This window comes from Methylobacterium sp. J-067 (genome assembly GCF_022829465.1).
GTDB classification, from domain to species: domain Bacteria; phylum Pseudomonadota; class Alphaproteobacteria; order Rhizobiales; family Beijerinckiaceae; genus Methylobacterium; species Methylobacterium litchii.
Window position 1 is genome coordinate 220,881 of sequence record NZ_JAKSXZ010000146.1, and the last position, 53,888, is coordinate 274,768.

Below are 53,888 nucleotides of genomic sequence, written 5' to 3' on the forward strand. Positions count from 1 at the left end.
GCCTGGATCAGACCCGCGAGCTTGCCCATGAAGGCGATGAGATCCTGAGGCTCGACAGAGCCCGGCAGGCCGCGCGCGGCCTGGAGCCTGTCCTCCACCGGCCCGCCCTCGGTCAGCGTGCGGGCCATGGCGAGGGCCATCTGGCGCGCGGCCTCGGAGGGGACGTAGCCGGTGAGCACCGCCCCCGTTCCGGTGCGGGCGAGGGCGAGGCGGTAATCGGTGATGCGCGGCGGCAGGATCTCGACCTTGCCGAGGCTGAACCCGTCCGGCGGGCGCGAGAGCGCGGTGCGCAGGGCATCGTAGGCGGCGAGGTCCACCGCCTCGCCGGAGAGGCTGAGCACCGTGTCGGTCAGCACCGCCTTGGCGCCGGGGGCAAGGCTCGGCAGGCGCGCGGCGAGGAAGGTCGCGGCGGCGGAGAAGTCGGGGGGCGCGCCCCGCGCCGCGCGGGCGGCATCGCGCAGCGGCGTGCCCGCGCCGATGGCCCCCGTCACCTCCACTTCAAGGGCCTTGCGGCCGATCTCGACCGGACGGCTGCCTTCGAGGGTCACGCCCGTGCCGCCGGTCCAGGTCGCGGCCCATTGGAAGGGCGCGGCGGTTTCCACGAGGCCGATTTCCGACACGATCCGGCGGGGGCCGTCGAGGGCGGCGAGGCGGGCGAGGACGGTGGCCCGCCCGGCCTCGTCGGGCGCCTCGCCCTGCGCCACCAGATCCCGCCCGCGCGCAGCGATCCGCAGCCACGGCTCGCCGTTGGTGAAGGTGGTGGCCGCGATGCTCTCGCCCTCGGCGACGACCCGCGCGCCGATGCCCGGCGCCGCCCAGAGGGCGACACCGACCCAGAGCCCGGCCAGCGGCAGCAGGCCGGCGAGCCAGCCGGCGCGGCGCAGGGCTCGGGCGGACGTCTCGGTCTGCGGCACGGATTGGGTCCGACGGTTGGGAAGCCCCGCCATAGCACAAGGCCATTCCGGCAGTATGAAGGCGGCGCGACGGTCTCAGCCTTCGCGCAGCATTTCCAGTTCGAGCCAGCGGTCCTCGGCAGCGGCGAGGTCCGTCTCGGCCTGGGCGAGCATGGTGCTTGCCTTCTCGAACCGCGCGGGGTCGCGGGCATAGAGGCCCGCATCCGCGAGAATCGTCTTGAGCTGCACGATGCCCGCTTCGAGCTTGGCGATGCGCTCGGGCAGGGTCTTCAGCTCGTGCTGGTCCTTGAAGCCGAGCTTCGGCTTGCCGGGGGGCGGGGCGGCACGCTCGCGCGGCTCGGCCTTCTCCGCCTTGCCCTCGGACTTCTTGCCCGCCGCGGCCCGCGCCTCGACGCCCTTGCCGCGCTGGGTCAGCATGTCCGTATAGCCGCCGGCATATTCGACCCAGCGCCCCTCCCCCTCCGAGACGAGGACGCTGCCCCCCACCCGGTCGAGGAAGTCGCGGTCGTGGCTCACGAGGAGCAGGGTGCCCTCGTAATCGTCCAGCATCTCCTGCAGCAGGTCGAGGGTTTCGAGATCGAGGTCGTTGGTCGGCTCATCCAGCACGAGGAGGTTCGAGGGCTGCGCCAGGGCCTTGGCGATGAGCAGCCGGTTGCGCTCGCCGCCCGACAGCACCGAGACCGGCGTACGCGCCTGCTCCGGCGCGAACAGGAAGTCCTTCAGATAGCCGATGACGTGTCGGCTGCGGCCATTCACGACGACGCTGTCGCCGCGCCCGCCGGTCAGCACGTCGGTGACGGTCATGCCCGGTTCGAGGGCGGCGCGGCCCTGATCGAGGATCACCGGCTTGAGGTTCGTGCCGAGCACGATCTCCCCCGAATCGGGGGCGATCTCGCCGGTCAGCAGCTTGATGAGGGTCGATTTGCCCGCACCGTTGGCGCCGACGATGCCGAGGCGGTCGCCGCGCATCACCCGCAGGCTCAGGTTGTCGACGATCTTGCGCTCGCCGTAGGATTTCGAGACGCCGCGCGCCTCCATCACCAAAGCGCCGGAGGATTCCGCCTCTCCCGCCTGCATGCTCACCGAGCCGACCGGACGGCGATGCTCCCGCCGGTCCTTGCGCAGCGCATGGAGGTTGCCGAGCCGCCGCACGTTGCGCTTGCGCCGGGCGGTGACGCCGTAGCGCAGCCAATGCTCCTCGTCGGCGATCTTGCGGTCGAGCTTGTGCTGGTTGCGCTCCTCCTCTTCGAGGAAGGCGTCGCGCCACGCCTCGAAGCCGGAGAAGCCCTGTTCGATCCGGCGCGTCTCGCCCCGGTCGAGCCAGATCGTCGCCCGCGACAGGGAGGAGAGGAAGCGTCGGTCGTGGCTGATGAGGACGAGGGCGGCGCGGATGCCCTTCAACTCGGCTTCGAGCCATTCGATGGCCGGCAGGTCGAGATGGTTCGTCGGCTCATCGAGGAGCAGCACGTCGGGCTCGGGCGCGAGCGCGCGGGCCAGCGCCACGCGGCGGCCCTCGCCGCCGGAGAGCTTGGCCGGATCCTCCTCGCCGGTCATGCCGAGGCTTTCGAGGAGGTAGCGGGCGCGGTGGATGGGATCGCCCGGCGCGAGGCCGGCTTCCACGAAGTCGAGGGTGTTGGCGAAGCCCGAGAAATCCGGCTCCTGCGCGAGGTAGCGGATCGTGGTGCCGGGCTGGACGAAGAGGCGGCCCTTGTCCGGCTCCGCGAGCCCGGCGGCGATCTTCATCAGCGTCGACTTGCCGGAGCCGTTGCGGCCGACGATGCAGGTCCGGTCGCCCGGCGCGATGGTGAGGTCGGCGCGGCTGATCAGCGGCGTGCCGCCGAAGGTCAACGCGGCATCCTGGAGGGTGAGAAGCGGGGGGGCGGCCATGCGGCGCTTATGGCAGCGCCGCGCTGGCTCTTCAAACGCTCAGTCCCGCGTCACGCCGTCGGATTGGCGGGGCCGGTCGGGCTCATCGGCTGGCTGCCGGGGTCGTTCACCGGAATCTCCGGCGGCTGGATGCCCGGTGCCTCGGCCGGCGTGTTGCCGGGGATCTCCGGCGAGGGGCTAGGCGTCGGCACTTGCGGCGGATCGTAGGGGGTGTCGGGCGCGGGCGTCGGGGCGGGCTGGGGCACTTCCGGAACGGAGCCGGGATTCGCCATCGGGCATTCCTCCTCGCATTTTCGGCAATCGAACGGCCCGTGGGCGCGCGATGTTCCGCCTATTTCTTGGTGAGGAGGAGCGTGGCTTCCTTGCTGGCGACCTTCTGGATCTTCTCCGCGAACAGGGCCAGCAGGAACGGCAACTTCACTTCGAGGCGCACGCTCTCGGTCCCGACATCGATCGAGCCGGCGACCTTCTGGGCCACCGCCGAGACGCCGAAATCGAGCCGGTCGCCGGTCCAGCCGAGCTGGTCGATGGCGATGCCGCTCTTCTGGAGCAGGGCGCGAACCTGCTCGGTCCCCTCCATCAGGCGGCGCTTGGCCTCGGCCTGTCCGAGATCGTGCGGGATGTCGACGATGAGGGGCTTCGGCATCGGGGGGAACCGTGTTGGGCGCGGGGCTCGCGCGGTCAGGAGCCCCAGACATGGTGTCGCCCCCGGCGCCCGGCAACGAAGGGAGCGCACATGAAAAACGGGACGGCTCGCGCCGCCCCGTTGAGTCGTGTTCCGTCGGGGCCTTCGGCCCAACCCTGAAACGCCCCGGGCGGAGCACCGCCCGGACCGCACCGCCATCCCGGAGGATGACGGCGCGACCTTAGTGTTCCTCGAACCGTCGCTTGGCGAACAACCGGAGCCCGGTGTTCGGCGTCACGCCTTAGCGACCGAGGAAGATCGAAGCCAACCGCTGGAGCAGACCCCGCGGTGCGGGCGGAGGTGCGCTCTGCCCAGGGCCGTCCCCGATCTAAGCGTTGGCGGCGAAGGGGTGCTTGGCCGTGTTGCGCTGCTCGGTGACCACGGAGGCCTTCGGCTCACCGCTGACGGCGCGCTGGATCGAGAGCTTGGTGGCCTCGTAGTTGTACTGCTGGATCTTGGCGTCGTCGGCCGCTTCCCAGTGGATGAACACGCCGACCAGCACGTACAGGTCGTCGGCCTCGTCCGCCGGGATGATGCCTTCGGCGACGCAATCCTGCACCGCCTTCGCCACGCCGTGCTGGGCCGGTCCGAACATCTGCACCGCCTGGCGGGCGTCGTTGATCGTGACCTTGTTGAACATCAGCGTGTTCGGCTTGCACGGCAGGTTCGGCGCGATCACCGCGAGCAGGCTGGTGAAGCCGTGCTTGTTGTTGGTCAGGCCGTTGCAGAAAGCCGTCTCGGCCGGCGAGTTGCGCGGTCCGATGATCAGGTCGATGTGGGCGACCTCGTTGCCATCGCCGACGAGAGCCTCGCCAACCATGACCTTGTTGATCTTCGCCATTCGGTGTCTCTCCCTGAATCCGTAAGAGGCTGCGGCGCCGGGCGAAGCCGCTGCCGGGAAGCCATCCTTGTTATCGGCGCCCGGCACGCCCCTGATGGGGTCAGGCCGAGCCGGTTGGGCCGGATAGCGCGGCGGACCCTACAGCGACCCCCGAACTGTCACAAGGCGCGCAACGCCCTGATTTTGAGGAATATCTCTATGCCGGCGAAAGGATCGGCCGGACGGAGGCCCGTTCAGGCGAGCCCCGCCCCGGCCTCCGCAAGCGCCTGCCAGAACAGCGTCGCCACGGTGAAATCGGCGCTGGTGCCGGGGTTGATGCTCCGCTCCTTCAACGCGGCATCGAAGGCCAGGAGGTCGGCGACCGGCTTGCCGGCCATATCGACGCGCTCCCGGAGCGCGGCGGCCTGCGCGCGGATCTCCTCCGCCACCGCCGCCCCGTGCTTGCGCAGGATGTGGCTGTCCGGGACGGCGCTGAGATAGGCGAGATGCACCGCGCTCGCGCACCAGGGCGCATCGAGTCCGGCCGCCCGGGCAGCGTCGAGAGCCGGCAAACCGATGGTGCGGATATCCGCGAAGCCGGTGACGTAGGCGCGGGCGATACGGTCGCGCGGGGCGGCCTCGGCCATGGCGTCGGACAGCGGCGGCGGGGGGGCCGACTCATCGGTCACGTCGTGGCGGGCGGCCTGCCCCAGCCCGCCCGGCGAGGCGAGGCGAATCGCGGCGAAGACATCCCTGGCATCCTCCGGCCCGAGGGAATCGAGGGCCTGCGCGAGGGTGATGCCCCGCTCGGCCGCCGCCGCCAGGGGCGCGCAGAGGAGGAGGATGCCGAGATTGGTGTTCTGCCCCACCGCCGCACGGGTGGCGGCGACCCCTGCCAGCACCCGCGCGCCGATTCCGGCTCCCGCGCGGACAAGGCCCTCCGCCGAGACCTCGGCGCTGCGGGCGAAATCGGCCACCTCCATCCGGTGCCCCGCCGCGTAGGCGTGGACGTTACCGACCTTCAACGCATCGAGTTCGGCAAGGCAGGCAGCCCGGTAGAGAACGGCGACTCGGGCGGGCTGCATCTCACGCCACGACGAGGCGCGGGCGCACCTGCCCCCGCACCGCCGCCAAGAAGCCGCGCACCACGGTGGCCGCGATGTCGGTCTCGCAGACGGTCTGGAGCCCCGACCAGGCCGGCATGGAGTTCACTTCGAGCACGGCATAGCCGCCCTCCCCGTCCTCCACGAGGTCGACGCCGGAATAGGCGACGCCCACCGCCGCCGCCGCCGCCTCGGCCAATTCGGCCGCCGCCGGGGGCATGGCCCAGGGCAGCGGGCGGCCGCCCCGGTGGACGTTGGTGATCCAGCCGTCGCCTTCGCGGATCATGCCCGCGACGGCCCGCCCGTCGCAGACGAACACACGAAAGTCCCGCCACAGCCCGTCCCGCCGGGGGACGTAGCGCTGCAGGTAATAGACCCGCGAGACCGCCTCCTCCTCGGGAAGGTCCTCGGGTCGCTCGATGAGGGCCAGCCCCTCGCCCTGCGAGCCGAAGAGCGGCTTCAGCACCAGCGGGTTGCCGGGCCTCGCCTCCCGCGCGGCGAGAGCGCAGGCCGCCTCCCGGGTGGAGACCACCCAGGTCTGCGGCGTCGGCAGGCCGGCGCGGGCGATGAGCAGCGAGGTCGCCGCCTTGTCCACCGAGCGCTCGATGGCGGTCGGCGAGTTCCACACCACGCAGCCCGCCGCCACCAGGGCGTGGAGCACGCCGAGGCGCATCGTCGTCGCCTCGAAGGTGCCGCCCGCGATGGTCCGCAGCAGCACCCCGTCCGGCAGGGCGCCGTCGAAGCCCGGCACCCGCAGGGGCTCCCCGGCGCCGGTCTCGATGGTGACGTCGGCCAGCGAGAACAGCACCGGCTCGACGCCCTGCGCCCGCAGGGCCGCGAGCAGCCGCGCCTTGTGCCAGTTGCCGTTATCGGCCGCGAGGGCGATCCTCATCGCGGCTCAGGCGAAGGACGCTTCGACCAGCGACGGCTCCAGCCGGCCGCCGCGGAAGGTCGAGCCGGTGCGCACCGAGGTCACGATGGCCTCGGCCGGGGAAAACAGCGCGCCGTCGATCTTGTAGAAATCGCCGTTCACCCGCGAGAAGATGTCCGCGAAGGGCGATCCGTGGTCGGCCGAGCCCGTCGAGGGCAGCTGCTCGGCGAGTTGCTTGGCGTCGGCATCGTCGGCATCCACGAAGAGCTGCACCCGGCCGCCGTAGATGATGGCGTCGTTGGTGCGGCCCATGGCCTTGATGAAGTCCGGGTGCGGGGGCGACAGCGGCGCCGAGCCGATCCCGTCGAGGATGGCGTGCAGGTCGAAGCCGACTGTGTGCGCCTTGTGCAGGGCCACTTCCAGCACGCGGGCCACGACCTGGGTGGAGCCCGCGAGGCTCTGGGTCGGGGCGAAGATGAAGGTCAGGTCCTCGGGGCGGACATTGGCCGCCTCGGCCACCTTGGCGACCACGCTGTCGGGCGGGCCGCCGGCCGATTCGAGGACCAGGGCGGTCGTGGTGGCGGTGTCGCGATAGCCGAGTTCGCCATACAGCTCCTCGACGGCGGCGACGGCGCGGCCGGGGCCGGAGCCGAGGGCGAAGAAGCCCGTGCCGCCGGTCTCGTCCGCGAGGCTCCAGCCAGCATACTGGCTGCCGAGGCAGGCGAGCACCGGATCGGCCGAGTGGACGGTGAGCGTGTAGGGCCACGCGGCGACCGGCCCGGAGGGCACCACGGTCACGGTGCCGAGGCCGCCGAGGCAGATCTCGGCGATGCGCCGCCCGGCCTCGATGGAGCCCCGCGCGGTGGAGCCCGCATCCACCATCCGCGCGCCGCCCGGCGCCTGCGAGACGGCGAGCCGCAGGGCCTGGGCATCGGCGACGAAGCGCTCGACCAGGGGGGCGCTCAGCGCGTTGATGCTCGGGGGGCTCTGGCTGTCGCTCATACTCGGGCTTCCTCGTGTGTCGTGTTCTCGTTCAGAACCGTCCGCAGACGGTCCGTCCGTGCGTCGAGGGCGGCGCGGGCCGCCGCGCCATCCGCGCCCGTGGCGAAGACGGTGCAGAGCGGCGTATCCCGCCTCACGGTGCTGCCGGCGGCGGGCCGGTCGCGGATATGGGCGGGCCACGCGATGGCGGGAACCGGCGCATGGTCGGCCAGGGCGTAACAGATCGCCGAGGCCGCCGCATCCTCCGGCGGCACGCCGATCGACGGAGATCCGCGCTCCGCGAGGCACGCCTCGACATGGGCGGCGAGGAGCGGCGTCGCCCGCCGGTCGAGCACGTCGAGGGTCGCGCCGGGGCGCGGGTTGACCTCCATGAGCCACCAGCTTGCGCCGTCGCTCAGGAAATCTGCGCTGGCGAGGCCGACGAGGCCGGTGGCTGCCGCGATCCGCATCGCAGCCTCCTCAACCTCCGCAAGCATGGCGGCTGGCAGCGGATGCGCCTCCCCCGCCGCGAGGGCCAGCGCGCCGCCGTAGCGGAACGGACGCTCCAGGGACGGGGCGGACCATTGCGCCGTCACCGCCAGCACCTCCGCGCCGCCGGGGCCGGCGAGGATGTTCACCGCGTAAGCACGGCCGGGCACGCGGGCCTGATGGTAATGGCCCACCTCCGGCGCCGCCCCGGTCGCGGCGCGGACATGGCCGCCGCCCGAGCCGCCGACGGCCTTCACGAGCCAGCGGGCCGGATCGTCCACCGGCCCCGCCGTCACGGGGGGATGCGGCACGCCGAGACGAGCGCAGAGCGCCGCGAAGGCGAAGGGGTCCTTCAGGGATGCGACGGCCTCGGCCCCGGCGCCGATCAGCCGGTGACGCCGGGCGATTTGCGCGATCAGGGCGGGATCGTCCTCGAATCCGCTGCCAAGCACCACGCCGAGCGGCGTGCCCGCCTCCTCCGCGAGGGCGTCGATGGCACTGACGGCCGCCTCCGGCACCATGCCCCGCCCGAACCGGCCCGGCATGACCCGTGTCGATTCGGCGAGGGCGACCGTATCCGCGTCCCCGAACAGGTCGGCGACGTAGGGGCGCAGGCCCGCCCGCCGCGCCGCCTGCGCGAGGGCGCGGCCGGACTGGGCCGCGATCACGATGGCCTCGCCCACGGACGAGCGAATCAGCCGGCGATCTCCACCGCGAGGGGATAGGCGTCGCGGAAATCGAGGCAGAGGGGCGTGTTGGATTCGAGCATCCGCTGGAACAGGCGCTTCTGCGTCTGGTACTTAACGTTGCCGACCGCCAGGGCGCCGATGCCGAAGCCCCGGCCGCCGGGCAGTTCCACATCCACCGCGTTCACGTCGATCCCCGCGATGCCGGCCGGGGGCACGGCGTTCACGTCGGACGCGACGAGGAGCTTGCTTGCGCAGGACAGGTCGTCGGCGGTGAGGATCGGGATGCCGGCGGGGCCGGCGGAGAGGATCACGTCGGCGTCGCGGATCGCCTCGCGGCGGTCGGCGGGGGTGGTGCCGTCCACGGCGCCGACCTCGACCCCGAAGCGCCACTTCATGGTGAAGGCGATCTTGGAGACGCGCTCCTCGCCGTCATGGCCGACGAGGACGGTCTTGGCACCTTCCAGCGCGCCGATCACCGCCGCCACGTAGGCGACGACGCCCGCGCCGCCGAAGATCACGATGCGCTTGCCCTTGAGATCGGTGCCGAACTTCACCCGCAGGGCGCGGGAGACCTGCGCGACCATGGCCGCGCCCGTGGTGAACGAGCCCGCCGGATCGGCGAAGACATGGTTTACGAAGGGCGGCACGAAGGCCTTCTTCGCCCGGTCGACCATGTCGAGGGCGTCCTCGGCGTTCTTGCCGCCGATGAACAGGCCGGTGCGGGTCCCGTCCTGCGGCGAGCGGGAGAAGATCGAGTCCTGGGTGAGCGACACGACGTCGGAGAGGCTGACCTCCGTGTACGTCACCAGCGTCTCGAAGCCGGCATCGACGGCCATGTTCACGTCGAACGGGCTCATGTGCCGGAGCGGCGTGAGCATGTGCAGGATCGAGCGGGCCATTCCTTCGACCTCTCCCTTTGATCGACCCCTTCTGGAGCCGATTCCTTTAAACAAGTCTTCCGCAGGCCCCCCGGTCAAGCGGAAGCGACCCGCGTCAGGCGCGGATTCCCCCGGCGACCGTTGCACCGGTATTGCGTCCCCGCGCAATCAGGAAGCGCAAGCTGTCGCCGCCGTCGAGGCCGGAGACGAGGCTCTTCGCCTCTTCCTCGGATCGGGCCAGGATGAAGCCGGTCGGCCCCCAGGAGCTTTGCCCGTAGCCGGCGACGCCGCGTTGCGCCGCCTGTTCGAGCACGCGGGCGACGGACGCGCTGGCGTAGCGCCCGCCCTGGTGCGGGGCGAAATGGTCGCCCACCAGATCCTGCATCCGGGTGATGCCGGCACCGAAGGCGTCCGCGTCGCCGGTCACGCAGGCCGGCAGCACCTGCATCAGCACGATGCGGCAGATCTCGGCGGCCTGGGCCTCGGGGAAGCGCGGCAGGTCGCGGAACGCCTCCACCTCCCGCGTGCCGTGAACGCCGGCCATGCTGGTGTCGAGGATCAGGACGAGGCGCCAGGCCTCCGGGAAGGGCAGCCGGGCGATGACCGGCGGCGGCGCGGCATCGGCCCCGCGCCCGCCATCGACGATGAGCCCACCCTCGGTGAAGGCGCGCAGGCCCACACCCGAGCGGTTGCCGCGATCCAGTGCGTTCGAAAAGTCCTCCGGCGAGAACGGCCGCCCGGCGAGCCGCGCCAGGGCCGCCGCGACGGCGAGCGCGAGCTGCGTGCCGGAGCCGAACCCGGCATGGGCAGGAATCGCTTGCTCGACCCGGAAGGCGACCCGCGTGCCGACCCCGAGATGGGCGGCGGCGGCTTGCGCATAGCGCCGGACGCGCTCGGCCTCCGGCCCCTCGGCCTGGAGGCTGTCGGCGGGCCGCGCCGTGAGGATCAGGGAGGGGGAGTCGATGGCGAGCCCGACACTGCCGAACCGGCGGCCGAGGCCGCCATGCAGGTCGAGGAAGCCGAAATGCAGCCGGGCCGGCGCTTCGATGCGCACGCTCTCCGCTGCAGAATCGGGGACGTCGGACACGGCGATCCCCTTCCTCCGGGTCTGGCGTCGGAACTGGCGCGCTTCTCACACGGGAAACCCGGCGGGGCAACCGCCAAGGCCCTTGCCGGAAGCGCCCGATGAAGGCAAACCTAGGCCCGCGACGGCGTGCCGAGTTTGCCGTCCGTCCGGGTCAGGGCCCGGCGGGCAGGCCATTCCGAGCCGGCGGGACTTTGTGGATTGTCCCGCTCCTCCGGTCTTACGGCCGTCGCCCGCCCGACAGAGATTCACGATTCCCGGGGCCTCGACCCCGCGGGTCGAAAGAAAGATCGAGCGAGGGGAGCAATGCCAGCCTGGGTCAAAGGCGCGGCCACCGACATCGACGCCGCCATCGCAGCGGCCGCCGACCTGTTGGGCGCGGCACGGATGCCGGTCATCGCCGGCCTCAACGCCGAAGTCTCCGCCATTCGGGCGGCCTTCGATCTCGCCGGGCGCGTGGGCGCCTCCCTCGACACGGACGGCGCGGCCGGCACCTATGCCGAACTCGGCGCCCTCGCCCGCGTCGGCGCGATGACCTCGACGCCGGCCGAAGCGGTCGGCCGGGCCGACGCCGTGCTCGTGCTCGGGTCGGCGCCCGCGAAAAGCGAGCTTCTCGGCCGCATCGAGGCCGGCGCCCCCACGCGGGGCCGGGCGGCGGGTGCCACGCGGGCCATCCTGGCGCTGGACGGTGCCAACGAGGGCGGCGTGCTGCCGGCCCTGGCGCGGCTGCGTGCCCATTTCCGGGGGCACCTCGCCGACGAGTCGCCCACCGCCGTGCTGGCCTCCAAGCTCGCCGCCGCGCAGTACGTGGTGGTGCTCTACGATCCCGCCGAGATCGGTGAGATGGGCGTCGAGACTGTTCAGGGGCTCGTCATCGACCTCAACGACAGGACGCGCGCCTTCTCACTCGCGGTCTCCGGCGGCCACCGGAACCAGGACAGGGCCGTGGTGCCCGTCTCGGCCTGGACGACGGGTCAGGCTCCGCGCGTCGGCCTCGGCCGCAAGGTGCCCGAGCACGATCCCTGGCGCTTCGATGCCGCCCGGCAGGTCGCGGCGGGCGAGGCCGATGCAGCCCTGTGGCTGTCCTCGCTGCCCGCCCCCCGGCCCGACTGGCTCGGGCAGGTACCCTCCGTGGCGCTGGTCGGCGAGGCGAGCCCCGACGCCGCCGAGGTGGTGATCGCCGTGGGCGTGCCCGGCCGCGACGTCGGCGGGGTGCTGTGGAACGAGACGCGGGGCGCCCTCACCTACTGGCCGGCCCAGACGGGAGGATCCGCCCCGGCGGACCTTCCCTCGGCCGCCTCCGTGCTGGGACGTCTGACAAACCGACTCGCTGCGAGGAGTGGCACCGCATGCTGAGTGTGATCCGGGGCGGGCGCGTCGTCGATCCGACCGCGTCCCGCGACGCCGTCGGCGACGTCTGGATCGAGGACGGCCGGGTGATCGAGGCACCGGGGCGCGAGCCCGACAGGGTGATCGACGCGGCGGGCTGCGTCGTGATGGCGGGCGGCGTCGAGGTGCACTCGCACATCGCGGGCGGCAACGTCATCACCTCGCGGCTGCTGCTGCCCGAGCTCTACGTGAGCGAGGCGGCGCCGGAGGGGCACCCCTTTGCCCATGCCGGCGGGGCCGCCGCCTGGATCGGCTCGACCTATGCGCGGATGGGCTACACCACCGCCGTCGAGCCGGCGATGCCGCCGACCCATGCGCTCGGCACGCAACTCGAACTCGCCGACATCCCGCTCCTCGACCGGGGCGCCCTGACGGTGATGGGCAACGACGACCAGCTGCTGCAACTGCTCCGCGACGGCGAGGGCAAGGCGGCGGTGCGGGACCTCGTGGCCCTCAACGTGGCGACCTCGCGCGGGCTCGGTGTGAAGTGCATCAACGCGGGCGGCGCCTCGGCCTTCAAGGACGGCGCCCTGAAGCTCTCCCTCGATGACGAGATCCCCTGCTACGGGCTCTCGACGCGCACGATCATGGGCTCGCTCCTCGACGCGGTGGAGGAGATCGGCGTGCCGCACCCGCTGCACGTCCACTGCAACAACCTCGGCCTGCCGGGCGCCGACGATTCGTTCATGGCGACCCTCGACGCGGCGGAGGGGCGGCGCATCCACTTCGCCCACGCGCAGTTCTACGCCTATGGCGAGACCGACGACGGCAAGGGCTTCCGCTCGGCCGCCGAGCGCATCGCCCGCGCCATCGGCGACAACCCGCAGGCCACGCTCGATATCGGGCAGGTGGTGTTCGGCCAGACGGTGACGGTCTCCCTCGACATCCTGCGCCAGTTCGCCGGCCGCAAGGGCGCTAACCCGAAGAAGTGGGTGCTGAACGCGGGCGACGCGGAGGGCGGCGGCGTGGTGCCGTTCCTCTACCGGCCGAAGGGGCCGACGTCTTCGCTGCAATGGGCCATCGGCCTGGAGATCATGCTCCTGTCGCCCGATCCGGAGCGGACGATCCTCACCACGGACCACCCGAACGGCGGCCCGTTCACGCAGTACCCGCGCATCATCCACCTGCTGATGGACAGGTCGGAGCGCGAGCGCGAGATCGCGACGCTGCCGGGTATCGTCGGCGAGCGCAGCGGCCTGCCGGGGATCGAGCGGGAATACACCCTCTCCGAGATCGCGCAGCTCACCCGCTCCGGCCCGGCGAAGCTGCTGGGCCTTGACGACCGGGGGCACCTGCGCGCCGGGGCGCGGGCGGACGTGGCGGTCTACCGCGACGACCCGAACCGCACGGCGATGTTCACCGCCGCCAAGCTCGTGCTCAAGGACGGCACGCCGATCGTCGAGGACGGCGAGGTCGTGGACTGGCGGGCGGGCCGCACCCTGTCGCTCACCGTCGAATCCGACCGGGCGATGGAGAAGCGCACCGATACCTACCTCACCGACCGCTTCGGCACCGGGCTCGACAGCTTCACCGTGCCGGACGAGGCGTTCGACGCACCGACCTTCGAGGCCGTGCCATGTCGGGCGTGACCAGCGAGCCGCACCCCATGTCTGATCTCACCCTCAACGGCATCCGCGTCATCGACACCTTCGCCGAGGCGTTCGATGTCGCGGGCACGGCCATCGTCGTCACCAACGACACGCCCAAATGGGCGATGATCGCGGCCACGACCATGACCGGCTTCGCCACCTCGGTGATCGGCTGCGGCGCCGAGGCCGGGATCGACGCCATCCTCTCGCCCGACCAGACGCCGGACGGGCGGCCGGGCGTGCGCATCCTGCTGTTCGGCTTCGAGCCGAACGGCCTGAAGGACCAGCTCATCAAGCGGGTCGGCCAGTGCATCCTCACCTGCCCCGGCACCGCCTGCTACGCGGGGGTGGACGGGCCGAACAAGATCAAGCTCGGGGGAGCGATCCGCTACTTCGGTGACGGCTTCGCCATCGCCAAGCGTGTGCCCGACGAGACCGGCAAGGAGCGCCGCTACTGGCGAATCCCGGTGATGGACGGCGAATTCCTCTGCGAGGATTCGGTCCGCGCCGTCGAGGGCGCTGTGGGCGGCGGCAACCTGCTGTTCCTCGGCCGCACCCATGCCGAGACGCTGAAGGTCGCCGAGTTCGCGGTCGAGGCAGCCTCCTCCATCCCCGGTGCGATCCTGCCCTTCCCCGGCGGCATCGTCCGCTCCGGCTCGAAGGTCGGCGGGCGGACCAAGGGCATGATGGCCTCCACCAACGACGCCTATTGCCCGACCCTCAAGGGCCGGGCCGGCTCCGCCCTGCCGCCCGAATGCGGCGTGGTGCTGGAGATCGTCATCGACGCCCTCACCTCGCAGGGCGTGTCCGATTCCATGCGGGCGGGGCTGCACGCCGCCACAGAGGTCGGCGAGCGGCACGGGCTGATCGCCGTCACGGCGGGCAATTACGGCGGCAATCTCGGCCGCCACCACTACCACCTGCGCGACCTGCTCGCGCCGGCCGCCGGCCAGGAGGGCTGAGCCTTGAGCACCCTCACGCTCCGCGAGGCGCCCCCCGAGCGCCTGGACTTCCTCTCCATCTCCCCCCTCGCCCTGAGCGGCCTCACCCAGGCCGAGGCCGAACGGCTGGAGATCGGCACCAGCCGCCGGGGCGTGAAGCTCGGCGATTGCTTCGCCGTCTCCCTCGATGGCTCCGACAGCCTGACCATCGAGGGCGGGCACGAGCGCCTCGACCGGGTCGGCGCCTCCCTCTCCGGGGGGACGATCCGCGTCGTCGGCGATGTCGGCCAGCGCCTCGGCGCGGGCATGGCGTCGGGCACGCTCACCGTCACCGGACATGCCGGCCCCTATGCGGGCTCCGGCGCCACCGGCGGCACCATCACCATCGAAGGCGACGCAGGCGACTACGCGGGCGGCGCCGTCTACGCGGCCAAGGCCGGGCTCGACGGGGCGACGCTGATCGTGCGCGGCCGGGCCGGGGCCCATTGTGGCGACCGGATGCGCCGGGGGCTGATCCTGGTCGGCCAGGCCGGCGCCCATGCCGGTGCGCGGATGATCGCGGGCACCATCGCCGCCCTCGAAGTCGGCGACCTGCCGGGCTACGGCATGCGCCGGGGCACCCTCGTCACCGGCAAGCACGGCACCCTGTCGCCGACCTTCGTGGAGACCGGGAGCCACGACCTCGTGTTCCTGCGCCTCCTCGGCAAGCATCTGCGCGCCGTGAGCGAGGCCCATGCTGCGCTGCTGGACAGGCCCCTGCGGCGCTATTCCGGCGACCTCGCGACCCTGGCCAAGGGCGAGATCTGGGTCGCGGGCTGAACGGCGCGGGCCTGCGCTCCCTGGGCGCGGGCCTTGGCCCTGTCCACACGGCGCCGGGCCGGATTATGCTGAGCGCAAGCCGGCCCGAGACGATGGCCGGCATTCGGGAGATCGCCCTTGCTGCTGCTTCTGTCCGCCTGCCTCATCGCCCAGCCCGCCACCTGCCGCGACGAGCAGATCCCGGTGGGCGGCGGGTCCGCCAACGCCTTCGTCTGCCTGCGCAATTCGCAGAGCGTGCTCGCCCAGTGGCAGGACGAGAATCCCGAATGGCACGTCGCGAAGTGGCGCTGCGCGGCCAAGAAGCCGTGAAGGGCCTGCGCCCATGGGCTCGCTGAAGGCCCGGTTCGCCATCCTCTTCGCCGTCAGCGCCATTGTGGTGCTGCTGGCGGCGGCGGCCGTGCTGGCCTCGATCGGGCTGGCCGAGCGGACGGTGGACCGGACGCTCGCCGCCCAGGGGCGCCTCGAACTCCTGGCGGAACTCTCCGGCCGGCTCACCCAGTTCGGCCTCGCCGCCGTGGAGACGGTGGGCAACCCGGACGGCCAGCCCGAGGCCATGGCCATCGCCCGCGCCAACGTCGATAAGGCGCTGATCGCCGTGGACGAGGCCATGGCGCGCTCCTTCCCGCCAAGCGACGACCCGACCGACCGGATGCAATACGCCATGCGCTCGCGGCCGATGTCGCAATTGCGCGGGGCGCGGGCGGTCCTCGACCGGCAGGTCTCGCTCATCAGCCGTCAGATGGATCCGGAGAAGCGCCAGGATTCGATCAAGGGCGCCCTCAACGGCTTCGGGGCCATGACCGGCCAGCCGCTCTCCTTCCTGATCGAGGCCGAGCGTCGGAGCATGACGCGGGGCTCCGAGGAGGCGCGCGAATTGTCGAGCCGCCTGCGGCTCGCGGCGGTGGTTGCCGTGGCGGCGGCCCTGGTGCTGCTCCTGATCCTCTACCGCATGCTGACCCGGCCGATCCTGGCGCGGATCGTGGAGGTGCGGCTCGCCGCCAGCGCCATCGGACGCGGCGCCCTCGACACACGCCTGCCCGTTCAATCCCGCGACGAACTCGGCCTGCTGATGGCCAACGTGAACCGCATGGCCGCGCGCCTCTCCCGCCGGGAGGTGCACGTCGCGGCCGACCGGGCGGCCCTCGAATCGACCATCGCCGCCCGCACGGCGGATCTGCGCGCTGCCAACGCCCGGCTGGAGGCGGTGGACCGCTCCCGCCGCCGCTTCTTCGCCGATGTCAGCCACGAATTGCGCACGCCGCTCACCGTCATCCTCGGCGAATGCGACATCGCCATGCGGGGCGCCGCCCGCGCCGCCGACCCGACGCCGGCCTTCACCACCATCCGCAAGCGCGCCCAGCGGCTGAAGCGCCGGGTGGAGGATCTGCTCCGCGTCGCCCGCTCCGAATCCGGGGAGATCGAGCTGGACCGCCGGCCGCTCGGCGTCGCCGCCGTCCTGGCCGAGGCGGTGGACACGATGTCCTCCGAAGCCGCCCGCCGCCGGATCGCCCTCGACCTCCTGCCCGGCGCCGAGGACGTGGAATGCGTGGCCGACCGGGAATGGCTGCGCCAGACGGTCGAGAGCCTGATCGACAACGCCCTGCGCCACGCCACCGGGCTCACCCGCGTCGAGGTCGCGCTGGCGCGGGTCGATGAGAACGCGGCGCGCATCACCGTCACCGACGACGGGCCGGGCTTCGGCGCGCCGGAGTCCGAACTGACCGAGCGGTTCAAGCGCGGCAAGCGCGTGGACGGCGCCCCCGCCCCGGACGAGACCGGCTTCGGCATCGGCCTCGCGCTCGCCCGCTGGGTGGTGGAGCAGCATGGCGGCACGCTGCATCTCGGTGCCGGCGGGGGCGGACGCGGCGCCCGCGTCCGCCTGGACATTCCCGCCGCCGAGCCGGCATGGATGGACCGAGCGTCCGCGCGGACGGATGCCGGAGGGAAGCTGAGGGAGCCGGCCGCATGACGCGGATCCTGATCGTCGAGGACGACATCGATATCCGGGGCCTTCTCGCCCGTGGCCTGGAAGCCGAGGGGTTCGAGGTCGGCACCGCCGACAGCGTCGGCGACGCCCTGAAGGCCGCCCGCGACCCCGCCCCCGGCGCCGTGCTCCTCGATGTCGGCCTGCCGGACGGGTCCGGCCACGACGTCTGCCGCTCCCTCCGCGAAGGCGGCTTCTCCGGCCCGATCCTGTTCCTCTCGGCCCGCGACGAGATCCGCGACCGGGCCGAGGGTCTGGCGCTCGGCGCCGACGACTACATCGTCAAGCCGTTCGAGTTCGACGAACTGGTCGCCCGGCTGCGCACCCACCTCATGCGCCGCCAGCAGGCCGAGGCGCCGCGCTCCCGCCTCGTCGCCGGCCGGCTGCATTTCGACCTCGACACCCGGCAGGTCACCTGCGGCGAGGCCAGCGCCCGCCTCACCCCGCGGGAGGCGGAACTCCTCGCCATGCTCATGGACAGCCTCGGCAAGCCGGTCTCCCGCGCCGAGATCTTCGACCGGCTCTGGGCGAGCCAGGGCGGGCTCTCCCTGAACGTGGTCGATGTCTATATCGGCTATCTCCGCTCCAAGATGGCGGATTTCGTCCGCTACGGCGGCCCGGTCCTCACCACGGTGCGCGGCAAGGGCTTCATGCTGGAATCCCGGGGTCCGGATTTTCGCCAGTGACGTTCTGTCTTGGACCTTTGGGGGATAGCGGGAGTCCGAGCGGAATTATTTTGTTGGATCAATCCCTTCGGCTAACCTCTCACGAAAAATTTGGGATGATCCGGCAATTTGGTGCTTGAATGCGAAGGGCAAATGGACAATATCAGTCCTGCGCCAGAAACGAGAGCGCCATCAGTGTCTTAGGGTCCTCTTAGGATTGATCTGAGGACGCTCGGTGAACGAATTACTAAGGAGAAACACCATGGCCTGGGCTGCCCCCGTCGTGTCCGAGATCTGCGTCGGCATGGAAGTGACGAGCTACGAGTCGGCCGAGATCGACACGTTCAACTGATTTCAAGCGGGCCGGGAATCGCGGGAGACGCACCATGCGCGTCGTGGTTCTCGGCTCCGCTGCGGGCGGCGGGCTTCCTCAATGGAATTGCCGCTGCCCCATCTGCTCCCTCGCACGCAGCGAGCCGGAACGCGTCCGCCCCAGGACGCAATCCAGTATTGCCGTGTCCGCCGATGGCGATGACTGGCTGCTGATCAATGCTTCTCCCGACATCCGCCAGCAGTTGTTCGACAACAGCGCGATGCATCCGCGCGGGGGGCTACGCCATTCCCCGATCCGCGCCGTGCTGCTCACGAACGGCGACGTCGACCATGTGGCCGGGCTGCTGACGCTGCGCGAGGGCCAGCCCTATACGCTCTATGCGACCTCCGGCATCCTCGACTCCGTCAACGCGAACCGCGTGTTCGACGTGATGGCCGAGGGCGTGGTGAAGCGCACCAGCGTCGCCCTGGAGACCACGTTCGAACCCCTGCCCGGCCTCACCGTCACGCTGTTCGCGGTGCCGGGGAAGGTGCCGCTCTGGCTGGAAGGCGCCGAGGTCGAGATCGGCGCGGTGACCGAGACGACGGTCGGCGCGATGATCGAGGCCAATGGCCGCCGCCTTGCCTACATCCCGGGCTGCGCCCTGGTGGACGACGCGGTGCGGGCCCGCCTCGACGGGGTGGATGCCCTGCTGTTCGACGGCACCGTCCTGCACGACGACGACATGATCCGGGCCGGCGTCGGCACCAAGACCGGCTGGCGCATGGGCCATGTGCCGATGCGGGGCGAGAACGGCTCGATCGAGGCCCTGTCGGGCGTCTCCATCGGGCGGAGGGTCTTCGTCCACATCAACAACACCAATCCCGTCCTCGTGGAGGGCTCGGCCGAGCGGGCCGACGTCGAATCCGCAGGATGGACGGTCGCTCACGACGGGCTGGCCCTACAGCTCTGAGCGTCGCGCACCATTTAAGTGGGCGCGTCTCGTACCCACATCCCCGGTCTGGGACCGTGCACTCGGTCCGGGCAACGCCAAGAAGTCGGTCACAAGACCATCGGGCACGAGCCGAAGTCGGACGCCGGAAACGCCATGAACGCCATCTTCCCGACCCCGGATGCCGCGGAGAGCGAACGCCTCCTCACCGGCGACGAAATGGAAGCCGCCCTGCGCGACATCGGCGCCCGGCGCTACCATATCCTGCACCCGTTCCACCGCCTGCTGCATGACGGCGAGCTCTCGAAGGATCAGGTCCGGGCCTGGGCGCTCAACCGCTACTATTATCAGGCGATGATTCCGGTGAAGGATTCCGCCGTCCTCGCCCGGATGCACGATGCCGAGCTGCGGCGGATCTGGCGCCAGCGCATCGTGGATCATGACGGCGACGGCCCCGGCGACGGCGGCATCGAGCGCTGGCTGAAGCTTGCCGAGGGCGTCGGCTTCCAGCGCGACTACGTGCTCTCCACGAACGGCATCCTCTCCGCGACCAAGTTCGCCGTGGAAGCCTATGTGCATTTCGTCTCGGAGCGGTCGCTCCTGGAGGCCATCGCCTCGTCACTGACCGAGATGTTTTCGCCGACCATCATCTCCGAGCGCGTCGCCGGGATGCTGAAGAACTACGACTTCATCACGAAGGAGACGCTGGCCTACTTCGACAAGCGCCTCACCCAGGCGCCGCGCGATGCCGACTTCGCCCTCGACTACGTCAAGAAGCACGCGACGACGCCGGAATTGCAGCGCCAGGCGATGGCCGCGCTGACCTTCAAGTGCAACGTCCTCTGGGTGCAGCTCGACGCGCTCTACTTCGCCTATGTGGCGCCCGGCATGATCCCGCCGGATGCATGGCAGCCGGGCGTCGGCCTCGTCGCCGGGGCGGATGCGCCCAAGGCGGAAGCCGGCCCGCGCAAGACCGCGCCGGGCGACACTCCGCGCCTGCCGCGCGGCGTCCGCCTGCGCAACGACGAGACCCGCGGCAAGTATGTGCTCCTCGCCCCCGAGCGCACCTTCGACCTCGACGACAATGCCGTCGCCGTCCTCAAGCTGGTGGACGGGTCGCGCACGGTGTCCCAGATCGCCGACGAGTTGGGCACGGTCTACGCCGCCGATCCGCGCGCGATCGAGGCGGATATCTGCGTGATGCTCGACGGCCTCGCGGAGAAGCGGGTGTTGGAGCGATGAACGCACAGGCGCCGATCCGCCCGGAAGCGCCGGCACCGGTGGGGCTCCTCGCGGAGCTGACCCACCGTTGCCCCCTGCGCTGCCCCTATTGCTCGAACCCGCTGGAACTCGACCGCCGCTCGGGGGAACTCGACACGGCGACGTGGCAGCGGGTGCTGCGGGAGGCGGCGGGCCTCGGCGTGCTGCACGTCCACCTGTCGGGCGGCGAGCCCACCGCCCGCAACGACATCGTCGAGATCACCAAGACCTGCGCCGATCTCGGCCTGTACTCGAACCTCATCACCTCCGGCGTCGGCGGGGCGCTGGACAAGCTCCAGGCGCTCTACGACGTCGGGCTCGACCACGTGCAATTGTCGGTGCAGGGCGTCGATGCCGCCAATGCCGAGAAGATCGGCGGCCTGAAGAACGCCCAGCCGCAGAAGATGACCTTCGCCGCCAAGGTGGTGGAACTCGGCCTGCCGCTGACGCTGAACTCGGTGATCCACCGGGGCAACATCCACGAGGTGGCGGGCTTCATCGATCTCGCGGTGAAGATGGGCGCCAAGCGCCTCGAAGTGGCGCACACGCAATATTACGGCTGGGCCTACGTGAACCGCGCCGCGCTGATGCCGAACAAGGCCCAGGTGGACGAGTCGATCCGCATCGTCGAGGCCGCCCGCGAGCGGCTGAAGGGCCAGCTCGTCATCGACCTCGTGGTGCCGGACTATTACGCCAAGTACCCGAAGGCCTGTGCCGGCGGCTGGGGCCGCAAGCTGATGAACGTCACGCCCCAGGGCAAAGTGTTGCCCTGCCACGCGGCGGAGACGATCCCCGGCCTCGAATTCTGGCACGTGACGGACCATTCCCTCGGGGAGATCTGGCGGGACTCGCCGGCCTTCACCGCCTATCGCGGCACCGATTGGATGCAGGAGCCCTGCCGCTCCTGCGACCGCCGTGAGAAGGATTGGGGCGGATGCCGCTGCCAGGCGCTCGCGCTCGCGGGCGATGCGGCGGCGACCGATCCGGCCTGCTCCCTCTCCCCGTTGCACGCCAAGGTGCGTGCCCTCGCCGTCGAGGAGGCGGCCGAGACGCCTCCCGACTACGTCTACCGCACGATCGGCAGCAACATCCGCTCGCCGCTGAAAGAAGGTGCCTCTTCGTGAGACTCATCCCCGTCGCGGCTGTCCTCGCCCTCGGCCTGTCCGTCCCGACCCTCGTGTCGGCCACGGAAACGCCCGCGCCGACGCAAGCCAACGCCACGGCCGCCCCCAGCGCCGCCGACCTGCTGTTCGAGCAGCCGCAGATGAAGAACGCGGCGCCGGGCAGCATCATCACCTACGATTACCTGCGCCGCTCCGGCATCGAGAAGGGCCCCTTCGGCGCCCCGCTGCAGGACACGGTGACGATCAAGGTCGAGCCGGGCAAGCAGCCCGATGGCCGCAACATGGACGTCGCCATGTTCTCCGGCCTGAACCGCCGCCCGGCGGGGCCGTTCGAGGACATGGTGGGCAACCCCATCGTGCCGCTGTTCCTCGAGAACCACGTGATGGCGCTCTCTAAGGTGCTGGAGGCGAACCCGCGTTACCTGAAGCTCGCGATCCGCAAGGGCATGCGCGAGAAGGCGACCGTCACGCCGGTCAAGATCCCGTTCGACGGCAAGCAGGTCGATGCGTATCGCATCGAGATGCAGCCCTTCCTGGGCGATCCGATGGGCGAGCGCATGCGCGGCCTCGAGAACCTGACCTACACCTTCGTCACCTCGCCCTCGGTCCCGGGCGAGATCGTGTCCATGGAAGCCGTGTCCAAGACCAAGGATGGCGGCGAATTGCTGGAAGAGAAGCTCGGCTATGATCAGAAGGCTGGCTAGTCTCGCGATCCTCACCGCCCTGGGTGCCGGCCTCGCCGCCGCGCCCGGCCGCGCCGCCGAGGAGAACGATTACCCGACCAACGCGCGGGTGGATTACGTCTTCGGCTGCATGGCCGCCAACGGGCAGACCCGCGATAGCCTGGAGAAGTGCTCCTGCTCGGTGGATCAGCTCGCGGCGATCCTGCCTTACGACAAGTACGTGCAGGCGAGCACGATCCTGTCGATGCGCCAGGGCATCGGCCAGCGGGCCAACGAGTTCAAGTCGACCAAGGTGTTCGACGACAAGGTCGCCGACCTGCGCCGCGCCCAGGCCGAGGCCGAGATCCGCTGCTACCGGGGCTGATCGGCCCACGATTCGGAGGCGACGTCCCGTTGCGCGTCGCCCCCGTTTCCCGCACACCGGGTCCGTGACCGAGACACCCCGCCCCCCCGCCCTCCCCGGTTTGCTGCCCGATCTCGGGCGGCGAAGTCTCGTGATGGGCATCCTCAACGTCACGCCGGATTCCTTCTCGGACGGCGGGCTGTTCCGGGGCGAGGCGGAGGCCCGCGCCCAGGCCGAGCGTCTGGCGGCGGAAGGGGCGGCGATCCTCGACATCGGCGGCGAATCCACCCGCCCCGGCCACACGCCCGTGCCGGCCGAGGAAGAGCAGGCCCGCGTCCTGCCGGTGATCCGCGCGCTCGCCGAGCACCTTCGGATCCCGATCTCCATCGACACCTACAAGGCGTCCACCGCCGACCTCGCCCTCGCCGCCGGAGCCAGAATCGTCAACGACGTCTGGGGCTTGCAGCGCGAACCGGACATCGCCTCGGTCGCCGCCGCCCATGGCGCCCCGGTCATCGTGATGCACAACCGCGAGACCATCGACCCTGGCCTCGACATCGTGGCCGACATGCTCGCCTTCTTCGACCGGTCCCTCGGCATCGCCCGCAGGGCCGGCATCCCCGACGGGGACATCGTGCTCGATCCCGGCGTCGGCTTCGGCAAGACCTGGGAGCAGCACCTCGAAGCGCTCCGGCGCCTGCCCGAGATCCGGGCGCTCGGCTTCCCGCTCCTCGTCGGCGTCTCGCGCAAGTCGCTGCTCGGGCGCCTGCACGACCGCGAGACCAAGCCGGCCGACCGGCTCTACGGCTCCCTCGCGGCGCATGCGCTCGCGGGCACGCTCGGGGCCGACATCGTGCGCGTCCACGACGTCGCCGCCCATGTGGACGCGATGCGCGTCGTCGATGCGGTGATGCGGCCGGAGTCGCGGGTATGAGCGATCACATCCGCGTCGAGGGCATCGCCGTCTTCGGCCGCCATGGCGTGCTGCCGGAGGAGGAGGTGCTGGGCCAGCGCTTCTATCTCGGCCTCGATGCCGAACTCGACCTTGCCCCCGCCGGCCGGGCGGACGACGTGGCCCTGACCGTGAGCTACGCGGACCTGACCGCCATCGCCGTCTCCATCGCCACGGAGCGCCGCTTCCAGCTCATCGAGGCCCTGGCCGAGACCATCGCGCAGGCCATCCTGGCCGGCTTCCCGGCCATCGCGGCGATCACCGTGCGGGTCGACAAGCCGAGCGCCCCGGTTCCCGCGATCCTGGAACGGGTCGGCGTCACCATCACCCGCCGCCGGGAGGGCGCGCGGTGAAGGCGTGGCTCGGCATCGGCAGCAACATCGGCGACATGGCCGCGATGCTCGACCAAGCGGTCGATAAGCTCGCCGCCATCCCCGGCATCCGGGTCGTCGCCCGCTCCCCGGATTACCGCACCCCGCCCTGGGGCAAGACGGACCAGCCCTGGTTCCTGAACGGTGCGGTCGCCATCGAGACCGACCTCGATCCCCACGCCCTGCTCGACGCCTGCCAGGGCATCGAGCGCGACCTCGGCCGCATCCGCGAGGAGCGCTGGGGGCCCCGGATCATCGACATCGACGTCCTGGCCTACGAGGGCGCGGCGGTGGAGGACGAGCGCCTCGTCCTGCCGCATCGCTACGTGCGCGAGCGGGCCTTCGTGCTGGTGCCCCTGAACGAGATCGCCCCCGACCTGACGATCGGGGGCGAAACGGTGAGCGACGCGCTCGCCAAGCTCGACCGGACGGGGATCGCGCGGGCCTGAGCCCGCCCGCCCCTATCGCGTATTGCTGAGCAGCAGGTCCGGCAGCCACATGGCGATGCCGGGCACGAGGCACAGGATCAGGATCGCCACCGCCATCAGGATCACGAAGGGCAGCGTGCCCCAGATGATGTCCGAGAGCGGGATGTCGGGGGCGATGTTCTTGATGACGAAGATGTTGAGGCCCACCGGCGGGTGGATCAGCCCCATCTCCATGGTGATCGTCATCACCACGCCGAACCACACGAGATCGAACCCGGCGGCCTTGAGCGGCGGCAGGATGATCGGCGCGGTCATCAGGATGATCGAGACCGGCGGCAGGAAGAAGCCGAGCACGATCACGAGGCCGAGGATCGTCAGCAGCAGCAGCCAGGGCGAGAGCTGCATCGCCACGATCGCCGCCGCCGCCGATTGCGAAATGTGGAGGTAGCTCATCACGTACGCGTAGAGGAGCGACATGCCGATGATCAGCATCAGCATGGTCGATTCCCGCAGCGTCGCCGTGAGGATCGGGTTCACGTCACGCGCCCGCCACACGCCGTAGATCGCCGCGATCAGGGCCAGCGCCAGCAACCCGCCGAGGCCCGCCGTCTCGGAGGGCGTGGCGTAGCCGCCGTAGAGGGCCACCATCACGCCGGTCAGCAGAATGACGAAAGGCGCCACGCGGGGCAGCGTCGAGAAGCGCTGCGCCATGCTGTACTTGTCTTCGGCGAGGATCGGCGAAGCCGGGCCGCCGTTCTCCAGCACGGTCTTGGCGGTGGCGTATTCGGAGCGGAAGCGAAAGATCGCCCAGCTCGCGAACAGGCCGACCAGCAGCAGCCCCGGCCCGATGCCGGCGAGGAACAGGCGGCCCAGCGACTGCTCGGCCGCCACCGCGTAGAGGATCATGGTGATCGAGGGCGGCAGCAGGATGCCGAGCGTGCCGCCCGCCGCGATGATGCCGGCGGCGAAGCCCGGCGAGTAGCCGCGCTTCCTCATCTCCGGGATGCCCGCCGAGCCGATGGCCGAGCAGGTCGCGGGGCTCGATCCCGCCATGGCCGCGAACAGGGCGCAGGCGAACACGTTGGCGATGCCGAGCCCACCGGGGATGCGGTGCATCCAGGCATGCATGGCCGAGTAGAGATCCTGCCCCGCCCGCGAGCGGCCAATGGCGGCGCCCTTCAGGATGAAGAGCGGGATCGAGAGGAGGGTGATGGAGGCCATCTCTTCGTAGACGTTCTGTGCCACCGTATCGAGGGAGGCGGCAGGCATGAAGGCCAGCATGAAGGCCAGGGCCACCGCGCCCAGCGCGAAGGCGATGGGGATGCCTGAGAGCATCGCCCCCAGGGTGGCACCGGCGTAGAGGAACCCGATCGTCGCGACGCTCATCGTGTGTCCCCTGCCTCAGCCGCGAGCCTGCCCGGCCTTCGGGCCGGTGCGGACGGTGGTTCCCATCGGGTCGGGACCGGCCGGCGTCGCGTCCGGGCGTCCCCTCATGTCGCGGTTGATGTCGGCACCGAGGCCGATCTTCGGCCGGGCCCAGCCGGCGCCGCTCGGGCCCAAGCGGATCGCCTCCGCGATCTGGAGGGCGAGTTGCAGGCAGAGCAGGCTCATGCCCGCCGCCATCAGGGTGTAGGGGATCCAGAGCGGCGGACCCCAGGTCGATTGCGAGACCTGCCCGTCGGTCCAGGCCTCGTGGTCGAGGGACCAGCTCTTCCAGGTGAAGAACAGGCAGAAGGCGAGGCTGACGCAATCCACCAGCACCAGCCGCACCCGGTTGACGGCGGGCGGCAGCAAGCCGGTCAGCGCCTCGATGGCGACGTGGCCGCGCTTGGCCTGCACTGCCGCCGCCGACCCGAAGGTGGCGCCGACGATGAGGAACACCGCCATCTCGTCCTGCCACTCGGTCGGCTCGTGGAAGACGTAGCGGATCACCACGCTGTGGCTGAGCACGAGGCAGGCGCCGAACAGCGCCAGCCCGCCGAGCCCCATGATGACCCGGTTGAGGGCCTTCGACATCCGGTCGAGCACCCCGAGGGTGCCGGGGATCCGGGGTTCGGGCGGGGCATGCGCCTCGGAGATCGCGGTGGCGGCGTCGAAACCGTGGCTCACGAAACCTGCTCCGCCAGCTTGAGGAGTTCGGCGCAGCGCGCGCTCTTGCCCGCAAAATCCTTCCAGGCCGTGCCCCGGGCGAGGTCACGCCACTTCTCGATGTTGGCGTCGCTGAGGTCGTGGATCTGCACGCCGCGCGCGCCGTAGATCTTCACGAGTTCCTCGTCGTCGGCCTTGGCGGCGGCGAAGGAGAAGGCCTCCATCTCGCGCCCGACATCGACGATGGCCTTCTTCTGCTCAGGCGATAGCCCGTCGAAGACGATCTTCGACATGATCAGCGGTTCGAGGACGAACCAGAACGAGCGGCCCCGGCCGGCAGTGAGGTTCTTCGTCATCTCGTCCAGGCGGAACGAGATCAGGCTCGTGGACGAGCTGATCGCCGCCTCCAGGGCGCCGGTCTGCATGCCGATATACATCTCGCTCGACGGCATGGTGGAGACGATGCCGCCCATCGCCTGGAACATCATGTCGATCTCGCGCCCGCCGCCGCGCACCTTCACGCCCTTCACGTCCTCGGGCACGAGGATCGGCTTCACCTTCGAGGCGACGGAGCCCGACTGCCAGACCCAGGTGAGGATGATGACGCCCTTCTCGGCCAGCGTCCTGGAGAATTCCTCGCCGATCCTGGCGTCGCGCCACTTGGCGGCCTGCTCGTAGCTCGCCACGACGGCCGGCATCAGCGCGAGGTTGGTCTCGGGCACCTCGCCGCCCGCGTAGGAGAGCGGTACGAGGCTCATGTCGAGGGCGCCCTTCCGGACGGCGCTGAACTGGGCCAGCGTCTTCATGAGCGACGACGTCGGGTAGACCTGCACCTGCAGGCCGCCGCCCGTGCGCTTCTCGAGTTCGGCGGCGAAGCGGCGGGCGATGCGGTCGCGGGCGTCGCCCTCCTCCAGGGTGCCGCCGGGAAACTGGTGCGACAGCTTCAGGATCTTCGGCGCTTGCGCGCGCAGCACGGCCGGACAGGCGACGAGGCTGCCCATCGCCGAGGCCGCGCCCAGGACATGGCGTCGTGTGATCACCGGCTTCCCCCCTGTTCGGTCGCGGCGTTCCTGCGCCGTCGGCCGCACCCGCGGCAGACCATCAAACGGCTGCGCGCCGGGATTTCATCCCTGTCCGCGCGGCCGGTCGGTGACAGTTCCGGCTAGGCCACCTGCTCCGCAAGCTTCAAAAGCTCGGCGCAGTTCGCGTTCTTCCCGGCATAGTCCTTCCAGGCCGTGACGCGGGCGATGTCGCGCCACTTGCCGAGCGTCCCCTCGTCGATCTGATCGACCTTGGCGCCCGCCTTGGCGAACAGCTCCTCGACGCGAGTGTCGTCCGCCTTGGCGCCGGCCTGGCCGAAGCTCTCCAGTTCGGCGCCGGTCGCCATGATCGCGTCCTGCTGGTCCTTGGGCAGGCCGTCGAACACGAGCTTCGACATCATGATCGGCTCCAGCATGAACCAGTAGGAATGCTGGCGGCCGGAGGTGAGCGCCTTTGACAGTTCCTCCAGGCGGAAGGAGATCAGGCTGGTAGAGGAGGTGATGACCGCGTCGCAGGCGCCGGTCTGCATGGCGGCGTAGGATTCGTTCGACGGGATGGAGAGGGTGGCGGCGCCCGCCTCCTTCATCATCATGTCCATCTCGCGGGAGCCGCCGCGCACCTTCATGCCCTTGGCGTCGGCGGGGCCGACCAGAGGACGCTCGCGGCTCGCGACGCCGCCCGCCTGCCACACCCACGAGACCAGCACGATGCCCTTCGCGGCCAGGATCTCGGTGAGCTTGCGGCCCACGGGGGCGTTCTTCCAGGCGATGGCCTGATCGTAGGAGGTCACGAGGGCCGGCATCAGCCCGATGTTCATCTCGGGCACCTCGCCGCCGGCATAGGGGGCCGGGTAGAGTGACATGTCGAGGGCGCCCTTCCGCATGGCGCCGAACTGGGCGTTCGTCTTCATCAGCGACGAGCCGGGATAGACCTGCACGTCCAGCGCGCCCTTGGTCTTCTCGCCCACCTGCTTGGCGAACATCCGGCACATCCGGTCGCGGAAATCGCCCTCGTCGATGGTCCCGCCGGGGAACTGGTGCGACAGCTTGATCGTGGTGGCCGCCTGGGCACTGTTCAGGCCGAAGCGCAGGAGCGCCGGGGCGGCAAGGGTCGCGGCGACGAAATGGCGTCGTGTCAGCGTCATGGGCACCTCCCGCGCCGCACAATGTCGGCGAATATTATGTGCGCTGCGGTATTCACCGATACCGTTCTGGTATGCAGAAGACGGCCTCTTGTATATTTTGTCAACGCCCTCGCATAATGGATACGCAATTCGGGGCAACAACGAACCCGGACGCCAGGACGGGAGGGGGAGGATGAGCCGCGCTCAGGATCTCCGGCAGACGATCGAGGACGAGATCGTCGAGGGGCGGCTGGCCCTGGGGGCGCGCCTGGACGAGGTGCAGCTCGCGGCCCGGTTCGGCGTGTCGCGCACGCCGATTCGCGAGGCGCTGCTACAACTGGCGGTGAGCGGCCTCGTGGAGACGAAGCCCCGGCGCGGCACCATCGTCAGCTCACCGGAGCCCCACAACCTCGTCGCGATGTTCGAGACCATGGCCGAGATCGAGGCCGCCTGCGGGCGGCTGGCGGCGCGGCGCCTCGGCCCTTCCGACCGAGACGCGCTGGAAGCGGCACTCGCGGCCTGCGCGGCGGCGTCCGACGATTGCGAGGCCTATTACGCCGAGAACTACGTGTTCCACGGCCTCATCTACCGGGCGAGCCGCAACGCCTTCCTGGCCGAGCAAGCCCTGACCCTGCACCGCCGCCTCGCGCCCTACCGCCGGCTGCAACTGCGCGTGCGCCAGAGGCTGCCGCAATCCCTCGCGGAGCATAGGGCCATTGTAGAGGCCATCCTCGTCGGCGACGACGCCCTCGCGGCCGATCGCCTGCGCAGCCACGTCCTCGTGCAGGGCGACCGCTTCGCCGACCTCGTGGCGGGTTTGAGGGCGCCGGACGCGGCCTAGGCCGCGCCGAGGTCGACGTAATTCGCGGCGATCACCCGCTTCTTGCCGCGGATATGCTCCCGCAGCAGGCTCCCCAGGGCGGCGCCGTCGCGGGCGCGCAGGTGCACGATCATCTGCTCGTGCTCCGACATCGCCTGCTGCCACTGGTCCTCGGTCTGGTGGGCGCGGTAGCGCGAGCGCTGCACCCGACCCGACAGGCTCAGGTAGATGCTCGACAGCGTGCCGTTGCGCGCCGCCGCCATGATCGCCTCGTGGATCAGGCGGTTATGGGCGAAGTAGCCGGCCTCGTCCCCCGCCTTGAAGGCGCCGACCATCGCATCGTGATCGACCTGGATCGCGTCGATCTCGTCATCGGTGATGGTGCGGCAGGCGAGGTCGCCCGCGGTCGCCTCCAACCCCGCGATGACCTCGATCATGTCCTCCAGTTCGGCCTCGGTGATGCTCGCGACGCGCGCACCCCGGTTGGGCAGCAATTCGAGCAGCCCCTCGGTGGCGAGGATCTTGATCGCCTCGCGCAGGGGGGTGCGCGAGATGCCGAACCGCTCGGTCAACTCGCTCTCGTTGATCCGTTCCTTCGGCTCCATCTCGCCGGACTGGATCAACTCGCGCATACGGTCCGCCACCTCGTCATGGAGGTAGCGGCGGCTGATGCCGAAGCCGGATTCGATCTTGTTCATGCGCACACACAGGACCCGCCCAGTCGCGCACGACCGGGCCACTGGAACAATATGTGTAGGTGCACCTGTATTCAGTGTCGAGGCGTCAACGCTCGGTCGAGCACGCGGATCACATGCTTGGCATGGATTCCCAGGCCGTCATGGATCTGATGGCGGCACGACGTGCCGTCCGCGACCACCAGATCCTCGGGTCCCGCCTGCCGCAGGGCCGGGAACAGGGACAGCTCCGCCATGGCGAAGGACACGTCCACCGTGTCCTTGCCGTAGCCGAACGCCCCGGCCATGCCGCAGCAGCTCGATTCGATCACCCGGACATCGAGACCGGGCACCGAGCGCAGCAACGACTCCACCGGGCCCATCACGCCGAAGGACTTCTGGTGGCAATGGCCGTGCAGATGCGCCAATCGGCCGCCCTGATGGACGAAGGGCAGGCTGATCCGCCCCGCCGAGAGGTCACGCATCAGCAATTCCTCGATCAGCAGGGATTGCTGGGCGAGCGCCTGCGCCTCCTCGCCCGGCAGCAGGGCCAGGAACTCGTCGCGGAAGGTGAGCAGGCAGGATGGTTCCAGCCCGACCACCCGCGCCCCGGCGCGGACATAGGGCAGCAGCGCGTCGAGGGTGCGCCGCGCCTCCGCCCGCGCCCGGTCGGTCTGGCCCGAGGCGAGCCATGTCCGTCCGCAGCACAGGGGCCGGCGGCCCTTGGGCGGGAACACCCGGTGTAGCCGGTAGCCCGCCGCCGCGAGCACCCGCTCGGCCGCCTCCAGGTTTTCCCGCTCGAAGGCGCGGTTGAACGTGTCGCCGAACAGGATCACGTCGCGGAAGTCGCCCGTGATGTCCGAGGGGTGGGCGGGCTCGCCGATCTCCTTCCACGGCCGCCGCCATTGCGGCAGGGTGCGCCGCGCCGAGAAGCCGGTGACCCGCTCCGACACCGCCGCCAGGGCCGGATGCCGGTCCCGCAGGTTGAGGAGCGGGGCGAGCCGCGCGGCCACGCCAGCATAATGCGGCATCAGCCCGATCAGGCGGTCCTTCAGGGGCAGGCCGTGGCGGGCATGGTAATGGTGCAGGAACTCGACCTTCATCTTGGCCATGTCGACGCCGGTCGGACATTCGCGCCGGCAGGCCTTGCACGACACGCACAGGTCCATCGTGCGCTTCATCTCATGGCTGGTGAAGGCGTCGGTCCCGAGCTGGCCGGAGATCGCCAGCCGCAATGAATTCGCCCGGCCGCGCGTGAGGTGCTGCTCCTCCTTCGTCACCCGGTAGGAGGGGCACATCGCCCCGCCCGCGAGCTTCCGGCAGGTGCCGTTGTTGTTGCACATCTCCACGGCGCCGCCGAAGCCGCCCCAATCCGACCAGTCGAGGGCTGTCCGGGCCGGCGCCGTCACGGCGTAGTCGGGCTTGAAGCGGAAGAGGCTGCGGTCGTCCATCCGCAGGGGGCGGACGATCTTGCCGGGGTTGAGATGGTTCTCCGGGTCGAACCCGTCCTTCACCGTCTCGAAGGCGCGGGCCAGCGTCGCGCCGAACAGCGGCTCCACGAATTCCGAGCGGGAGATGCCGTCGCCGTGCTCGCCGGAATAGGAGCCCTTGTAGCGGCGGACCAGCTCCGAAGTCTCCTCGGCGATGGCGCGCATCTTGGCGACGTCGCCCCCGAGCTTCATGTCGAGGATCGGGCGGACATGCAGGCAGCCCACCGAGGCGTGGGCGTACCACGTGCCCCGCGTGCCGTGCTTCGTGAACACCTCGGTCACGGCGTCGGTGTAGTCGGCGAGGTGTTCGAGGGGGACGGCGCAATCCTCGATGAAGGAGACCGGCTTCGCGTCGCCCTTCATCGACATCATGATGTTGAGGCAGGCCTCGCGCACTTCCCAAACCGGCTTCTGCCGGGCGGGCTCGATGACTTCGACCACCGCGTTCGGGAAGCCGTGGTCGGCCATGCAGGCATCGAGGCGCTTGAGGTCGCGCTTCAGGGCCGCGAGGTCGTCGCCCGCGAACTCGGCCAGCAGCAGGCAGTTCGGCTTGCCGCGGGTGATGTCGGCGAGCGTCGTGCGGAACAGCGGGATGTCGGCGCCGAGCACGAGGACGTTGTTGTCCACCAGCTCCACCGCCACCGGGTCGAGGGCGACGATGTGTCGGGTCGTCTCCATCGCCGCGCGGAACGAAGGGAAGTGGCAGACGCCCATCACCCGGTGCGCCGGCAGGCGCGAGAGCTTCAGCGTCACCGCCGTGGTGGCGGCGAGCGTCCCCTCCGAGCCCACGAGCAGGTGGGCGAGGTTCGGCCGGTCCGTCACCAGCGCGTCGAGATTGTAGCCGCCGACCCGGCGCTGCACCTTCGGGTAGCGCGCCTCGATCTCGTCCCGATGCTCGTGGGCGAGGCGCAGCATCCGCGCCGCGAGGTCCTCCGCCCGCGCCGAGCCGGCGACGCCCGTGGCATCGTTGCCGGTGAGGGAGAAGGCGAAGGGCTCGCCATCCGGCAGCAGGGCGCGGATCGCCAGCACGTTGTTGCGCATCGTGCCGTAGCGCAGGGAGCGGGCGCCGCAGGAATTGTTGCCGGCCATACCGCCGATGGTGCAGCGGGTCGCCGTCGAGGGCTCGACGGGGAAGAACCAGCCATCAGCCTTCAGCCGGGCGTTCAGGCGTTCCAGCACCACCCCCGGCTCAACGGTGATCGTGCCGGCCTCCGCATCGTAATCGAGCACGCCGTTGAAGTGGCGCGAGCAATCTACGACGAGGCCGGTGCCGATGGGCTGGCCGTTCTGCGAGGTGCCGCCGCCCCGCATGATGACGGGCACGCCGTGCTCGGCGGCGATCTGCAGGGTCGCGGCGATGTCGTCGCCGGAGCGCGGCAGGACCACGCCGGCGGGGGTGATCTGGTAGATCGAGGCGTCGGTGGCGTAGCGCCCCCGGGTGAAGGCATCGAAGCGCGCCTCGCCCTTGAGCCGTTCCGCGAGCCGCCGGGCCAGCCCGGCATCCTTTCGCGCCGCCGCGCGGGGTGTCTCAGCCGTCCCTGCCGCCACGAATTCCCCCCGTCGAGCCTCGTCCGGGCTCTCTTCTGCGGGCGATTGTATTCAAGATTCAGGCGGACGGAAATCCGCCGGAGGGGGGATGCCACGCGGCATGGTGCGGCGGTGGGGTGGAAAGAAGAATGGTGTCCCCGGCAGGGCTCGAACCTGCGACCCCAGGTTTCATACCACCTCGGCTTTCGCCGCCGCCCGGCCGGTGCCGGAGCGTTCGTGGTCTGGACTATCCCTTCACCCTGGGCCTTTCGGCCTGTAGGTGCCGCCCGTCTAGTCTCTACACCTTCCCGCCGGGGCGGGCTTGGCTCGGGATCGGCAGGGCCGTGGTGCGGGAGCACTGGGCCGGAAGCTTTCCCCGACTTTGAGCGGATCCGTCGCGCGGTTTCCCGGCGCGACGCCCAATTTGAACCTCTAGGAAACCTGTGCTCTGTCCAGCTGAGCTACGGAGACAACCGCGCGTCCTTAGCATCTCCACGGGGCGCGGCCAACACCGTCGGAGGCCGGGAGCCATGGGTCTGCGGCGTCACTCGGCGCTTCTCGCGCTCCTGGCGTGGCCGTGCTCCGCCCCCGCCGAGCCCGTCACCCACCCCGATTGCCGTGCGGCCCCGGCCCGGACCGAGACCCTGGAGGGACTCGGCCCCCGGGGCGAATTGCGCTTCGCGTCGGGCGGACGGGCCGTGCTCGATTCGCTCCGCTGGCCGGAGGACGACGAATCGGCACGCGAAACGCTCTTGGCCAGGGTCGGTCAGCGCATCCTCGTGACGCCACGCGGCCTGCCCGACCGCTGGGGCCGGGAGCGCGTCGGCGCCGAAGCCCTCGCCGACGCCGCAGACCTCGCCGGGGACCTCGTGGCGGCGGGCCTCGCCGCCGTCGATCCCAACGAGGCGGACGCCCTCTGCCGCCCCGCCCTCCGCCTCGTGGAGGAGGCCGCCCGGCGGCGCCGGCTCGGCCTGTGGCGCGACGCCTCCCCCGATGCGCAGGACGGCCCCGCCCTACGGCGGTTGGCCGGTCGCTTCGCCGTGATCGAGGGGATCGTCCGCCATGTCGGCGAGCGCGGCACGCGCACCTATCTCGACTTCGTCCCTCGGGGCGCCGACGGCTTGACCGTCACGGTAACGAAACGCACTTGGCGAACGATGGCAGCCCATGGTTTGACTGCCGACTCGCTGCACGGCACACGCGTGCGGGTCCGTGGAATCATCGAGATCGGGCGCGGCCCCGTCATCGCGGCCGCGACGCCCGATGCGATCGAGGTGCTGCACGGGCAGGACGTTTCTGGGGTGCGGCGCTGAGCGCGATGGACGTGATGCGGGGGTTGGTCGGTTTCCGGCGGGCGGCCTGTCTCGGCCTCGCCGCCCTGGCTCTGGGCGCCTGCGTGGCGGACCAGACCGGCTCGGTGAGCACGCCTGCCGCCGTGCGCGTGCCGGCCGGGGCGCCCAAGGTGACGGGCCGCGAGCGCGCGACCGATGCCGACCACCAGAAGCTCGTCGCCTCCTTCGGGGGCGAGGCCAAGGCCCCCGCCGTCACGCGCCTGCTGACCGAGGTCACGGACCGGCTGGTCAAGGGCAGCGACCGGCCGGACCAGAGCTACGCCGTCACCCTGCTCGATTCGCCCGTCGTCAACGCCTTCGCCCTGCCGAACGGACGGCTCTACGTCACGCGTGGACTCGTGGCGCTCGCCAACGACACCTCCGAGGTCGCGGCGGTGCTGGCGCATGAGATCGCCCACGTCACCCTCAACCACGCCACCGCCCGCAGCGAGCTGGAACTGCGCTCCGCCCTGGTGAGCAAGGTGGTGGCGGACGTGCTGAACGATCCCGACACGGGGGCGCAGCTCAAGAGCCAGTCGCGCTTCGCCCTCGCCCGCTTCTCCCGTGAGCAGGAGCTGGAAGCCGACGCCGCCGGGGTGAAGACCCTCGCGGCGGCGGGCTACGATCCCTTCGCGGCGGCGCGGTTCCTCACGGCGCTCAACCGCACGGTCCAGTTGAAGCAGGGCGGCGGCACGGCGGGCGAGCCGGACATGCTCGCCACCCATCCCGGCACCGCCGAGCGCGTGAACCTCGCCACCCGCGCCGCGCGCAAGGTCGGCGCGCCGGGCATCGGCAGCGACGACCGCAGCCGCTACCTCGCCGCCATCGACGGGCTGGCCTACGGCGACAGCCCCCGCGACGGCGTGGTGCGCAGCGGGCGCTTCATCCATTCCGGCCTCGGCATCGCCTTCGCGGTGCCGGAGGGGTTCAGCCTGGAGAACACCCGCTCGGCGGTGCTCGGCACCACGGCGGAAGGCAACCGCCGCCTGCTCTTCGACCAGATCGAGACCAAGGAGGGCCAGGGCCTCGACGCGATGCTCAAGGCGACGTGGAACGATAGCCTCGACCCCGCCGGCTTCGAGAACCGCGACGTGAACGGCAACCCAGCCGCCTTCGCCCTGTCGCGGGGCAAGGACTGGACGTTCCGCCTCGCCGCGATCCGCCTCGGCGGTGCGACTTACCGGATGATCATGGCGGCCAAGGGCAGCGCCGACCCGGAGGCCGCCTTCCAGCGCTGGGTGGCGAGCCTCGCCGAGGTCCCGCCCGAGGAGGTCGCGGCCCTGCGCCCGACCCATCTGCAGATCGTGCAGGCAGGCGGCGCCAACGCGGAGGAGCTTGCCCGGCGCATGGTCGTGTCCGACCGTGCCCTCGACCGGTTCCTCGTCCTGAACGGCCTGGAGCGCGGGGCGGCCCTCGTGCCGGGCCGCAGCTACAAGATCGTCACCGAATAGGCGTCAGCCCCGGAGAGCGCGCATGATCCGCTTCTATTACAACCTCTCACCCAATCCGATGAAGGTCGCCCTCTGCCTGGAGGAATTGGGCCTCCCCTACGAGCCGGTGCCGGTGGACACCCGCAAGGGCGACCAGTTCGACGCCGCCTACGCGGCGGTCAACCCGAACGCCAAGGTGCCGGCGATCGTGGACGGGGAGACGACGGTGTTCGACTCGAACGCCATCCTCCTCTACCTCGCTGAGAAGACGGGCCAGTTCCTGCCGCCGCAGAACGGCGCGGTGCGGGGCGAGATGCTGTCCTGGATGATGTTCGTCGCCACCGGCATCGGGCCGTTCTCCGGCCAGTGCGTCCACTTCCGGCATTTCGCGCCGAAGGACGCGGGCGCCTACGCCATGGACCGATACGTCTACGAGGCGCGCCGGCATTGGGACGTGCTCGACAGGCACCTCGAAGGCCGGGCCTTCATGGTGGGCGACGCCTACTCGGTCGTCGACATGGCGGCCTGGGGCTGGGCGCGGATGGTGCCCTTCGTGCTCGGTGAGGGCGCCTTCGCCGGCCTGCCCAACGTCAAGCGGCTGCTCGACACGATCAACGCCCGCCCGGCAGCCCAGCGCGCCGAGGCGCTGAAGGGCCGCCACGCCTTCAAGGCCGAGATGGACGACGAGGCGCGGGCGAACATGTTCCGCTTCATCAAGCCGGCCGCCTGAGGCCGAGGCCGGCGGGGCGCCCTAATCCCCGCCGCCGCGCTTGTCCTTGCTGCGCTCCCGCTCCGCGCGCAATTCGCGCTCGGCGATCAGCCAGAACTCGATTTCGAGGCCTTCGGGCCGGTGGTTGCGCTCCCACAATTCGTAGGCGCGCTCCCGGATCTGCTCGAAGGTGATCACGTCCCGGCCGGGGGCTTCCCCGCCTGCATTCCGTTCTGAGGTCATCGCGCCCTACCGAACCGGTGCCACGCGCCGCGCCATCGGCGCGTCCTCAGGATCCCGGCCGGTGCAGGTAGGCGGTGATGCTGGTGACACGGGTGCCGACCATGGTCACCGCCTTGCGCAGGCGCTCCTCGCTCACGCCGAAATGCTGGGCCCAGGCGGCCCGGCTGGTGCGGTCGAAGATGTCGATGTGGCTCTTGCCCTCGGTTCCCGTCGTCATGGCGCCCGATCCCGATCTCTGGAGGTGCCCGGCCGCGCCGGGCTCTTTTCCGATCAACCGGAGGCCGCAGATTAGGTTTCACGCCCCCGCGTGGAACAGGCCCGGCTGTCACTCCCAGCGGAAGGGCGGGGCGCGGAAGGGGAAGTCCACCAGCGGACGGGTCTCCGCCCGCGATTCGGCCGGCGGCGCGGGTGGCGGCGCGGGCGGCGGTTCCTCGACCTCCTCGCAGACGAGCAGCGACCCCTCCGGCAGGGGCGGAGCCTCGACGCCGCGCCAGCGTCCATAGGACCACGGCCGGTACCACGCCGCGTTCTCCGGCAGGCGGCCGGGCACGAGGTCGATGCCGTGGGTGCCGAACGGGCCGCAGCGGCAGAATCGGGCGAAGCCCATCCACGCCCCCGGCCAGACGCCGTAGGTCGCGATGGCTTGGTCCGTGTAGGCGGAACAGCTCGGCCAGTGGCGGCACTGGCGTCCGACCAGGGACGACAGGCTGAGCTGATAGGTGCGCAGCGCGAGCCGCGCGGCCTGCTGCGGCAGGCTCACGCGGCCGCCCTCCGCCTGGCCTCGATCTGATCGAGGGCATCCACCACGGCGTCGAAGGTCAGGAGCGTGGAGGCGTGCCGGGCCTTGAAGTCCCGCACCGGTTCCAGCACCGCGAAATCGGCGAAGGGGCCGTCCGGCGGCGGGGCGCCCTCCTTCAGCATCGCCCGCATGGCCTCGCGCAAGCCCCGCAGGTCCCCCGCCGAGGTGCCGACCACATGCCGTCCCATCAGCGACGAGGAGGCCTGTCCGAGGGCGCAGGCTTTGACATCCTGCGCGAAATCCGTCACCCGGCCGTCAGCGCCGAGGGTCACGTCGACGGTGACGGTCGAGCCGCAGAGCCGGGAATGGGCGGTGGCGCTCGCATCGGGCGCGTCGAGCCGGCCGAGCCTCGGGATGTCGGCGGCGAGTTCCAAGATGCGTCGGTTGTATATATCGTCCAGCATTAAAGCCTCAGTTGAGCAAGCATAAGGGCAGCTAGACCGCCTGCGCAGCCGGTGTCGGATTGCGCGTTTGCTCAGGACACACGATATAGGCGATGTGCCGCTGCTTCGCGAGGAGGCGGCCGGTCGACCGAGGTCGCGCCCAAGGCCGAGGTCGGGCTCATCCGCCCAAGTTCATCCGGGGCACCGGCCCGTGCGCCAGCCACGGGCGCGGGTCCCACACCAGAGCCCGAGCCCGATCCGCATGTACGCCAAGCCCGACAGCACCACGATGAAGACCCGTGTGGCGCGGGCCGGAGATGCCATGGATGCCGCCCTCAAATCCCTTTCCTACAGCGTCGACGGTCAGACCCTGAACGGCATGCGCAACGATAATCAGCCGTTCCGCGACGGCGCCGCCGCCGTGACCGAGATCGCGCCGGAGCCCGCCTCCGCGACCCGCGTCCCCGAGGGTCTCGCCCTGGGCCGTCCCAGCCGCGAGGAGGCCGAGGCCGCCGTGCGCACCCTGCTGCGCTGGGCCGGCGACGACCCGACCCGCGAGGGCCTCATCGAGACCCCCGCCCGGGTGGCCAAGGCCTACGAACAGCTGTTCGGCGGCTACCGCATCGATGCCGATTCGCTGCTGGAGCGGGTGTTCGAGGAGGTCGAGGGCTATTCCGACATCGTCCTCGTGCGGGACATCCCGTTCCACTCCCATTGCGAGCACCACATGGTGCCGTTCATGGGGCTGGCGCATATCGCCTATTACCCCTCCAAGGGCGTGGTCGGCCTCTCGAAGCTCGCCCGCGTGGTCGATGCCTTCGCCAAGCGCCTGCAGACGCAGGAGACGATGACGGCGCAGATCGCGGACGTGATCGAGAGCATCCTCAAGCCGCGCGGCGTCGCCGTGATGCTGGAGGCCGAGCACCTGTGCATGGCGATGCGCGGCGTGCAGAAGGCCGGCGTCTCGACCCTCACCACCCAGTTCCGCGGCGTGTTCAAGAACGCGCCGGACGAGCAGGTCCGCTTCCTGACCCTCGTCCGCGGCGGAGCCAAATAAGCCCTCGCGGCTTTTGACCGCCATGCCCGAGACCGCCCCGTCACCCGCGTCCTGCATCGCCTTCCCCGCGCCCGGTAGCAAGGCCGAGGTCGAGGAGGGCGATTTCTTCATGCCCCGCTTCGACCGGGACGGCCTCGTGACCTGCGTCACGGTCGATGCCGGCGACGGGCGGGTGCTGATGGTCGCGCACATGAACGCCGAGTCCCTGGCGCGGACGGTCGAGACCGGCGAGGCGTGGTATTGGTCGCGCTCGCGCGGCGAGTTGTGGCGCAAGGGCGCCACGAGCGGCCAGACCCAGCGCGTCCTCGAAATGCGCACCGATTGCGATCAGGACGCCGTGCTGATCACTGTCGCGGTCGGCGGTGATGGCGGCTGCTGTCACACGGGCCGCCGCGCCTGCTTCTACCGCACCGTCGCCCTCGACCGGGAGACCGGACAGGTGCGGCTGCGGCTCGCCGGGGAATGACTCACCGACCCGAGCGGCGCGAGCCACTTCCTCGCCCCTTTCCCATTCCGACCCGCGGCGCCGAGGCGCCCCGGCGCACCGCTGCCTGGGCCAAGCCCGTCTTCCCGCCCGGCGCCGTCGAGCCGGTGCGCGCCGCCGAGACCGGCCCGCGCCTCGGCCTCGCGCTCGGCGGCGGCTCGGCGCGGGGCTGGGCGCATATCGGCGTCATCCGTGCCCTAGAGGAGGCGGGCCTCGCGCCCACCGTCGTCGCCGGCTGCTCCATCGGTGCCGTGGTGGGTGCCTGCTACGCGGCGGGGCGACTCGACCGGCTGGAAACCTTCGCCCGCTCCCTGACGCGGGGCCGCGTCGTGCGCCTTGTGGACCCGCGCCTGCCGGGCTCCGGCCTCATCGCAGGCAACCGCCTGCGGCGGCGCCTTCTGACCGACCTCGGCGACAGCCGGATCGAGACCCTGCGGATCGCCTTCGGCTGCGTCGCCACGGAATTCGGCACCGGCGCGGAGGTCGCCCTCACCGAGGGGCCGCTGGTCGAGGCCGTGCGGGCCTCCTACGCCATTCCCGGCCTGTTCCCCCCGGTGGACATCGCCGGGCGTTTCTTCATGGACGGCACCCTCGTCAACCCGGTGCCCGTGGCGCTGGCGCGGACCCTGGGGGCGGACGTCGTCGTCTGCGTGAACCTCAACGGCGACACGGGCGGGCCGGTGGTCCGCGAGGTGACGGTGCCCACGCCGCGCCGGGGCCTCCTGCACGCCGTGCGCGGACGGCTGCCGGGCTTCGCCCGCACGCCGCCGGAGGCGGCACCGCTGCCGGGCATCGCCAGCGTCGTCCTCGACGCCTTCAACATCACGCAGGACCGCATCTCCCGCGCCCGCCTGGAGCGCGACCCGCCGGACGTGGACATCGGCCCGGACGTGGCGGCCTTCGGCCTGTTCGACTTCCACCGCGCAGCCGACGGCATCGGGCTCGGCTACCGCGCCGCCCGCACCGCGCTACCGCGCATCCGCGCCGCGCTGGACGGGGCCGCCGCGCGGGTGTGAGGCCGGCTGCGAAACGGCGCCGTCGCTAAGGACCCGCCAGAAACGACGAAGCCGCCCGAAGGCGGCTTATCGTTAGTCCGGTCGTTTGGTTGGGAAAACTGGAGCGGGCGAAGGGATTCGAACCCTCGACCCCAACCTTGGCAAGGTTGTGCTCTACCCCTGAGCTACACCCGCTCACTGTGCTGTTGGCCGCCCCGGAAGTCCGTGCCGGCGACCCCCGGCGGCGCCCTCTAAACACCATTCCGACGGGCGACGCAAGCCCGTTTTCCGGCTCACCATCGCAAAGCTGGAGAAAGGCCCTCCCGGAACTCCCGCAGGCGGGCCAGGGTCCCCCGGCTCGTGCCCTCGGGCGGGGCGTCGGCGGGGAAAAAGCCGCTTTCGGCGATCTCCCGATCCGGCGCCTTCGGGCGCAGCACGGTGAAGGCCGGCGCCGCGTAGAGCGCGACGTGATCCAGGGCGGAGCCCGCGTTGTTGTGGAACAGCCCGAGGAGCCGCAGCGGCCCCTCGGTGCGGAGTTCCCCCTCCTCGCGGAATTCCCGCACCATCGCCTCTTCGGCGGTCTCGCCCCGCTCGACGCCGCCGCCCGGCAGGTGCCAGCCGCTGAGATAGGTGTGGCGCACGAGAAACACGCGCCCCTCCCCGTCCCGCGCGATCCCGCGCACGCCGAGGGTGACGCCCCGCGTGGCGAGGGCGCCGAAAAAGAACAGCCGGCGGAGGGCCGGGCGGTCGAGGATCAGCCGCTTCGTCACACGACGTCCAGGGTGATCGCGCCCAGCCCCTCAACGGCCGCCACCATGCGCTGCCCGCGCTCCACCGGGCCGACGCCGGAGGGCGTGCCGGTGAAGATCAGGTCGCCGGGCTGCAGGGCGAAGTAGCTCGACAGGTACGCGATCTGCTCGGCGACGGACCAGATCAGATCGCCGAGGTCGCCCTTCTGCTTCACCGTGCCGTCGACGGAGAGGGTGATCGCACCCGTGGTCGGGTGCCCGATCAGCGAGACCGGATGGAGCGCGCCGATGGGCGCGGAGGAATCGGCCGCCTTGCCCGTGTCCCAGGGGCGGGACATCTTCTTGGCCTCGTCCTGCAAGTCGCGGCGGGTCATGTCGAGGCCGACCGCGTAGCCGTAGACGAGCTCGAGGGCCGCCTCGACCGGGATGTCGGTGCCGCCGCCGGAGAGCGCGGCTACCATCTCCACCTCGAAATGGTAGTTGCTCGTCTTTGACGGGTAGGAATGCGGTGTCGGCTCCGCGCCGACCACCTGCAGGGCGTCGGCCGGCTTCATGAAGAAGAACGGCGGCTCGCGATCCGGATCGGCGCCCATCTCGCGGGCATGGGCGGCATAGTTGCGCCCGACGCAATAGACCCGCCGTACCGGGAAGAAATCCTGGCTGCCGACGATGGGCAGGGTGGTCCGGGGCGGATTCTGGATGACGGAGAGCATCGGGATCCTCAAGTCTTCGCGTCGCCTGCGGCCGGAATGCTGCCGGGCGCGAGCCTCGTTGTAAGCCATCCGCCACGGGCCGCCATCCGGCCGGGCTTGCTGAGCGGGCCACTGCGCGCAAAATTCATGCGATGACCGAGCCCGCCCCCTCCGATCTCCTCGACGCCCTGCGCGGTGCCCTCGGCGACCGCCATGTGCTGACCGATCCCGACCTGCTGGCGCCCTATCTCAGCGAGCGGCGCGGGCTCTTCCACGGCGCGACGCCCGCCGTGCTGCGGCCCGGCTCGACGGAGGAGGTCGCCACCGCCGTGCGCCTCTGCGCCGGGGCGGGGGTGCCGTTTGTCGCGCTCGGCGGCAATACCGGGCTCACCGGCGGGGGCGTGCCGCAGGGCGGCGTGGTGATCTCCCTGGAACGGCTGACGGCCGTGCGGGCAATCGATCCCATCGGCGCGACGCTCATCGTGGAGGCCGGCGCGATCCTCGAGACCGTGCAGGCGGCAGCCGACGCGGCGGGGATGCTGTTCCCCCTCACTTACGCCTCGCGCGGCTCGGCGCGGATCGGCGGGGGCATCGCCACCAATGCGGGGGGGCTCAACGTGCTCGCCTACGGCAATGCCCGCGAACTGACCCTCGGGCTCGAAGTCGTGCTGGCGGACGGGCGGATCTGGAACGGCCTGAAGGCCCTGCGCAAGGACAACGCGGGCTACGACCTGAAGCAGCTCTTCATCGGCTCGGAGGGCACGCTGGGCATCGTCACCGCCGTCGCCCTGCGGCTGTTCCCGAAGCCGCGCTCCACGGGCGTCGCCTTCGTGGGCCTCGCCTCGGCGCAGGCCGCCCTTGACCTGTTCGTGTTCCTGCGCGACCGGGCCGACCGCGACCTCACCGCCTTCGAATACCTGCCGCCCTTCGCCCTCGACCTTGCGCTCCGGCACGGGAAGGGCACGGTGCGCCCCCTCTCTGGGGATCACGGCGCCTATGCCCTCGTCGAGTTCTCGTCCTGCCGGCCGGGCTCGGAGGCCCGGCACGACCTCGAATCGGCCCTCGGCGAGGCCTTGGAGGCGGGGATGATCGGCGATGCCGCCATCGCGTCGGGCGGGGCGCAGGCGAACGCCCTGTGGGACCTGCGCGAGGCCGTGCCGGAGGCCCAGACCCGCGAGGGCGGTTCGATCAAGCACGACGTGTCCGTGCCCCTCGCCCGGCTGCCGGAGTTCCTGGAGCGGGCCAACGCTGCCTGCCTCGCCGCCATGCCCGGCCTGCGCCCCTGCGGCTTCGGCCATTTCGGCGACGGCAACATCCACTTCAACCTCAGCCAGCCGGTGGGCATGGACAAGGCCGCGTTCCTCGACCACTGGACGCGCTTCAACCGGATCGTTCACGACATCGTGCACGAACTCGGCGGCTCCATCGCGGCCGAGCACGGGGTCGGGCTCATCAAGCGCGACGAGCTCGCCCGCTACGCCCCGCCCGTCGCCCTCGACCTGATGCGGGACATCAAGGCGACCCTCGACCCGCGTGGCCTGCTGAACCCCGGCAAGGTCGTCCCGCCGCCTGCGGGGAGTGCGTAACAGCAATCGACTTTTGTGCGGCGCGCCATAATTCGGCTCGTCTGACGGCGGAGAACGGGGACGCGGCGGACACACCCGCCGCAATCGAACCTTGGCGTTAACCTGCTGCTAAGGCGTCGATTGGACCTTCTGGTGAGGGCGCGGCCACGATCCACGGGAAAAGGCCCGCCCCTTGCTTCTCGCCGTCGGACGTTTCGCAGTTGCGAGACAGACCGCCGAGCGCCACCGATCCGGAGTCATCCGATGCCCTCTTCACTGGCCCGCGTGCAGACCACCGAAGCTAGCCGTTACCTGCAGCAGCTCTGCCGTCACTGGAGCCACAAGTTCGATGTCGAGGCCACCGCCGACCAGGGCAAAGTGCCCTTCGGCGCGGACCGCGTCTGCACCCTGAACGCCGAGCCCGACGCCCTCGTGATGCGCATCGAGAGCGCCGACCCGGTGAACCTCACCCGCCTGGAGAATGTGGTCTCGGACCACCTCCTGCGCTTCGCCTTCCGCGAAGGGCTCGGCGACATCCGCTGGTCGCGCGCCGTCGCCTGAGCCGTCCGGCGCGGGGCTACCGCGCCGCTTCGTCCAGCGCTTCGATGACGAGGTTGCCGTTGGTGTAGACGCAGATCTCCGCCGCGATGCCCATCGCCTTGCGGACGATCGCCTCAGCGTCGAGCGCCCCGTCCTCCAGCGCCCGCGCGGCGGCGAGGGCGTAATTGCCCCCCGAGCCGATCGCCATCACGCCGCTCTCCGGCTCCAGCACGTCGCCGGAGCCCGACAGGAGCAGGCTGACGTCACGGTCGGCCACCAGCATCATCGCCTCCAGGCGGCGCAGGTAGCGGTCGGTCCGCCAATCCTTCGTCAGCTCCACGCAGGCGCGGGTGAGCTGGCCGGGATACTGCTCCAGCTTGGCTTCCAGCCGCTCGAACAGGGTGAAGGCATCGGCGGTCGCCCCGGCGAAGCCGCCGATCACCGCGCCCTTGGCGAGCTTGCGCACCTTGCGGGCGTTGCCCTTCACGATCGTCTGGCCGAGGCTCACCTGCCCGTCGCCGCCGATGACGACGCGACCGCCCTTCCGCACCATCAGGATCGTGGTGGCGTGCATGCTGGGCATGCCGCCCCGCTCGTCGTGGCTCACGTCTGCGCTCCTGTCTCGTGATGCGGCGCAGATGGGGAGCGTGTCCCCTCGCGTCCAGCGGTGAGGGCGAAGGTCCATTCCTCGCGGACATGCCCGTCCGCCTCGTCCGCCCCGAAGCGGCGGTGCAGGTCGCGCAGGGCGTCGGCGTCCAGCAGCTGGCCGCAGGCCCAGACTGCCATGCCGCGCACCAGCGGCGAGGCGTCCGCCAGCCGCGCGACGGCACTCGGCGCGAGGCTGGGCTCGTCCGAGTTGCCCACCGCGATGAGGACGTTGCGCAGGAAGCGGTCGCGCCCCGTACGCTTCACCGGGGTTCCGGCGAAGAACGTGCGGAAGCCGGCCTCGTCGAGGGCGGCGAGGGTCCGCAGGTCCGGCGCGGCGAGGTCGTCGCGGGCGGACAGGCGCGTCTCGGCGGCCTGCCGGGCGAACTTGTTCCAGGGGCAGATTGCAAGGCAATCGTCGCAGCCGAACACCCGGTTGCCGATGGCGACACGGAACGCGGCCGGGATCGGCCCCTGGTGCTCGATGGTGAGGTAGGAGATGCAGCGCCGGGCATCGAGCCGGTAAGGCGCGGGCAGCGCATCGGTGGGGCAGATGTCGAGGCAGGCCCGGCAGGAGCCGCACCGGTCGACGCCCGGCGCGTCGGGTTCGAACTCGGCGCTGGTGTAGATTGCCCCGAGCAGCAGCCAGTTGCCGGCCTCGCGGGAGATCAGCACCGTGTGCTTGCCCTGCCAGCCGAGCCCCGCCGCCTCGGCGAGCGCCTTCTCCATCACGGGGGCGGTGTCGCAGAAGACCTTCACCCGCGCGTCGGCCTTGGCCGACAGGTAGCCGCCCAGCTCCTTCAGCTTGCCCTTCAACACTTCGTGATAATCGCGCCGCTGGGCGTAGGCCGCGATGGCGCCGTGCCCGCGCCGGGCGACGAGCGCCAGGGGATCCTCCTCCGGCCGGTAGCTCATGGCGACCACGAGGATGCTGCGCACCCCCGGCCACAGGGCGACGGGGCTGGCGCGCTGGTCCGCGCGCTCCTCCATCCAGTCCATGGTGCCGTGGGCGCCCTCGGCGAGCCAGTGGGCGAGGCGTTCGGGCAGATGGGGGACGCGGTCGGGCCGGGTGATGCGCAGGCCGCAGAAGCCCAGGTGGCGGGCCCTGTCCTCGACCAGCCGGCGCAACCGTTCGCCGTGGAAGAACCGCTTGTCGCTCAGAAATCGAGATCCGAGTAATGGGCGGCCGGCGGCATGCCGGCGACCCGGTCGGCGAGGATGGCGCGGAAGGAGGGCCGCGACTTCACCCGCGCATACCAGTTGCGGGCCATCTCGTCCTCCTCCCACGGCACGTCGCCGAGATAGTCGACGCAGGAGAGATGGGCGGCCGCCGCGAGGTCGGCATAGGACAGGTCGTCACCCGCGAGCCAGCGCCGTCGGGCGATGAGATAGCCGATGTATTTCAGGTGGTAGCGCACGTTGGTGCGGGCGGCGCGGATGGCGTTCATGTCCGGCGGGCCGCCGCCCTGGCTCGTGGTCATGAAGCGCTTGGCGATCTTCTCGGCCACGAGGTAGCCGGTCACTTCGCCCTCGAACTTCACGAGGAACCAGTCGAGCAGGCGGCGCACCTCGACGCGGCCGGTTGGGTCCTCCGGCAGGAGGCGGCGCCCGCTGAGGCCGAGGCCCCTCGTCTCGTCGAGATATTCCGCGATGACGCCCGCGCCGGGGACGACCGTGCCCGATTGCTCCAGCAGGACGGGCGTGGTGCCGGCCGGGTTGATCAGCAGGAATTCGTCGCGCCGGTCCCAGCTGCGCTCCTCGATGAGAAGCGGTTCCAGGCCCATCTCGGCCATGACCAGCCGGACGAAGCGGGAATTCGCGCAGAAGGGGAAATGATAGAGGTTCGCCATCGAAGCCGCAGTGAGGCTCCCTCTCGCGCCGTCCGCCCCGGCGGGCAGGGCCTCAATCCGAGCGTTATTGCCGGTTTCTTGCCGCCCCCTTAACACGCGCGGTCAAGCACGGTAACCGCCCGTCAACCGCGATCGGTGATGCCACCGGGCGGACAAGGGTGTGGGCGGCGCCTGGTGCGTGCGCCGGAAGGCGCGAGGACAGGCATGGATCCGGTCAGCATCGGGAAGGCAATTCTGCTCGGCCTCGTGGAAGGCGCGACGGAGTTCATCCCCGTCTCCTCCACCGGCCATCAGCTCCTCGTCGGGCACTTCATCGGCTTCCACTCGCCCAACAACACCTTCGAGGTGCTGATCCAGCTCGGCGCCATCCTGGCGATCCTGGCGGTGTATTTCCGCCGGCTCCTGAACATCGCCACCGCCGCGCCGCACAACCCGCAGGCGCGCCGCTTCATCCTCGGCATCCTCGTCGCCTTCCTCCCGGCGGCGATCATCGGCGGCCTCTTCTCGAAGCTGATCAAGGCCTACCTGTTCAACCCGTGGATCGTCTGCGCGACCCTGGTGGCGGGCGGCCTCGTCCTCCTCGTCATCGACGATACCGACCTGGAGGTGAAGAAGACCGACGTCTACGACTTCACCCTGCCGATGGACTTCAAGATCGGCGTCTTTCAGTGCCTCGCGATGATCCCCGGCGTGTCGCGCTCGGGCGCCACCATCGTCGGCGCGATGCTGATGGGCGCGGACAAGCGTTCCGCCACCGAATTCTCGTTCTACCTCGCGATGCCGACCATGGCCGGCGCCTTCGCGAAGGACCTGTTCGACAATTACAAGAACCTGTCGAGCAACGATGTCGGGCTGATCGCGATCGGCTTCGTCGTCTCCTTCATCTCGGCCCTGTTCGTCGTGCGGGTGCTGCTCGATTACGTGTCGCGGCACGGGTTCCGGCTGTTCGCGTGGTGGCGCATCATCGTCGGGGCGCTCGGCCTCGCGGGGCTCATCATCCTGGGCTGAGACGAGGGCGGCCAGGAGGGGAATTGCATCGGAACGGGTTCTCGTGTCACGCAGCGCGGAGACCGCGGCGCCTGAACCGCGGCAACCACGCTGCGACGCGCTCCCCGCCGGCCGGATGCCGGTTCGGGGCGCCTTGAGGGGGGCTCGGCCGAACCGATGGAAGACAGACCGCTCGCCGATCTTTTCGAGCCGGCCGACCGCAAGCGGTGGCTCTCCCTGGTCGAGACCGCGCTGAAGGGCGCGGATTTCGAGAAGAAGCTCGTGTCCAAGACCGCCGACGGGCTGCGCATCGAGCCGCTCTACGGCGCCGCCGAGCCGACGGCGCAGCCGGTGCGGGCGCCCGGCTCCTGGAAGATCGCCCAGCGCGTCGATCATCCCGATCCCGCCGCCGCCGCCCGTCAGGTGATGACCGACCTCGAAGGCGGCGCGGACGCCCTCGTCCTCGCCTTCGCCGGGGCGCCGGGGGCGCGCGGCTACGGCCTGACCGTGACCGACGCCGCCGGGCTCGACGCGGCGCTCGCGGGCGTGATGCTGTCCCTCGTCAACCTGCGCCTCGACGCGGGCGGGCGCGGCCTCGACGCCGCCCGCTGGATCCGCGACCTCGCCGCCGCGCGGGGCGAGGATCTGGCCTCCTACGATCTCGATCTCGGGATCGACCCCGTGGGCGTGCTCGCCGCCACCGGCAGCCTCGGCGCCGTGTGGAAGGAGATCGCCCCCCAACTCGCCGCCGCCGTCTCCGAACTGGACGCGGCCGGCTTCACCGGCCGCGCCTTCCTGGCGGACGGACGCCCCTACCACGAGGCCGGGGCCGGCGAGGCCGCCGAACTCGGCGCGGTGCTCGCCACCGCCCTCGCCTATCTGCGCGCCCTCGAAGCCGCCGGCCACGACCTCGACGCGGCCCGCGACCGGATCGCCGTGCTCCTCGTGGCCGATGCCGACGAGTTCGTGACGCTGGCGAAGTTCCGCGCCATGCGCCGGCTCTGGGCGCGGGTGGAGCAGGCCTGCGGCCTCGACCCAAAGCCCCTGCGCATCCATGCCGAGACGGCGTGGCGCATGATTACGAAGCGCGACCCCTTCACCAACATCCTGCGCACCGGCATGGCCGCCGCCGCCGCCGGGATGGGCGGGGCCGACGCCGTCTGCGTGCTGCCCTACACACAGGCGCTCGGCCTGCCTGACGCCTTCGCGCGGCGCGTCGGCCGCAACAGCCAGATCGTCCTCCTGGAGGAATCGCATCTCGGCCGGGTCAGCGATCCGGCGGCGGGCGCGGGCGGATTCGAGGCCCTGACCGACCAGATCGCGGAGGCCGCCTGGGATGCCTTCCGCGCCATCGAGGGCGAGGGCGGTATCGTCGCCTCCCTCAGCGTCGGCAAGATCCAGCGCCGGATCGAGATGGTGCGCGAGGCCCGGACCAAGGCGGTCGCCACCCGGCGGATGCCGCTGACCGGCGCCACCGAGTTCCCGAACCTCGCCGAGAAGCCGGTCGCCGTCCTCGACGTGCCCCCGGTCGCGCCGGGCAAGCCCGCGAATTTCGGGGCCGGCGCGGCGGTGGCCTGCGATCCCCTGCCCTCGCAGCGCCTCGCGGAGCCGTTCGAGACCCTGCGCGACGCCTCCGACGCGGCCCTGGCCAAGACCGGGCGCCGGCCGAGCGTGTTCCTCGCCAACCTAGGCCCCCTCGCGGCCTTCAACACCCGCGCGAGTTTCGCCGCCAACGCCTTCGCGGCGGGGGGCATCGAGGCCCTCTCGAACGAGGGCTTCCCGGACACGACCTCCCTGGTCGAAGCCTACAAAGCGTCGGGGGCGTCCCTCGTCTGCCTGTGCTCGTCCGATGCGGTCTATGCCGAGAAGGCGGTGGAGGCGACCGAGGCGCTGGCAGCGGCCGGCGCCGGGACGATCTACCTCGCCGGACGCCCGGCCGAGTTGGAAGCCCCCCTGAAGGCGGCGGGCATCCACGCCTTCCTGTTCATGGGGTGCGACCTTCTGGCGCTTCTGGATGAAGCGATCCGGCGCGGACTTCGCTCTGCTCCCCGCTGAGTGTGACCCGGTCGTTTCCCATGATCCGTTCGTTTCTTCTAGCGACAGCCCTCGCCTGTTCCGTTCCCGCCGTGGCCGCGCCGGCCCGCTACGACGGGACATGGAGCGTCGAGATCGTCACCGAAGCCGGCTCCTGCGACCGGGCTTACCGCTACCCCGTGCGCATCGAGAATGGGCAGGTCCGTTTCGTGGGCACCGCCTTCACCGTGAACGGGCAGGTTGCCCACAACGGGGCGATCCGGGGCTCGATCTCCTCCGGCCTCTCCACTGCGACGGTCGTCGGCCGGCTCGGCGCCAACGGGTTCGGCCGGGGCACCTGGGTCGCCTCGGGCTCCTTCGAATGCCGGGGCCGCTGGAACGCCGAGAAGCGCGGCTGAACCGGCCCGCGTCTTGCGCGCTCCGTCACGCCGGGACCGCGCCCCGGCCCTGTTCCCGACGCAATCCGGGGGGAATCTGACACCCGGTTCGGACACCCGACGAGGCCGCCCCGCATGAAGTTCCCGATCCTCGCCACGCTCGCCGTTCTCACCGCCGTGACGGGCGCGGAGGCCCGCCCGCAGCGGGTCGTGAAGGCGCCCGACCGCGCCGAGGCCGAATCGGTGATGTCGCCCCTGCGTCAGGCCGCGACCGACTGTTTCGCCGAGACGGTGATGTCGAACCCCAAGGCGATCCGCGAAGCCCGCGCCGGCCATTGGTACGAGGCCGCCTCCGTCACCGGCTTCCTGTGCCGGCCCGAGGTCGCGGCGCTGATCCAGACGCATGACCGTCTGTTCGGCGCCAAGACCGGCGAGCGCTACTTCAAGGGCGCCTACGCCAAGCATCTCGACAAGCAGCTCGCCGAGCGGCTTCAGCCGATGCTGGAGCGCAAGGCCGTGGCGAGCGCCGAGCCGCCGGCCGAGAAGGCCAGCGCCGAGGATGCCGCCCCGTCCGAGTAAGCCGGCCCGTCAGGCCGTTCCGTCGCTCCTTCCCCGGTAGGACAGCGCCTCCGCGAGGTGCAGCCGCCGCACCTGCCCCTCGCCGTCGAGATCGGCGAGGGTGCGCGCAACCCGCAGCACCCGGTGGAAGCTGCGGGCCGAGAGGCGCATCGTCTCGGCCGCCTGCCGGATGAGCGCCGTGCCCTGCGCGTCGGGGCTCGCCACCGCCTCGATCACCTTGGCCGGACAGGTCGCGTTCGTCGTCTCCGGCGGCAGGCCGTGCTCCGCGTAGCGCGTCGTCTGCCGGGCGCGGGCGGCGGCGACGCGGGAGGCCGCCTCGGCCGACCCCTCGGCGGGCGCGGGCAGGATCAAATCCGCCGCCGACACCGCCGGCACCTCGATGCGCAGGTCGATCCGGTCGAGGAGCGGGCCGGAGAGGCGGGCCTGATACTGCGCCATGCAGCGCTCGTTCGGCCCCTTCCGGCAGGCATAGCCGGGATCGAGACCGTGTCCGCAGCGGCAGGGATTCATCGCCGCCACCAGTTGGAACCGGGCCGGGTAAGTGACCCGGTGGTTCGCCCGCGCGAGCATCACCGTGCCTGTCTCCAGGGGCTGGCGCAGGGAATCGAGCACCTGCGGGCTGAATTCCGGCAATTCGTCCAGAAAGAGCACGCCGCCATGGGCGAGGGACACCTCCCCCGGCCTGACGCCGTGGCCGCCGCCGACCAGCGCCGCCATGGAGGCCGAATGGTGCGGCTGGCGGAACGGCCGCCGGTTCGACAGGGCGCCGCCCTTCAACCCTCCCGCCACCGAGCGCACCATGGCGATGTCGAGCAATTCGCGGGGGCCGAGGGGCGGCAGGATCGAGGGCAGCCGCGCGGCGAGCATCGACTTGCCGGCCCCCGGCGGCCCGTTGAACAGCAGGTTGTGGCCCCCGGCCGCCGCGATCTCCAGGGCGCGCTTGGCGCCTTCCTGGCCCTTGATGTCGGCGAGGTCGGGCAGGGCCTCGTCCGCCGCCGCCAGGGCCGGTACGGGGCGGGCCATCACCTGGCTGCCCTTAAAGTGGTTGGCGAGCTGGATGAGCGAGCGCGGCGCCAGGACGTCGAGGTCGCCCCCGGCCCAGGCGGCCTCCGGTCCCGTCGCGGCGGGGCAGATAAGCCCGAGCCCCCGCTCGGCGGCCGCAAGCGCCGCCGGCAGTACGCCGTTGACGGGGGAGAGCGTCCCGTCGAGGGCGAGTTCGCCGAGGACGCAATAGCCCGCCAGCGCATCCGCCGGGATCGCACCGATGGCAGCCATGACGCCGAGCGCGATGGGGAGGTCGTAATGCGAGCCTTCCTTCGGCAGGTCGGCCGGGGCGAGGTTCACGGTGATCCGCTTGGCCGGCAGGGCGAGGCCGGAGGCGATCAGCGCTCCGCGCACCCGCTCCCGCGATTCGGCCACCGCCTTGTCCGCGAGCCCAACGACGGAGAAATGCACCGAGCCGGGGAGGATCTGCACCTGGACATCGACGGCACGCGCCTCGATCCCCTCGAAGGCGACGGTGGCAACGCGCGTGACCATCCTGGCCGGGCTCCGGTGTAAACGACCCGCGACCGGGTGTCGCACCTCTGCGGGAAAACCGGAGCCGGCTCAAGCGGGTCGGCCCTCTGGAACCGGCCGGCGCATCCGCGGTTCGGGCTCTGTCACAAACCAGAAACGGAGCCCGCCATGCGCCTCACCCCCAGCCTCACCGCCCTCGCCTTCGTCCTGACGCTGGCTCCGGCCGCCTATGCCGACACGCCTCTGCCGGCTGAACAGAAGGCCAAGGTCGAAGCGATGCTCCGCCAGGAAGGATTCACCAAGTGGAGCGAAATCGAGCTCGATGACGGCATGATCGAGGTGGACGACGCCATCGATTCGGCCGGCAAGAAGGTCGATCTCAAGCTCGATCCGAATACCCTGGCGATCGTGAAGCGCAAGAACGACTGAGCGAGGCCGCCCCCATTCCCTTCAAATGGGGGCTTTTCGCAGGGGAGCGCCCCGATCCGGCCACGAGGATAGGCCAGGATCGGCTTTGTGTCGGGCGGCGAATTCGTTTACAATGAGTTACGAATTCAGTTGGCTTTCACCGCGTTTCCCGAACCGATCCTTCCGCGGTGATCGTGCACAATGTATCCATCATAACCGCTCGCCGAACCCTACGGTGCCCGTGTCGACGCCATCCTCCGCAAGCCCCGTCCGCGACCTCGCCCACCGCTGGGTCAGGCGTGTCGCCTTGGCCGCCGGGCTGCTCGTCATCCCAACCGCCGTTCTGGCCTACGCGGACCTGCTCCCGGAATCCCTCGATCTCCTGGGCATCGACATGCACGAGACGCCGGACCTTCCGCACGTGGCGCGGCAACTCGCCATCGGCGCCCCGCTCCGCATCGTCGCCTTCGGATCGTCCTCGACGGAAGGCATCGGCGCGTCGAGCCCGGCCAACGCCTACCCCGCGCGCCTGCAGAACGACCTTCGCACCAAGCTTCGCGGCGTCGAGGTCACGGTGATCAACCGGGGCATCGGCGGCGAGCACGTGGACGACATGCTCGCCCGCCTCGACCGCGACGTGATCGGCCCCGAGCCGCAGCTTGTCATCTGGCAGACCGGCAGCAACGACCCGCTGCGCGGCGTCTCCCTGGACCATTTCCGCGAGGCGACCCTGGAGGGCCTGCGCCGGATACGCGATGCCGGGATCGACGTGGTGCTGATGGAGCCGCAATGGTGCCCGAAGCTCGAATCGACGCCGGGCGCCAACCGCTTCCGTGACGCCGTGCGCGACATCGGCGAGGAACTGGACGTGCCGGTGATCCGCCGGGCCGACCTGATGCATGGCTGGGTCCGCGACGGGAAGGTGACGTCGAAGCAACTCTTCGCGTCCGATGGCCTGCACATGGCCGACCGGGGCTATGCCCTCCTCGCGGCGGCGGCGGCCGAATCGATCCTGCGCGACGCCGGCCCCGTGCAGGTGACGCAGGCGGTGGCGGAATAGTCGCCGGCCCGGCTTGACGGAGGCCCCGGCCTCCCGGACACCCGGCCCATGAATCTCTTCGTCTTCGGGCTCGGTTTCACCGGCCGCCGCTTCGCCGAGGCGGCGCGAAGCCGCTTCGACACGATCCGGGGCACCGTCACCGAGGACGAGGCCGCAGGGCGCATCGCCGCCGAGACCGGCTTCACCATGCGAGCCTTCGGGCCGAAGGCGGCCGATCCCGCCATTTCGGCCGACCTCGCGGACAGCGACGCGCTGCTCGTCTCGGTCCCGCCGGATGCCGAGGGCGATCCGGTCCTGCCGCATTACGCCGAGGCCATCGCGGCAAGCCGCATCGGCTGGATTGGCTACCTCTCCACCATCGGCGTCTACGGCGACCAGGGCGGCGCCTGGATCGACGAGACTACTCCGCCCGCCGCCCGCAGCGGGCGCACCCGGTCCCGCCTCGTGGCGGAGGAGGCGTGGCTCGCCCTCGGCGC

General features: G+C 70.8%; 58 protein-coding genes, 1 tRNA gene and 1 pseudogene (2 of these 60 cut by a window edge). 32 read left to right on the forward strand and 28 right to left on the reverse strand.

Annotated features, from left to right (window positions below; genetic code table 11):
• The 11 genes from MKK52_RS24435 to MKK52_RS24485 all read right to left on the reverse strand — a co-directional run.
• Nucleotides 1-914: the 5' end (the start) of a hypothetical protein gene (locus tag MKK52_RS24435; protein ID WP_243958891.1), read on the reverse strand. The gene continues 970 nt to the left of window position 1, outside the view; the window shows 914 of its 1,884 coding nt (coding positions 1-914); it begins with the start codon at nucleotides 912-914; the stop codon falls past the left edge of the window.
• Nucleotides 915-989: 75 nt separating this feature from the next.
• A complete protein-coding gene (locus MKK52_RS24440; protein ID WP_243958893.1) occupies nucleotides 990-2,801 on the reverse strand; it encodes an ATP-binding cassette domain-containing protein in 1,812 nt (603 codons plus the stop codon).
• A gap of 50 nt (nucleotides 2,802-2,851) precedes the next feature.
• The gene (locus MKK52_RS24445; RefSeq protein WP_243958895.1) at nucleotides 2,852-3,073 is read right to left on the reverse strand and encodes a hypothetical protein; all 222 of its coding nucleotides are present in this window, start codon (nucleotides 3,071-3,073) and stop codon (nucleotides 2,852-2,854) included.
• A gap of 59 nt (nucleotides 3,074-3,132) precedes the next feature.
• Nucleotides 3,133-3,447: a polyhydroxyalkanoic acid system family protein gene (locus tag MKK52_RS24450; RefSeq protein WP_243958897.1), complete on the reverse strand. Its 315-nt coding sequence runs from the start codon at nucleotides 3,445-3,447 to the stop codon at nucleotides 3,133-3,135.
• A gap of 367 nt (nucleotides 3,448-3,814) precedes the next feature.
• Entirely contained in the window at nucleotides 3,815-4,327 is a 513-nt protein-coding gene (gene fae / locus MKK52_RS24455; RefSeq protein WP_243958899.1) for a formaldehyde-activating enzyme, read from the reverse strand.
• 233 nt (nucleotides 4,328-4,560) lie between these two features.
• A complete protein-coding gene (locus tag MKK52_RS24460) occupies nucleotides 4,561-5,391 on the reverse strand; it encodes a triphosphoribosyl-dephospho-CoA synthase (protein WP_243958901.1) in 831 nt (276 codons plus the stop codon).
• 1 nt (nucleotide 5,392) lies between these two features.
• Nucleotides 5,393-6,301 carry a RimK family alpha-L-glutamate ligase gene (locus tag MKK52_RS24465; protein ID WP_243958903.1) on the reverse strand — a complete coding sequence of 303 codons (909 nt, stop codon included), beginning with the start codon at nucleotides 6,299-6,301 and terminating at the stop codon, nucleotides 5,393-5,395.
• Nucleotides 6,302-6,307: 6 nt separating this feature from the next.
• On the reverse strand, nucleotides 6,308-7,282 hold the full coding sequence (gene mch / locus MKK52_RS24470) for a methenyltetrahydromethanopterin cyclohydrolase (protein WP_243958905.1): 975 nt from the start codon (nucleotides 7,280-7,282) through the stop codon (nucleotides 6,308-6,310).
• Nucleotides 7,279-8,433 (reverse strand): ATP-grasp domain-containing protein, encoded by a 1,155-nt coding sequence (locus MKK52_RS24475; protein WP_243958907.1) that lies wholly within the window; start codon nucleotides 8,431-8,433, stop codon nucleotides 7,279-7,281. Before MKK52_RS24475 ends, mch begins: the two co-directional genes overlap by 4 nt.
• An 11-nt stretch (nucleotides 8,434-8,444) precedes the next feature.
• Nucleotides 8,445-9,338 (reverse strand): NADP-dependent methylenetetrahydromethanopterin/methylenetetrahydrofolate dehydrogenase, encoded by an 894-nt coding sequence (locus tag MKK52_RS24480; RefSeq protein WP_243958910.1) that lies wholly within the window; start codon nucleotides 9,336-9,338, stop codon nucleotides 8,445-8,447.
• Nucleotides 9,339-9,432: 94 nt separating this feature from the next.
• Nucleotides 9,433-10,404 (reverse strand): beta-ribofuranosylaminobenzene 5'-phosphate synthase family protein, encoded by a 972-nt coding sequence (locus MKK52_RS24485; protein WP_243958912.1) that lies wholly within the window; start codon nucleotides 10,402-10,404, stop codon nucleotides 9,433-9,435.
• 303 nt (nucleotides 10,405-10,707) lie between these two features.
• Between MKK52_RS24485 and MKK52_RS24490 the strand changes: the two genes are divergently transcribed.
• From MKK52_RS24490 to folK, 16 genes are all read left to right on the forward strand, one after another.
• Complete coding sequence (locus MKK52_RS24490; RefSeq protein ID WP_243958914.1) at nucleotides 10,708-11,757, forward strand: formyltransferase; 1,050 nt, start codon at nucleotides 10,708-10,710, stop codon at nucleotides 11,755-11,757.
• Nucleotides 11,751-13,379, forward strand: a complete 1,629-nt coding sequence (locus MKK52_RS24495) for a formylmethanofuran dehydrogenase subunit A (protein WP_243958916.1) — start codon at nucleotides 11,751-11,753, stop codon at nucleotides 13,377-13,379. The genes MKK52_RS24490 and MKK52_RS24495 overlap by 7 nt, the downstream gene beginning before the upstream one ends.
• 17 nt (nucleotides 13,380-13,396) lie before the next feature.
• The gene (gene fhcD, locus MKK52_RS24500; protein ID WP_243958918.1) at nucleotides 13,397-14,341 is read left to right on the forward strand and encodes a formylmethanofuran--tetrahydromethanopterin N-formyltransferase; all 945 of its coding nucleotides are present in this window, start codon (nucleotides 13,397-13,399) and stop codon (nucleotides 14,339-14,341) included.
• 3 nt (nucleotides 14,342-14,344) lie between these two features.
• On the forward strand, nucleotides 14,345-15,139 hold the full coding sequence (locus tag MKK52_RS24505) for a formylmethanofuran dehydrogenase subunit C (RefSeq protein ID WP_243958920.1): 795 nt from the start codon (nucleotides 14,345-14,347) through the stop codon (nucleotides 15,137-15,139).
• 117 nt (nucleotides 15,140-15,256) lie between these two features.
• On the forward strand, nucleotides 15,257-15,448 hold the full coding sequence (locus tag MKK52_RS24510; RefSeq protein WP_243958922.1) for a hypothetical protein: 192 nt from the start codon (nucleotides 15,257-15,259) through the stop codon (nucleotides 15,446-15,448).
• A 13-nt stretch (nucleotides 15,449-15,461) separates the two neighbouring features.
• A complete protein-coding gene (locus MKK52_RS24515) occupies nucleotides 15,462-17,108 on the forward strand; it encodes a sensor histidine kinase (RefSeq protein WP_243958924.1) in 1,647 nt (548 codons plus the stop codon).
• Nucleotides 17,105-17,809, forward strand: coding sequence for a response regulator transcription factor (locus tag MKK52_RS24520; protein WP_243958926.1), 705 nt, complete (start codon nucleotides 17,105-17,107; stop codon nucleotides 17,807-17,809). The genes MKK52_RS24515 and MKK52_RS24520 overlap by 4 nt, the downstream gene beginning before the upstream one ends.
• 241 nt (nucleotides 17,810-18,050) lie before the next feature.
• On the forward strand, nucleotides 18,051-18,140 hold the full coding sequence (gene pqqA / locus MKK52_RS24525; RefSeq protein WP_238204934.1) for a pyrroloquinoline quinone precursor peptide PqqA: 90 nt from the start codon (nucleotides 18,051-18,053) through the stop codon (nucleotides 18,138-18,140).
• A gap of 34 nt (nucleotides 18,141-18,174) precedes the next feature.
• Nucleotides 18,175-19,074, forward strand: coding sequence for a pyrroloquinoline quinone biosynthesis protein PqqB (gene pqqB, locus MKK52_RS24530; protein WP_243958928.1), 900 nt, complete (start codon nucleotides 18,175-18,177; stop codon nucleotides 19,072-19,074).
• Between the two features lie 135 nt (nucleotides 19,075-19,209).
• Nucleotides 19,210-20,295 carry a pyrroloquinoline-quinone synthase PqqC gene (gene pqqC, locus MKK52_RS24535; RefSeq protein WP_243958930.1) on the forward strand — a complete coding sequence of 362 codons (1,086 nt, stop codon included), beginning with the start codon at nucleotides 19,210-19,212 and terminating at the stop codon, nucleotides 20,293-20,295.
• Nucleotides 20,292-21,437, forward strand: a complete 1,146-nt coding sequence (pqqE, locus tag MKK52_RS24540; RefSeq protein ID WP_243958932.1) for a pyrroloquinoline quinone biosynthesis protein PqqE — start codon at nucleotides 20,292-20,294, stop codon at nucleotides 21,435-21,437. The genes pqqC and pqqE overlap by 4 nt, the downstream gene beginning before the upstream one ends.
• Complete coding sequence (locus tag MKK52_RS24545; RefSeq protein ID WP_409564734.1) at nucleotides 21,434-22,141, forward strand: hypothetical protein; 708 nt, start codon at nucleotides 21,434-21,436, stop codon at nucleotides 22,139-22,141. Before pqqE ends, MKK52_RS24545 begins: the two co-directional genes overlap by 4 nt.
• Nucleotides 22,122-22,484: a hypothetical protein gene (locus MKK52_RS24550; RefSeq protein WP_243958934.1), complete on the forward strand. Its 363-nt coding sequence runs from the start codon at nucleotides 22,122-22,124 to the stop codon at nucleotides 22,482-22,484. Before MKK52_RS24545 ends, MKK52_RS24550 begins: the two co-directional genes overlap by 20 nt.
• 133 nt (nucleotides 22,485-22,617) lie before the next feature.
• Complete coding sequence (folP, locus tag MKK52_RS24555; protein ID WP_243959727.1) at nucleotides 22,618-23,397, forward strand: dihydropteroate synthase; 780 nt, start codon at nucleotides 22,618-22,620, stop codon at nucleotides 23,395-23,397.
• Nucleotides 23,394-23,768, forward strand: coding sequence for a dihydroneopterin aldolase (folB, locus tag MKK52_RS24560; protein WP_243958936.1), 375 nt, complete (start codon nucleotides 23,394-23,396; stop codon nucleotides 23,766-23,768). The genes folP and folB overlap by 4 nt, the downstream gene beginning before the upstream one ends.
• A complete protein-coding gene (folK, locus tag MKK52_RS24565; RefSeq protein ID WP_313898776.1) occupies nucleotides 23,765-24,235 on the forward strand; it encodes a 2-amino-4-hydroxy-6-hydroxymethyldihydropteridine diphosphokinase in 471 nt (156 codons plus the stop codon). Before folB ends, folK begins: the two co-directional genes overlap by 4 nt.
• 12 nt (nucleotides 24,236-24,247) lie before the next feature.
• Here the strand turns inward: folK and MKK52_RS24570 are convergent, their stop codons facing one another.
• From MKK52_RS24570 to dctP (MKK52_RS24585), 4 genes are all read right to left on the reverse strand, one after another.
• Nucleotides 24,248-25,600 (reverse strand): TRAP transporter large permease, encoded by a 1,353-nt coding sequence (locus MKK52_RS24570; protein WP_243958938.1) that lies wholly within the window; start codon nucleotides 25,598-25,600, stop codon nucleotides 24,248-24,250.
• Nucleotides 25,601-25,615: 15 nt separating this feature from the next.
• Entirely contained in the window at nucleotides 25,616-26,323 is a 708-nt protein-coding gene (locus MKK52_RS24575) for a TRAP transporter small permease (RefSeq protein ID WP_243958940.1), read from the reverse strand.
• Entirely contained in the window at nucleotides 26,320-27,303 is a 984-nt protein-coding gene (dctP, locus tag MKK52_RS24580) for a TRAP transporter substrate-binding protein DctP (RefSeq protein ID WP_243959732.1), read from the reverse strand. The genes MKK52_RS24575 and dctP (MKK52_RS24580) overlap by 4 nt, the downstream gene beginning before the upstream one ends.
• A 161-nt stretch (nucleotides 27,304-27,464) precedes the next feature.
• Nucleotides 27,465-28,487, reverse strand: a complete 1,023-nt coding sequence (gene dctP / locus MKK52_RS24585; protein WP_243958942.1) for a TRAP transporter substrate-binding protein DctP — start codon at nucleotides 28,485-28,487, stop codon at nucleotides 27,465-27,467.
• Between the two features lie 172 nt (nucleotides 28,488-28,659).
• Between dctP (MKK52_RS24585) and MKK52_RS24590 the strand changes: the two genes are divergently transcribed.
• Nucleotides 28,660-29,307: a GntR family transcriptional regulator gene (locus MKK52_RS24590; RefSeq protein WP_243958944.1), complete on the forward strand. Its 648-nt coding sequence runs from the start codon at nucleotides 28,660-28,662 to the stop codon at nucleotides 29,305-29,307.
• Here the strand turns inward: MKK52_RS24590 and MKK52_RS24595 are convergent.
• Both MKK52_RS24595 and MKK52_RS24600 read right to left on the reverse strand, forming a co-directional pair.
• Entirely contained in the window at nucleotides 29,304-29,984 is a 681-nt protein-coding gene (locus tag MKK52_RS24595) for a GntR family transcriptional regulator (protein ID WP_243958946.1), read from the reverse strand. The two genes, MKK52_RS24590 and MKK52_RS24595, sit on opposite strands and share 4 nt — an antisense overlap.
• 71 nt (nucleotides 29,985-30,055) lie before the next feature.
• Nucleotides 30,056-32,998 carry an FAD-binding and (Fe-S)-binding domain-containing protein gene (locus MKK52_RS24600; RefSeq protein ID WP_243958948.1) on the reverse strand — a complete coding sequence of 981 codons (2,943 nt, stop codon included), beginning with the start codon at nucleotides 32,996-32,998 and terminating at the stop codon, nucleotides 30,056-30,058.
• A 509-nt stretch (nucleotides 32,999-33,507) separates the two neighbouring features.
• Between MKK52_RS24600 and MKK52_RS24605 the strand changes: the two genes are divergently transcribed.
• The 3 genes from MKK52_RS24605 to MKK52_RS24615 are packed head-to-tail and all read left to right on the forward strand — an operon-like array spanning nucleotide 33,508 to nucleotide 36,468.
• Nucleotides 33,508-34,290, forward strand: coding sequence for a pentapeptide repeat-containing protein (locus MKK52_RS24605; protein ID WP_243958950.1), 783 nt, complete (start codon nucleotides 33,508-33,510; stop codon nucleotides 34,288-34,290).
• Nucleotides 34,291-34,304: 14 nt separating this feature from the next.
• The gene (locus MKK52_RS24610; RefSeq protein WP_243958952.1) at nucleotides 34,305-35,759 is read left to right on the forward strand and encodes a M48 family metalloprotease; all 1,455 of its coding nucleotides are present in this window, start codon (nucleotides 34,305-34,307) and stop codon (nucleotides 35,757-35,759) included.
• Between the two features lie 22 nt (nucleotides 35,760-35,781).
• Nucleotides 35,782-36,468, forward strand: a complete 687-nt coding sequence (locus MKK52_RS24615; RefSeq protein WP_243958954.1) for a glutathione S-transferase family protein — start codon at nucleotides 35,782-35,784, stop codon at nucleotides 36,466-36,468.
• A 21-nt stretch (nucleotides 36,469-36,489) separates the two neighbouring features.
• Here the strand turns inward: MKK52_RS24615 and MKK52_RS24620 are convergent, their stop codons facing one another.
• The 4 genes and pseudogenes from MKK52_RS24620 to MKK52_RS24635 all read right to left on the reverse strand — a co-directional run bounded on the left by MKK52_RS24620 (nucleotide 36,490) and on the right by MKK52_RS24635 (nucleotide 37,893).
• Nucleotides 36,490-36,690 carry a DUF2934 domain-containing protein gene (locus MKK52_RS24620; RefSeq protein WP_243958956.1) on the reverse strand — a complete coding sequence of 67 codons (201 nt, stop codon included), beginning with the start codon at nucleotides 36,688-36,690 and terminating at the stop codon, nucleotides 36,490-36,492.
• A gap of 46 nt (nucleotides 36,691-36,736) precedes the next feature.
• A complete protein-coding gene (locus MKK52_RS24625; RefSeq protein ID WP_243958958.1) occupies nucleotides 36,737-36,907 on the reverse strand; it encodes a DUF3606 domain-containing protein in 171 nt (56 codons plus the stop codon).
• A 210-nt stretch (nucleotides 36,908-37,117) separates the two neighbouring features.
• Nucleotides 37,118-37,450, reverse strand: a pseudogene (yidD, locus tag MKK52_RS24630) (membrane protein insertion efficiency factor YidD); the annotation flags it as partial.
• Complete coding sequence (locus MKK52_RS24635) at nucleotides 37,447-37,893, reverse strand: iron-sulfur cluster assembly scaffold protein (protein WP_243958960.1); 447 nt, start codon at nucleotides 37,891-37,893, stop codon at nucleotides 37,447-37,449. The gene MKK52_RS24635 and the pseudogene yidD, both read right to left, overlap by 4 nt.
• Nucleotides 37,894-38,134: 241 nt before the next feature.
• On the opposite strand from MKK52_RS24635, the gene folE reads away from it, so the two are divergent.
• The 3 genes from folE to MKK52_RS24650 are packed head-to-tail and all read left to right on the forward strand — an operon-like array spanning nucleotide 38,135 to nucleotide 40,429.
• Nucleotides 38,135-38,929 carry a GTP cyclohydrolase I FolE gene (gene folE, locus MKK52_RS24640; protein ID WP_243958962.1) on the forward strand — a complete coding sequence of 265 codons (795 nt, stop codon included), beginning with the start codon at nucleotides 38,135-38,137 and terminating at the stop codon, nucleotides 38,927-38,929.
• 22 nt (nucleotides 38,930-38,951) lie between these two features.
• Nucleotides 38,952-39,395: a phosphoribosyl-AMP cyclohydrolase gene (hisI, locus tag MKK52_RS24645; protein ID WP_243958964.1), complete on the forward strand. Its 444-nt coding sequence runs from the start codon at nucleotides 38,952-38,954 to the stop codon at nucleotides 39,393-39,395.
• Nucleotides 39,392-40,429 (forward strand): patatin-like phospholipase family protein, encoded by a 1,038-nt coding sequence (locus MKK52_RS24650; protein WP_243958966.1) that lies wholly within the window; start codon nucleotides 39,392-39,394, stop codon nucleotides 40,427-40,429. The genes hisI and MKK52_RS24650 overlap by 4 nt, the downstream gene beginning before the upstream one ends.
• 99 nt (nucleotides 40,430-40,528) lie before the next feature.
• Here the strand turns inward: MKK52_RS24650 and MKK52_RS24655 are convergent.
• The 3 genes from MKK52_RS24655 to MKK52_RS24665 all read right to left on the reverse strand — a co-directional run bounded on the left by MKK52_RS24655 (nucleotide 40,529) and on the right by MKK52_RS24665 (nucleotide 41,870).
• Nucleotides 40,529-40,603 (reverse strand) — tRNA-Gly (locus MKK52_RS24655).
• Nucleotides 40,604-40,701: 98 nt separating this feature from the next.
• Entirely contained in the window at nucleotides 40,702-41,166 is a 465-nt protein-coding gene (locus MKK52_RS24660; RefSeq protein ID WP_243959734.1) for an NUDIX domain-containing protein, read from the reverse strand.
• An 8-nt stretch (nucleotides 41,167-41,174) separates the two neighbouring features.
• Complete coding sequence (locus MKK52_RS24665) at nucleotides 41,175-41,870, reverse strand: fumarylacetoacetate hydrolase family protein (protein ID WP_243958967.1); 696 nt, start codon at nucleotides 41,868-41,870, stop codon at nucleotides 41,175-41,177.
• A gap of 131 nt (nucleotides 41,871-42,001) precedes the next feature.
• Here MKK52_RS24665 and MKK52_RS24670 point away from each other — a divergent pair, with 131 nt between their 5' ends.
• Both MKK52_RS24670 and MKK52_RS24675 read left to right on the forward strand, forming a co-directional pair.
• Nucleotides 42,002-43,435 carry an FAD-binding oxidoreductase gene (locus tag MKK52_RS24670; RefSeq protein ID WP_243958969.1) on the forward strand — a complete coding sequence of 478 codons (1,434 nt, stop codon included), beginning with the start codon at nucleotides 42,002-42,004 and terminating at the stop codon, nucleotides 43,433-43,435.
• 243 nt (nucleotides 43,436-43,678) lie between these two features.
• The gene (locus tag MKK52_RS24675) at nucleotides 43,679-43,975 is read left to right on the forward strand and encodes a DUF2218 domain-containing protein (RefSeq protein WP_243958971.1); all 297 of its coding nucleotides are present in this window, start codon (nucleotides 43,679-43,681) and stop codon (nucleotides 43,973-43,975) included.
• A gap of 16 nt (nucleotides 43,976-43,991) precedes the next feature.
• Here the strand turns inward: MKK52_RS24675 and hslV are convergent, their stop codons facing one another.
• From hslV to MKK52_RS24690, 3 genes are read right to left on the reverse strand one after another with little or no spacing between them, the layout of a single operon-like run.
• Complete coding sequence (gene hslV, locus MKK52_RS24680) at nucleotides 43,992-44,537, reverse strand: ATP-dependent protease subunit HslV (RefSeq protein WP_243959736.1); 546 nt, start codon at nucleotides 44,535-44,537, stop codon at nucleotides 43,992-43,994.
• Between the two features lie 20 nt (nucleotides 44,538-44,557).
• Nucleotides 44,558-45,727: a tRNA epoxyqueuosine(34) reductase QueG gene (queG, locus tag MKK52_RS24685; RefSeq protein WP_279598018.1), complete on the reverse strand. Its 1,170-nt coding sequence runs from the start codon at nucleotides 45,725-45,727 to the stop codon at nucleotides 44,558-44,560.
• A 29-nt stretch (nucleotides 45,728-45,756) separates the two neighbouring features.
• Nucleotides 45,757-46,449: a glutathione S-transferase family protein gene (locus tag MKK52_RS24690; protein ID WP_243958973.1), complete on the reverse strand. Its 693-nt coding sequence runs from the start codon at nucleotides 46,447-46,449 to the stop codon at nucleotides 45,757-45,759.
• A gap of 204 nt (nucleotides 46,450-46,653) precedes the next feature.
• Between MKK52_RS24690 and MKK52_RS24695 the strand changes: the two genes are divergently transcribed.
• The 4 genes from MKK52_RS24695 (at nucleotide 46,654) to MKK52_RS24710 (ending at nucleotide 50,426) form a co-directional block, all read left to right on the forward strand.
• A complete protein-coding gene (locus tag MKK52_RS24695; RefSeq protein ID WP_243958975.1) occupies nucleotides 46,654-47,457 on the forward strand; it encodes an undecaprenyl-diphosphate phosphatase in 804 nt (267 codons plus the stop codon).
• A gap of 156 nt (nucleotides 47,458-47,613) precedes the next feature.
• Nucleotides 47,614-49,491: a methylmalonyl-CoA mutase subunit beta gene (locus tag MKK52_RS24700; RefSeq protein ID WP_243958977.1), complete on the forward strand. Its 1,878-nt coding sequence runs from the start codon at nucleotides 47,614-47,616 to the stop codon at nucleotides 49,489-49,491.
• A gap of 20 nt (nucleotides 49,492-49,511) precedes the next feature.
• The gene (locus tag MKK52_RS24705) at nucleotides 49,512-49,868 is read left to right on the forward strand and encodes a hypothetical protein (protein WP_243958979.1); all 357 of its coding nucleotides are present in this window, start codon (nucleotides 49,512-49,514) and stop codon (nucleotides 49,866-49,868) included.
• A gap of 114 nt (nucleotides 49,869-49,982) precedes the next feature.
• The gene (locus tag MKK52_RS24710) at nucleotides 49,983-50,426 is read left to right on the forward strand and encodes a hypothetical protein (RefSeq protein WP_243958981.1); all 444 of its coding nucleotides are present in this window, start codon (nucleotides 49,983-49,985) and stop codon (nucleotides 50,424-50,426) included.
• A 9-nt stretch (nucleotides 50,427-50,435) separates the two neighbouring features.
• Here the strand turns inward: MKK52_RS24710 and MKK52_RS24715 are convergent, their stop codons facing one another.
• Nucleotides 50,436-51,965: a YifB family Mg chelatase-like AAA ATPase gene (locus MKK52_RS24715; protein WP_243958984.1), complete on the reverse strand. Its 1,530-nt coding sequence runs from the start codon at nucleotides 51,963-51,965 to the stop codon at nucleotides 50,436-50,438.
• Nucleotides 51,966-52,112: 147 nt separating this feature from the next.
• On the opposite strand from MKK52_RS24715, the gene MKK52_RS24720 reads away from it, so the two are divergent.
• From MKK52_RS24720 to MKK52_RS24730, 3 genes are all read left to right on the forward strand, one after another.
• Nucleotides 52,113-52,373 carry a PepSY domain-containing protein gene (locus tag MKK52_RS24720; protein WP_243958986.1) on the forward strand — a complete coding sequence of 87 codons (261 nt, stop codon included), beginning with the start codon at nucleotides 52,113-52,115 and terminating at the stop codon, nucleotides 52,371-52,373.
• A gap of 220 nt (nucleotides 52,374-52,593) precedes the next feature.
• Nucleotides 52,594-53,412 carry an SGNH/GDSL hydrolase family protein gene (locus MKK52_RS24725; protein WP_409564735.1) on the forward strand — a complete coding sequence of 273 codons (819 nt, stop codon included), beginning with the start codon at nucleotides 52,594-52,596 and terminating at the stop codon, nucleotides 53,410-53,412.
• A gap of 48 nt (nucleotides 53,413-53,460) precedes the next feature.
• Nucleotides 53,461-53,888: the start of an SDR family oxidoreductase gene (locus tag MKK52_RS24730; protein WP_243958988.1), read on the forward strand. It continues 433 nt past the right edge of the window; 428 of the gene's 861 nt are visible here — the first part of the coding sequence; its start codon is at nucleotides 53,461-53,463; the stop codon falls past the right edge of the window.

Bases quoted from the DNA above. Each gene is read 5' to 3' on its own strand.
- MKK52_RS24440 (WP_243958893.1), bottom strand. From the start codon at position 2,801: ATGGCCGCCCCCCCGCTTCTCACCCTCCAGGATGCCGCGTTGACCTTC.
- MKK52_RS24445 (WP_243958895.1), bottom strand. From the start codon at position 3,073: ATGGCGAATCCCGGCTCCGTTCCGGAAGTGCCCCAGCCCGCCCCGACG.
- MKK52_RS24450 (WP_243958897.1), bottom strand. From the start codon at position 3,447: ATGCCGAAGCCCCTCATCGTCGACATCCCGCACGATCTCGGACAGGCC.
- fae (WP_243958899.1), bottom strand. From the start codon at position 4,327: ATGGCGAAGATCAACAAGGTCATGGTTGGCGAGGCTCTCGTCGGCGAT.
- MKK52_RS24460 (WP_243958901.1), bottom strand. From the start codon at position 5,391: ATGCAGCCCGCCCGAGTCGCCGTTCTCTACCGGGCTGCCTGCCTTGCC.
- MKK52_RS24465 (WP_243958903.1), bottom strand. From the start codon at position 6,301: ATGAGGATCGCCCTCGCGGCCGATAACGGCAACTGGCACAAGGCGCGG.
- mch (WP_243958905.1), bottom strand. From the start codon at position 7,282: ATGAGCGACAGCCAGAGCCCCCCGAGCATCAACGCGCTGAGCGCCCCC.
- MKK52_RS24480 (WP_243958910.1), bottom strand. From the start codon at position 9,338: ATGGCCCGCTCGATCCTGCACATGCTCACGCCGCTCCGGCACATGAGC.
- MKK52_RS24490 (WP_243958914.1), top strand. From the start codon at position 10,708: ATGCCAGCCTGGGTCAAAGGCGCGGCCACCGACATCGACGCCGCCATC.
- MKK52_RS24495 (WP_243958916.1), top strand. From the start codon at position 11,751: ATGCTGAGTGTGATCCGGGGCGGGCGCGTCGTCGATCCGACCGCGTCC.
- fhcD (WP_243958918.1), top strand. From the start codon at position 13,397: ATGTCTGATCTCACCCTCAACGGCATCCGCGTCATCGACACCTTCGCC.
- MKK52_RS24515 (WP_243958924.1), top strand. From the start codon at position 15,462: ATGGGCTCGCTGAAGGCCCGGTTCGCCATCCTCTTCGCCGTCAGCGCC.
- MKK52_RS24520 (WP_243958926.1), top strand. From the start codon at position 17,105: ATGACGCGGATCCTGATCGTCGAGGACGACATCGATATCCGGGGCCTT.
- pqqA (WP_238204934.1), top strand. From the start codon at position 18,051: ATGGCCTGGGCTGCCCCCGTCGTGTCCGAGATCTGCGTCGGCATGGAA.
- pqqB (WP_243958928.1), top strand. From the start codon at position 18,175: ATGCGCGTCGTGGTTCTCGGCTCCGCTGCGGGCGGCGGGCTTCCTCAA.
- pqqC (WP_243958930.1), top strand. From the start codon at position 19,210: ATGAACGCCATCTTCCCGACCCCGGATGCCGCGGAGAGCGAACGCCTC.
- pqqE (WP_243958932.1), top strand. From the start codon at position 20,292: ATGAACGCACAGGCGCCGATCCGCCCGGAAGCGCCGGCACCGGTGGGG.
- MKK52_RS24550 (WP_243958934.1), top strand. From the start codon at position 22,122: ATGATCAGAAGGCTGGCTAGTCTCGCGATCCTCACCGCCCTGGGTGCC.
- folP (WP_243959727.1), top strand. From the start codon at position 22,618: ATGGGCATCCTCAACGTCACGCCGGATTCCTTCTCGGACGGCGGGCTG.
- folB (WP_243958936.1), top strand. From the start codon at position 23,394: ATGAGCGATCACATCCGCGTCGAGGGCATCGCCGTCTTCGGCCGCCAT.
- MKK52_RS24570 (WP_243958938.1), bottom strand. From the start codon at position 25,600: ATGAGCGTCGCGACGATCGGGTTCCTCTACGCCGGTGCCACCCTGGGG.
- dctP (WP_243959732.1), bottom strand. From the start codon at position 27,303: ATGGGCAGCCTCGTCGCCTGTCCGGCCGTGCTGCGCGCGCAAGCGCCG.
- dctP (WP_243958942.1), bottom strand. From the start codon at position 28,487: ATGACGCTGACACGACGCCATTTCGTCGCCGCGACCCTTGCCGCCCCG.
- MKK52_RS24590 (WP_243958944.1), top strand. From the start codon at position 28,660: ATGAGCCGCGCTCAGGATCTCCGGCAGACGATCGAGGACGAGATCGTC.
- MKK52_RS24595 (WP_243958946.1), bottom strand. From the start codon at position 29,984: ATGAACAAGATCGAATCCGGCTTCGGCATCAGCCGCCGCTACCTCCAT.
- MKK52_RS24605 (WP_243958950.1), top strand. From the start codon at position 33,508: ATGGGTCTGCGGCGTCACTCGGCGCTTCTCGCGCTCCTGGCGTGGCCG.
- MKK52_RS24610 (WP_243958952.1), top strand. From the start codon at position 34,305: ATGCGGGGGTTGGTCGGTTTCCGGCGGGCGGCCTGTCTCGGCCTCGCC.
- MKK52_RS24615 (WP_243958954.1), top strand. From the start codon at position 35,782: ATGATCCGCTTCTATTACAACCTCTCACCCAATCCGATGAAGGTCGCC.
- MKK52_RS24620 (WP_243958956.1), bottom strand. From the start codon at position 36,690: ATGACCTCAGAACGGAATGCAGGCGGGGAAGCCCCCGGCCGGGACGTG.
- MKK52_RS24625 (WP_243958958.1), bottom strand. From the start codon at position 36,907: ATGACGACGGGAACCGAGGGCAAGAGCCACATCGACATCTTCGACCGC.
- MKK52_RS24635 (WP_243958960.1), bottom strand. From the start codon at position 37,893: ATGCTGGACGATATATACAACCGACGCATCTTGGAACTCGCCGCCGAC.
- folE (WP_243958962.1), top strand. From the start codon at position 38,135: ATGTACGCCAAGCCCGACAGCACCACGATGAAGACCCGTGTGGCGCGG.
- hisI (WP_243958964.1), top strand. From the start codon at position 38,952: ATGCCCGAGACCGCCCCGTCACCCGCGTCCTGCATCGCCTTCCCCGCG.
- MKK52_RS24650 (WP_243958966.1), top strand. From the start codon at position 39,392: ATGACTCACCGACCCGAGCGGCGCGAGCCACTTCCTCGCCCCTTTCCC.
- MKK52_RS24665 (WP_243958967.1), bottom strand. From the start codon at position 41,870: ATGCTCTCCGTCATCCAGAATCCGCCCCGGACCACCCTGCCCATCGTC.
- MKK52_RS24670 (WP_243958969.1), top strand. From the start codon at position 42,002: ATGACCGAGCCCGCCCCCTCCGATCTCCTCGACGCCCTGCGCGGTGCC.
- MKK52_RS24675 (WP_243958971.1), top strand. From the start codon at position 43,679: ATGCCCTCTTCACTGGCCCGCGTGCAGACCACCGAAGCTAGCCGTTAC.
- hslV (WP_243959736.1), bottom strand. From the start codon at position 44,537: ATGCCCAGCATGCACGCCACCACGATCCTGATGGTGCGGAAGGGCGGT.
- MKK52_RS24690 (WP_243958973.1), bottom strand. From the start codon at position 46,449: ATGGCGAACCTCTATCATTTCCCCTTCTGCGCGAATTCCCGCTTCGTC.
- MKK52_RS24695 (WP_243958975.1), top strand. From the start codon at position 46,654: ATGGATCCGGTCAGCATCGGGAAGGCAATTCTGCTCGGCCTCGTGGAA.
- MKK52_RS24700 (WP_243958977.1), top strand. From the start codon at position 47,614: ATGGAAGACAGACCGCTCGCCGATCTTTTCGAGCCGGCCGACCGCAAG.
- MKK52_RS24705 (WP_243958979.1), top strand. From the start codon at position 49,512: ATGATCCGTTCGTTTCTTCTAGCGACAGCCCTCGCCTGTTCCGTTCCC.
- MKK52_RS24710 (WP_243958981.1), top strand. From the start codon at position 49,983: ATGAAGTTCCCGATCCTCGCCACGCTCGCCGTTCTCACCGCCGTGACG.
- MKK52_RS24715 (WP_243958984.1), bottom strand. From the start codon at position 51,965: ATGGTCACGCGCGTTGCCACCGTCGCCTTCGAGGGGATCGAGGCGCGT.
- MKK52_RS24720 (WP_243958986.1), top strand. From the start codon at position 52,113: ATGCGCCTCACCCCCAGCCTCACCGCCCTCGCCTTCGTCCTGACGCTG.